Below are 48,131 nucleotides of genomic sequence, written 5' to 3'. Positions count from 1 at the left end.
GGATCGCCTGGAAAAGAGGGGGTAACCCTCTGTTTTTTTGTGTGCCAAACAGCTTTAGGTAAAGAAAGAGAAACCCACATCTCAAAAAGATGGGGTTTCTCGACAATCTGACAGTTCCTTTTCAGGAACTGTCTTTTTTATTGCTTAGATAAATTTAGCTGCCGTCAGGAAACGCTTCAACATCGTTGCGCTTTGTGCGCGTGTAGCCTGTTGAAGAGGCTCGATCGTAGTCGAAGTCATGCCGTCGATGATACCGAGGCTCAGTGCCGCAGCCATTTCATCTTTAGCCCAGACAATCTTATGGGAATCATTGAACTTAGTAAGCATGGCTTGTCCCTTAGTGATTTCCGTGCTGGTGTTTACCCCAGCGTAGCTAAGAGCGCGAACGACCATGGCCGAAAGCTCTTCACGAGTAATCTGGTTGTTCGGACGGAACGTACCGTCTTCATAGCCGTCTACCAGTTTCAGCTTGGCTGCCGTAGCAACTACATCGGCATACCACTGGTTGGAAGCTACGTCCTTAAACGTGGAGGTCCCACCGGTGTTTTGAATGCCCAGAGAACGGACGAGCATAGCTGCGAATTCAGCACGGGTTACACTGCGGTCCGGCTGGAAGGTTGTGTTAGTTACGCCGTCGACCACGAGCTTGTTGGCGAGCATCGTAATGTTGGACTCCGCCCAGTGTCCCTTGATGTCCGAGAAGGTTTTGTTAAGCTCGAGTACACCGTAAATGCTGTTGCCTTGACGCTTCACCATTACGTCTGTTTTACCGTCGCTAAACGTGTAGAAAGCTGGAACGAACGTCATGGTTTTAGTCGTTTCGTTATATAGGAAAGCAGTTGTTTTTGCTTGGTTAAGCACGGTATCGAAGTTCAGGCTGCGAGGCACGTATACATTGCCGGTGTTGATCATGCTTGTTTTACCGGCGGTAGTAGCTGCCTCCAGATTGAAATCAGCCGGAGTACCGATGATTTTACCGCCCATTGCAGCCGCTTCCGTCTGCATCGTGCTGCGCATGCTCTCGGATACGAACTTCACGGTAACACGGATGTAAAGGTCACTTGCTCCAACGCTTAGAGAGGAGGCAAGGGAGTCATAGTTAATCGTCGCAAGCGGTACATAGTAAACGGCGCTGCCGTTTCTGACCGTAATTTGCTTATTGTCGCCACTGTCTTTCAGTACCCATGCCGGGATATTTACCATATCCCCGTTTAATACAATCTCCAGCGTGTCGCCTTTGGCAAGAGCCTCTTTCAACGCCTGCGCATCTAGAGAGCCGTCAGCGCCTGCTTTAATGGAGTTCACGGCTGTGCTTCCGTCACCGGGAGTGGTCACGCCTCCACCATTGCCGCTACCGCCGCCTGTGCTTCCGCCCGGAGTAGTAGAACCGTTATCGGAATCATTGTCGTTCCCATTGTTATAAGCTGCATTGTTAACGGTTTCGTACACGGAGTCCACTACCGAGTATAATTTAACATAACGGTAAGCGGAGTCGACAACCGTTTGGAAATCGTATTTATACTGCTGCTTGGCTTCATCGAAATAATTTGCATAAGTAGCTTTGACTACTCCCACATATTGACCGCTCGGGCCGTAGAGGAGCAATTCTGTTTCATCGCTGTTTTTGTGGTCTAAGTATACAGAACCTTTCACCGTTCCGTTGTTGAAGGAGATACCGGAATAACTTGTTTGTGCAGAAGCAAGAATCGGCATTAGAGCTGAAAGCATCAGCGTCAAGCACAGCATTTGAGCTGTTTTGGTAAACCATTGATTCATCGGGGCAACGCTCCATTCTCTCTTTTGTTTTCTGTCTGTAATCTTGATCTTAAGTTTCATCTTTTGTCGATTCACCTCCCTCACGATGATATTTCATACATGTAAGCATTTAACAAGAATAATTATCCGAACATTGGAAAAATGAAACAAAAAATTGTGCTAAAAGAACCAGAATACTATTCATAAGCTGGGACTCTTTGTAACATGTGGTGGAAAATAAGGACAATTTGATTCTAAAACTGCCCAAACGGCCTGATTGATTTTAAAATAAAAAGCCTGTCCTCCACGTTAAAGGGAGAACAGGCTTTTATCTTTCATTTTTTTATAGCGGAGGTGTGTTTGCGATAATCTGATCAATCTCTTGCTCGACAGTCGGAGTTAACGCTTTTACTTTGTCCAGAGCCGGCTGATCGGTTTTATTTTGCTTCTTCAGAGCTGCCAGATAATAACGGATACCGGTTTGGCCGTTTCCGTCTTTAAGTTCACCGGCAGTGAAAGGTTTCAATAAGGCCTCCGCATCGGCGTACTTGCCTTGAGCAAAGTACATTTGACCCAGATACAGTCTAATGGGTTCCGTTACATCAAATTCACGGCCTTGCAGCTGCCCTTCGGGAAGTTTGGCCAGTTCCTTCATGCGATCGAGAACTTGCTGGTAAACTTGGAGAGCCTGATTCCACTCCTTATCTGCCGCAGCCTTATCCTTGGCTGCATATCCTTCAAAACCGGCAGTAACATGGGTTTGAATACTTCTTTCATAGAAGCTAATGTCCCATGGGTAGTAGTTAAGACCCTTTTGAATAAGCTTCTCAACTTGCTCCTGCTGTCCCTTGATTTGAAGGGTGTTTAGTTCACGATCCAGAAGAGATTTATTGTAGGGTTCTTTATCACGTGCGGTGTTGATTAATGCTATCTCTTCGTTTAAATATTTTTCGTCTTGAGTTTGTTTATAAATTTGTGCCAAAAGGTCCACTTTTAATAAGACATATTCAGGATGATTGCCGCGTAAACTCAGCGCATTATTTAACGGCGTTACAATTTCCGTATAGTTTTGCGAAGTTTTCGCCACTTCCAGCGCTTTATTATAAGAACTATTTGCACTCAGATAGCGTGCCGAAACAAAGAGGGTAACGATTGAAAGAACAAGTATAACCGAAGGATACACGTATCTTAACGATGCGGCTTGTTTGGCAAATTCTTTTGTTTTGACGTCTGCGATCATGGCCCCCAGGCAAAGGAACACAAGCGCTCCAATGTACACATAGCTCATATCAAAGTCGAGCACGCTATGCCCCAGGATAGCAATGACAAAGATGAAATAAACAAAATGTTTATCGCGTTCCTGTTCCGTGCTGCGGATATAATTACGAATGTACATCGCAAAAATGGCAATCAGCAGTACGGCCAGGATCAAGATGCCGACAGCCCCGACTTCGACCAGATACTGCATAAAATAGTTATGCGCTTGGCGGCTTGTGTAAGGGTTGTTCTGGTATTGTTCGTACAAGCTAGACCAAGCGCCGCCGCCTGCACCGAACAGCGGGTAATCCGCAAAAAGCTTGGAAGCGTCTTTGTAAAAAGTGATTCTCTCAAGTACACTGTGCTGGGTGAAGTTGATCGTCTCCAACCGGATCCGCACATTTTCGGGAAGCAGATTTTTAAGCGGAGTGGCCATGACAACCAAGACACCCACAATGCCCAGTACAATGGAACCAATTGGAATAGCGAAAGGGGCCCACTTCCTGGCCGAGAAGTTCTCCAGCTTGCTTATCAACAATGGAGCAACAAAACGTTGAACCAATAAGGCAAGGATTCCGTAAATCACACTGGCGCCGATGAGCAGCATCCAGCCTTTTCCCGAGAGAGAGGCCGAAAACTCCTTATTCACATCAATACCGATCGCTGTAATCTTGTTTAAAACGGCGAAGGAAGCCAGAGTCGACAATACCGCATGAATAAGCAGGAGGATTTGCCTAGATGGCTTCTGAAAGATTAGAATAAGAAAGAAAATAATGGGCAGAAAGATAATCGCGCCGCGTGACAGGGTGAGCATAAAGGACACTAGGATCGGTATGAGGAACAGTGCGTGTACCAGAACTTTGGACCAGCTGCGGTTCTTCGATACTAGGAACAATCCTGCACCCCATAGAGCGATCAAGAAGCCAGCGTAGGTATTGGCGTACTGGAAAACGGACGTCAAACGCAAACCGTTGGAATCCGTCATGATGGCGTCTTTGTAAATACCGGTAGCATCGATTGAGGAAAACCAACCTACGATTGCGCCCGCCAGCTTGCCGTTTCCAAGCCAGTTCATGACGCCGAAGATTACAATGACATAACCGCTGGTCAGGAGCCCAGTATGGATAATCTTATTCCCTAATGCCGATTTGGTCAGATAGGCTCCGATCAGGAACAGCGTTACGAGCACGATCTGAATAAGCAGGAGGTTTACCGCCGAATATTTGGAAGCGGCCGGCAGCAAGGAAATCAGGTAACTGAGCGGAATTAAGAAGATAAACAAACTCAGAAGATCTTTGCGTTCCCGAAGCTTCCAGAAGTAGAAGAAGTAGATTCCCGTCAGGAACAGAAAAATGGAGGCCCATATAACGGCGGAATAAATGGGTCTTTCAAAGTTCAGCGAATTTCCGTTAAACAAGGCCTTCTGAAACGGGGCCCAGAACAAAAACAGGGTTACGAACCCGATCAGCAGCCAAAAGATGATAGAACTCTTTTCAGCCTGTTCTCTTTCGTCTAGCTTTGGCTTTTTATACGCGTACATCACAGTCTCCCTCTCCGATAAATCTCGACAATATTTTATCATAGCGGAGAAAATATTCCAATTTATGATTGGATGGGGTACAGTTAGAATAGTATACTGATCAGTGGAACCAGATCGGTTAAGGGTTGTATAGTAGCAAGGAGTTGTAAAATGAAGGGACGCAGCTTTATAACGAAGTCAGCCCGGCTGGTGTATTCTTTGGCTTTGAAATTCAAACCTATGCTAATCCGTATTATTCCGGGCAAGCTCAAAACAAGGTTAAGGACCAGGGTGTTGAATGCAGCGTATCCTCAAAGTAAAGCTGTATTTGCAAATGCCAATGAATCTATTAGTGATTTTGACAGGGGAATAAATTTAGTGGGATACAACCGAGCCGAAATGGGCATCGGGGAGTCCTGTAGAATAGCTGCCCGTTCTATGGATGCGGTGGATGTTCCTTTCGGGGTTATAAACTTCGAAGTTAACAATCTATCGAGAATGGGAGATTTATCATGGGTACACAAAGAAATCGAGTCTCCTATTTATAATATCAATATTTTTCATATAAATGCGGACCAGATGATTTTCGTTAACGCTCACTTGGGGGATAAAATATTTCAGGGGCGATACAATATTGGATATTGGCATTGGGAGCTTCCTGACTTTCCGGAAGAATGGAAAAATAGTTTCAACCTGGTTAATGAAATTTGGGTACCCTCACGGTTTGTTGCAGAATCCATCGCAATTAAATCACCTGTGCCAGTTGTACGAATTCCTCACAGTATTCAAGTTCACGTTAATAAGGACATGAACAGAGAGCACTTCAATCTTCCTGAGAAAAGCTTTTTATTTTTGGGAATGTATGATGTTCACAGCTACCAAGAGCGAAAGAATCCGAAGGCTGTTATTGAAGCCTTTAAAAAAGCTTTTTCAGCTGATAATCAGGAAGTTGGACTTGTTATTAAAGTTAATAATATAGATAACAGTTCGCAAGAAATGGAGATTCTAAAAGCCGAAATTGGATCTTATAACAATATTTATCTGATTAAAGGAACATTAACTCGTGAAGAGGTTAATAGTCTTATAAACAATGTGGATGTATTCGTTTCTTTGCATCGATCTGAGGGTTTTGGTCTGGGACTTGCAGAAGCCATGTACTTGGGCAAAGCCGTTATAGGCACTAATTGGTCTGCAAACACCGACTTCATGAATATTAAAAATTCATGTCCCGTCGATTATAAACTTATTGAAATCGGTCAGGACTATGGCCCGTACAAGGAAGGTCAGTATTGGGCAGAACCGGATATTGAGAATGCTTCTAACTATATGAAGCGGTTGTTTTTAGATCAGGAGTTTTATAGCGAAATAGCCAAGGAAGGACAGAAAACTATTCGTAATGACTATTCACCCGAGAGAGTTGGGGGACTTATTAAAGAAAGGCTTAGGCACTTAAGTTTATTAAGCTAGTTATCAAAATGGAGGCTTTATAAAATGGTTGCTACAGCAGTGATAATGGCAGGCGGTAAGGGAGAAAGATTTTGGCCTAAAAGCCGAATCAATCTCCCTAAACAATTTTTGAATATTTCCGGAAACAAGTCTATGATTCAACAATGTATTACCAGGCTTGAAAAGATGATTCCAGCCAATCAAATTTTTATTGTAACGAATGAGTTATATGCGGAATTAATTCAAGCACAAATTCCCCATCTTCCATCCGATAACATCATTATCGAGCCGGTTGGACGAAATACAGCACCTTGTATAGGGCTAGCTTCTATCATCATAGAGGAGAAGTTTCCTAATAGCTCTATGGTAGTGATTCCATCGGATCATATCATACACAATGAAGAGGAATTTTTGAGTATCATTCAGACAGGTATTCAGGTTAGTGAGAAAAATGGTGTGGTAACCTTGGGAATATCCCCAAATTATCCGGAGACCGGTTATGGGTATATTGAAACCGTTGGAGATCCGCATAGATTGAATAATTTCGAAATCCATAGAGTTAACCAATTTGTGGAGAAGCCTGATCTTGAGAAGGCTATCCAGTATATAGAACAAGGAAACTACTACTGGAATAGTGGAATTTTTATCTGGAAAATAGAAGTTATCAGAGAATACATAAAGCAGCATATGTTAGATATGCATGAGATACTAGAAGTCATGAAAGGAAGCTTTCTTTCGGAAGAGAGAAATGAGGTAATTCGCAGAGAATTCCCCAAAATGCCTGATCAATCCATCGATTATGGAATCATGGAAAAGATTAATGACATCTATATGATTCCTTGTGTTTTCGGATGGGATGATGTAGGGAGTTGGACAGCTTTAGAAAGAATTGATGAGTTAGATGAGAATGGCAATGTTATTCGGGGCAATATTCTAAGTTTGGACACGAAGAAATGTATTATTGAAAGTAATGGAAAGCTGATCGCAACACTTGGTGTAGAAGACTTAATTATAGTGGATACAGAGGATGTAACCCTGATTTGCCGGAAAGATAAGGCTCAAGAGATCAAAACCATTATTAAAGAGTTGAAGATTCAAAAATTAGAAAAATATCTTTAATTATATTAAATTACCTCATTTAAGGAGAAAAGAAAAATGACAAAACGTGCACTGATTACAGGGATTACAGGACAAGACGGTTCTTACTTAGCGGAGTTATTATTGAGTAAAGGTTACAAAGTATATGGATTAAAGAGAAGAACCAGCGTGCCTATCATGGAAAATATCCAACATATCAAAAATGAAATTGAATTTATTGACGGGGATCTTCAAGACCTCAGTTCTTTAATCAGAGCCGTTCAGATCGCAGCCCCGGATGAAGTCTACAATCTTGCGGCTCAATCGTTCGTGGCCACTTCATGGGAACAGCCTGTGTTAACGGCCCAAGCAACTGCTATTGGCGTTACGAATATGCTGGAAGCCGTTCGCATTGTAAAACCGGAAGCAAGATTTTATCAAGCATCCAGCAGTGAGATGTTTGGTAAAGTAGTGGAAACCCCTCAAAAAGAGACGACACCTTTTTATCCGCGCAGTCCATATGGAGTAGCAAAAGTATACGGGCACTGGATTACAATCAATTATCGAGAAAGCTTCGACATGTTTGCTTGCTCAGGAATTCTCTTTAATCATGAATCGCCTCGTCGTGGGGTTGAGTTTGTGACCCGCAAAGTAACGGATGCAGTTGCGAGAATCAAGCTCGGCCTGCAAAATGAGCTTCGTATGGGAAATCTCGATGCTAAAAGGGATTGGGGCTTTGCTGGTGACTACGTTAAGGCTATGTGGTTGATGCTTCAACAGGATACACCTGATGATTATGTGATTTCCACGGGAGAGACTCATACGGTTGAGGAATTAGTTGATATTGCGTTTAGTCATGTGGGTCTGAATTGGAGAGATTATGTGGTCATCGACCCCAAATTTGTGCGTCCTGCAGAAGTGGACCTCTTGTTAGGGGATTGTACTAAAGCTAAAGAGCAGCTTGGTTGGGAGCTTGAAGTAGGATTTGAACAGCTTGTTAAAATGATGGTGGATAGTGATATGGAAAGATTGAAAAAGTAATTAAAGGCGGTATGAAGATGAAAAAGGCTTTAATTACAGGAGCGGAAGGATTTGTTGGACATTATTTGGCAACTAATCTGCTAACTAATGGTTATGAAGTTTGGGGAGGAACTCGTAAAAAAACGGTTTCTTCCCAAGTAACTAAGATACCTATGCTATCTCTTGACTGGGCAGATCCCGGTAATTTACGTGATGTACTGGAGTACGTGAAACCAAATGCAATATTTCATTTATCCGGTCAAAGTTCAGTGAAACGTTCATGGAATCACATAGATGAAACGTTTGAATCTAATGTTATGCACTCCATATCTTTGTTCGAAGCAATCAAGGACTCGGCTATAAAAAACGATGTTAAAATTGTATCGATAGGATCCTCGGAAGAATACGGACTTCAAGCTGTTTCCCCTATTGGGGAAGACAGTCTGGCCATTCCCAGTAATCCTTACGGCCTTTCGAAATATACCATTGGCAAAATAGCGCTCATGTATAATAAGATTCACGGTATTCAAGTTATACACGCGAGACCTTTTAACCATATAGGCCCGGGACAGAAGTTAGGATTCGTAACCAGTGATTTTGCTAAACAAATTGCGGATATAGACCGGGGTATCAGTGACCCGGTATTATACGTAGGGGATTTAAGCAGCAAACGAGATTTCACGGATGTCAGAGACATTGTCGAATCATACAGATTGCTATATCAGCAAGGTAAAGCAGGGGAAATCTACAACATTTGTTCTGGTTCTTGCGTATCCATTCGGAAAATTTTGGATATCTTTCTTTCGTTCACGGACAAGAAAATAAAGGTAGTCATGGATCCGGAAAAAATGAGGCCCAATGATATACCCGAATACTATGGTTCAAATATAAAAATCAAAAATGAAACTCCGTGGGAGCAAAAAATTTCCTTGGAGAGATCTTTACATGAAATTTACTTGTATTGGAGACATAATGAGAATTGACCTTCTTTTGTCTGTCGTAACTCCTTTATAAAAAAATAGGTGGATCATACATGACTAATATTTTTAGAGAAATAGTAGATTATAGGCAAATGCTTGTGAGTGTTGTTCGAAAAGATTTGCGTTCTAGATATAAAGGATCTTTTCTCGGTTTTTTATGGACATTTGTTAATCCGCTGCTTCAGTTGGCAATCTATTCTGTGGTTTTTCCATTCTTATTAAAAAATAGTCAGGCCGATTATCCTATGTTCCTTTTTGTCGCCCTGCTTCCATGGATTTTTTTCACCTCCTCTATACAAGGCGCTACCACATGTATTGTAGCTGGAGCAAATCTAGTGAAGAAAATTTATTTTCCGAGAATGATATTACCACTTTCTGTAGTATGCACAAATTTAATGAATTATATCTTTAGTTTAATTATCGTATTTCCTGCTCTTTTAATTTCTGGGATTCCTATTCGGCTTACAGTATTTTGGCTACCGGTTATCTTGCTAGTTGAATTTATTTTCGCTTTAGGGCTGGCTCTTATTTTCTCTTCGTTGTATGTAAAATTTAGGGATTTGGAGCATATTATAGGAATACTAACAATGATCTGGTTTTACTTGACTCCTATAGTCTTTGCAATTGATATTTTTCCAAAGTCGGTTGCTGATGTAATTGCATATAATCCAATGGTACCCATTATAACTGCTTTTCGGAATATACTATTGTATGGGACTCAACCGGAATGGGGCTCTATAATGTATGCCTTCCTCGTTGGAGGGAGTCTTTTAATTATTGGGGTTATCTTATTTCAGAAGAGTGAAAAGACCTTCGCGGAGGAACTTTAATAATGAATGATTTAGCGGCAATTTCTATTAACTCAGTCAGCAAAGCGTTTAAAATTTACCACGACAAACCACTTACATTAAAAGAAAAGCTATTACGACTGAGAAGCAATGATTATAGCGATTTTCTTGCCGTAAATAAGGTGAGTTTAGATATAAAAAAGGGAGAAACAGTTGGATTAATTGGCCATAATGGGTGCGGAAAAAGTACGCTATTAAAACTAATAACAAAAATTTTATACCCGGATAGTGGAACAATAGAAGTTAACGGAAGACTATCAAGTCTTATTGAACTGGGTGCCGGATTTCATCCTGATTTTACTGGACGGGAAAATATATATACAAATGCTTCGATTTTTGGATTGTCGAGAAGAGAGATCAATGCAAAAATCAAAGATATCATTCAGTTTTCGGAGCTAGGGGACTTTATTGAAAATCCTGTCAGGACATATTCCTCTGGAATGTATATGAGACTTGCGTTTTCGGTTGCTATCAATGTAGATCCAGAAATCTTGCTTATTGATGAGATCTTATCCGTTGGAGACGCTAACTTCCAAAAGAAATGTTACGACAAAATCGAAGGATTTAAAAATAATGGGGCAACGATATTGATCGTCGCACATGATTTGGGCACAATTGAAAAAATATGTGACCGGGTCGTTTGGATGAATAAAGGAGAGATAGTGGAAGAAGGCGAGCCTGATCGTGTGGTTAATTTATACACACAGTATATGAATCAGTCCTATATTGAGCATAGGCAGGCTGAATTTGAGGAAGAACAAAAAGTTGCTAGTGAAGAAAAACTAACTATCCTCGAAGATGATAATACCGTTTCTAAAGAAAGCCCTTCTTTAAATTTTTCCGATGATAACCGCTGGGGGACTAAAGAAGTTGAAATAACAGCTGCAAGAATAATTAACGGGCATCATGAAAGCACCAATGTTATTTCCGCAAATGAACCGATAACTATTGAAATGGATTATAGAGTCAATAAAGAACAAAAAGAATATATTTTTGGGGTGGGAATTTATACCGCAGACAAGACGTTGGTTTACGGAAACAACACGGAGATCGGGAAGATTAAAATCCGTGAACTCCAAACCACGGGTAGCATAAGATTTAAGATTGATAAATGTGACTTACTCACTGGTAATTATAAACTGAATGTTGCGGTTGTTGACGGCAACCATAGAGCCTTGGATTTTATAAAATATTATATGGATTTTTCCGTTGTTTCAAATGATAAAGCAGTAGGTCTCATATCCTTTAACCATCAATGGGAAATAACTTGAGATTGGTATAAGATCTAGCATAAGGAGAGAATATCTCATGAATATAAAGTTCAAAAGTGTTGAACATGAAGTTATATTTAATAAACTTTTTGAAGGGGTAAATGTAAAAACTGAGCCGGTGAGCTTAGAACAAAAAGAAATCATAAAAAAAGATGACTATTTCAATGAATTAGATAAATATATAAAAGAAATGGAGGGGAATAGGGAAAATTATGCTTATCGACATATATTTTCCTGTAGAAAATGGTTAGGGCCATTTATTTTGTTCGGAAAGAAAGTCGTCAGAAAATTGTTGAAATGGTATATAGAGCCTATTACATTTCAACAAACTAATTTCAATAATGCAGTTACTCCAGCTATTGGCAGGTTAACCGAACTCACTGGGAAATTAACGAGTAGATTAGAAGAGCTGGAAAAAGAGTATAATCAGCGATTAGAACAGAATGACGTTTTGCTGACTCATAATAAAAAATTAATAGTAGACTTAACTCAACAAGTAGCAGACTTAACTCAACAAGTTAATGATTATAATAATTTTAAAAATGAAATGACAGAAAAACAAGCACATACAGAATATTTAAATCAAAAGCTCATGGCAGATATCGAAGATATAAAAAGCCAAAATGAGATATATGTAACTAAAATAAGCCGAGCTGAAGCAACATTAGAACAGCTTAACGAAATTGATTTATTTAAGTCAAAACCATTTTCTATCTTTAACAAGCACACCTTTTCCCAATCCGGTGAAGATAGTATTTTAGCTTATATTATTCATGTTTTAGGAATTCCGTTTGAAGAGGTTGATTATGTAGACTTAGGGGCTAACCATGCTAAAGAATTAAGTAATACATATTACTTTTATAGTATGGGAGCAAAAGGCGTACTAGTGGAAGCTAATTCTGCACTTATCCCGGAACTAAAATTTTACCGGCATAGAGATCTGATATTAAATTATGCTGTGGATGTCGAATCAGGCAAGGATATAGAGTTCTATGTGTTAAATGGAGATGGCTTAAGCACGCCTGATTTAGGTGCGGCTCAGGAATTTTGTAAAACAAATCCTGCACTCGAAATAATAGAAACCAATTCCGTTAAAACAATAACTTATCAAAAAATCGTTGAAGATTATCTAGGCAAAGCTCCTACTATCTTATCGATTGATATCGAAGGCAAAGATATGGAAATATTACAATCCGTTGACTATGGGAAATACAGACCTGCTATCATTGTTATTGAGATGGTTGGTTACGAAACTACTCTTAGCCATAAGACGAAAAACAAGGAAATTGTAAAGTTTTTAGAAGACAAAGAATATGATGAATATGCTTTTACGGGAATTAATTCTATTTTTATAGACCGGAAGTTTTTGAAGGAAAGGGAAGAATGCAGAGATGAATATAGCCATTGACGTTTTGGCCGTACTAGGTCCTGATTCTAAGAATAGAGGCATCGGAAATTATACGACTAGTCAACTGAAAACTTTATTTGAGATAGATAAGGTAAATAAATATTTTCTCATTAATTTTTATGAAGATATCGACTTGAAAGAAGTTCTCCAGTACTCGGACAATGTGAGTCAATACTATTATTACCTGGGTCAAGATAATTTTATAGCTAAAGAAAAAAGTTGCCAACCATTATTAGGAGATTTAATAAAAAAATTTATACGATTACATAACATTGATGTCTTCTACATGACGTCTCCTTTTGATAGGAATATTTCTTATGATATGGAATGGTTTGGTGACGTTAAAACAGTAGGGACTGTTTACGATATCATACCGTTTATTTTCAAACAAAGATACCTAAGTAATAAAGATATGCACGAGAAGTATATGGGATGGGTTAATAATATCAAAAAAATGGACAAATTGTTAGCCATATCTCAAAGTGCGAAAGATGACACTGCACAGCATTTTAAAATAGGTCCTGACAATATAGACGTTATATACGCCGGTACAGATAGTTGTTATGAAAGAATCGATATATCGCCTGAAGACGCTGCAAAGTTTAAGGAAATTTACAACATAAGAGATTCATTCATTATGTGCACGGGCGGCGATGATGAACGAAAAAATATCGCTGAACTTATAATAGCGTATTCCAAGATGCCGAATGATCTAATTGAACAATACCAACTGGTTATTTGTTGTAAATTAAGTCAGTCATCGGAATCACGTTACTATGAAATTGCAGCCAAATACAATGTAAGAGAACGTGTTATACTCACTAATTTTGTTCCTCTTGACCATCTAATAAAATTATATAATCTGGCGCATGTGGTAGCTTTTCCATCTCAATACGAAGGATTTGGCTTGCCAGTTATAGAAGCTATGGCCTGCGGAACTCCAGTCTTAACTTCAAATAATTCGAGCTTAGGTGAGATTGCAGATGGAGCTGCTGTCCTCGTAGATCCATTCGATGTTAATGATATTTCTAGAGGCTTGATTGAAATATTAAGAGATCGTAATTTGAATGAACTAGTTCAAAAAGGGTATGAACGTATTAAGCTTTTTACGTGGGATGAGGTTGCAAAAAGAACATTAGCTGCTTTAACTTCATTGAACAAAGAGGAAGTAAAGGAAGAAAAAAGGGGAAATAAAATTGCCTTTTTTACACCACTGCCTCCAATTCAATCCGGTATTTCTGATTATAGTGTAAGTATTTTAAACGGACTTGCTGCATACTTTGATATTGATGTTTTTATCGATAAAAATTATGCACCCGATTGTAATTTAGCTGAAAACATTAAGGTCTATGAATACACAGATTTTGACCCGAAAAGTGGAAACTATATGGATATTATATATCAAATGGGTAACAGCGAGTATCACGCCTATATGATTGATTATATTAGGAGATATCCGGGAACCTTAATGCTACATGATTATAATTTGCATGGTTTAATACATTACTTGGCTTCTAAACAAAATGAAAATAAAGTGTATAAGGAATTTCTATATGAAGATTATGATAAGGCAGTTGTGGATACTTATGTAGATGATTATAAATCCGGGAAGATTTCTATAAAAATTTTTGAGATGCCTTCCAATGGCTTTGTCGTTAATCATTCAAAAAAAATCATTGTTCACAGTGACTTTGCAAAGAAAAAATTGCTGAGTAAAGATATTAAAAGAAGAGTGAAAAAGATTTTGAGTTTTGCAGAAATTAATCCTATTGAAGATAAGAGGGACACAAGAGCCAGATTAAACATAAATGAGAATGAGATTGTATTATCAGCATTTGGACATATTCATGAAACCAAAAGAATTATTCCTTTATTAAAAGCTTTTAAATCTCTAAGTACTCAGTACGATAAGGTTATCCTGTATTTAGTAGGCAAGCCTTCTGTGAGTATTAAGAGTGAGATGGAAAGTTTTATAGTGAAGAATCATCTAGGAAATAAAATAAAAATCACAGGATATACTGAACTGGATGAGTTTGAAGATTATATTACCGCTACCGATATCTGTATCAATCTAAGATATCCATATAATGGAGAAACCTCAGGGAGCCTTATGAGGATCTTGGCAAAGGGAAAATGCTGCTTGATTAATGATCTGGGAAGTTTTTCTGAAATTCCGGATAACTGTTCTATAAAACTAAAATCACCTGAGTTTATGACTGAATCTGAAGAAGTGGAAAGCATTTATAGAAATCTAGAGGATTTATTAGACCATCCCCAAAAAATAAATGATATAGGTAGTAATGCAAGAAACTACGCTATACAAGAGTTGGATATTAATAAAATAGTTAAACATTATGCTGCCTATATTTCTCAGGAAACAACGTCACATTTAAACGAAACTGTATTAGCAAGTCTTATAGCCAAATTAAAAGAAAATAGGGCCAGTTTAGAAGAATTAAATAAACTTTCCCTAACGTTAGCCTATCCAAAAATTTTGTGAGGATTATAATAAAGGGCAAGTACGATAGCTACACTGACATATGAACTCAAGCATGATTAGTTTCGGGGCTTATCCTTACTAGATTATTAAGGGTTCGAGAGTTCACTGATGAGTAAATCCTATTTGGAGGTCTTTTTATGAAAGGAATTATTCTTGCAGGTGGCACAGGTTCTCGTCTCTTTCCACTTACCAAAGTTACGAATAAGCACCTCTTACCCGTCGGTAAATATCCGATGCTGTATCACTCCCTTATTAAATTGAAACAAGCAGGTATCCAAGATATCTTGATCGTAACCGGCAAAGAACATATGGGGGACGTCGTTAATTTGCTTGGGAGCGGACGAGATTTTTCCATGACATTTACCTATAAAGTTCAGGACGAGGCTGGTGGAATTGCTCAGGCGCTAGGTATGGCGGAACATTTCGTTGGCGGCGAACAAATGGTGGTTATTCTTGGAGATAATGTATTTGAAGAAGACATCTCTGCATATGTGGACAAGTTTCGTAAGCAATCAACAGGGGCCAAGATTCTAATTCAGGAAGTCCCTGATCCTCAACGATACGGCGTTCCGGAACTCCAAGGCGATAAAATAATTTCTATTGAAGAAAAACCTGCACACCCTCGCAGCAATTATGCTGTGACGGGTATCTATATGTATGACAGCCAGGTGTTTAAAATAATCAAGACACTGAAGCCTTCAGCTCGTGGAGAGCTTGAGATAACGGATGTCAATAACGCATATATTGAACAAGGAAAGCTGACTTTTGATATTCTTCAAGGTTGGTGGACGGATGCAGGAACCCATTCATCTCTGGGTCGTGCCAATGAGCTTGCTAAAGAAATTGCATACGATGATGATTTCGGCAAACTAAAGCCTTAAATGGAAGGGGACTTAATATGAAAACAGTTCCTACAAATTTTCCTCAGGCGCTAATTATCGAACCTGCAGTCCATGGCGATAGCCGTGGGTTTTTCATGGAAAGCTATAACCAAAAAAGATTTGAAGAGCTGGGAATCACCCATAACTTTATTCAAGATAACCACTCGCTGTCTTCCGAAACCGGTGTTCTTCGGGGTCTGCACTATCAGCTCAATCCCAAAGCGCAGACCAAGCTAATCCGTGTCCTTGCCGGCGCCATTTACGACGTTATCGTGGACATACGCAAAAAATCGCCGACGTACGGCCAGTGGCAGGGATTTATCCTCAGTTCGGAAAATAAGCGCCAGCTTCTGGTGCCGAGAGGTTTCGCTCACGGTTTTTGCACGCTGGTGCCCAACACGGAAGTATTGTATAAGGTAGACGAGTACTACTCCCCGGAAAACGATAGAGGAATCAGGTGGAATGATCCTCAGCTAGCTATCGACTGGCCGACATCCAGCCCTATTCTTTCCGCAAAAGATGAAAAACACCCGAGCTTGGCGGATGCGGATAACAACTTTGAAGAGGAGGTTCAATCATGAAACTTCTCGTAACAGGCGGAGCGGGTTTTATCGGAAGCAACTTCGTTCTTTATATGCTTAAGAAATACCCGGATTACCAAATCATCAATTTGGATGCTTTAACCTACGCCGGAAATCTGGAAAATTTAAAATCGGTAGAGAACCATCCCAACTACCGGTTCTTAAAAGGGGATATTTCCGACCGGAAGGCGGTTCAACAGGCTTTCGACTTTGGCGTTGACGTGGTCGTAAACTTTGCGGCCGAGTCTCATGTGGATCGCAGTATTCTGGACCCGGGCATTTTTGTTCAAGCCAATGTTATGGGGACTCAAGTGCTGCTTGATGCCGCAAAAGCCCACGGGATTACTAAATTTGTACAGGTTTCTACAGATGAAGTGTACGGCTCTCTTGGCGAGACGGGACTATTTTCAGAAACAACGCCTCTGGCTCCTAACAGCCCTTATTCGGCTAGTAAAGCCGGCGGCGACATGCTGGTTCGCGCTTATCACGAAACATTCGGGCTGCCGGTTAATATTACACGCTGCTCCAACAATTATGGGCCGTATCAGTTTCCGGAGAAGCTTATTCCGCTTATGATTGCCAATGCCCTGGATGGGAAATCTCTTCCCGTTTATGGAGACGGCCTCAACGTACGGGACTGGCTTTACGTGGAAGATCATTGTTCGGCGATCGATCTGGTTCTGCACAGCGGGCGGGATGGGGAAGTGTACAATATCGGAGGGAACAATGAGCGCACCAATCTGGTCATCATCCAAACGATCTTGGCGGCACTCGGCAAATCCGAACAATTAATTACGTTTATTCAAGATCGTCCCGGACATGACCGCAGATATGGAATCGATGCAAGCAAAATAACGGCGAAGCTGGGCTGGCAGCCCAAGCATAACTTCGAGTCCGGTATCCAGGAGACCATACAATGGTATCTGGACAATAAAGAATGGTGGGAACGCATACGTTCAGGAGCTTACCAATCCTATTATGAACAGCAGTATGGTTCTTAAGAAACGCGGAGGTTCCTATGAAAATCTTAGTTACCGGAGCAAAAGGACAGCTTGGAAGCGAAGTTTGCAGGCTGTTTGAAGCAGAGGGGCATGAAGTTTACGGATACGGGCGTGAAAAGCTGGACTTTACGGATCAGACGGCGTGCGGGCGGATCATTCAGGAAATCAGGCCGGACGTTCTGATACATTGCGGCGCCTATACGGCCGTAGACAAAGCGGAAAGCGAACCCGACGAGGCATACCGCGTCAATGCAAGCGGAACGCGTAACCTGGCTGTGGAAGCGGAAAAACATAACGTGAAGTTTTGTTATGTCAGCACGGATTACGTATTCGACGGCAGAGGGAGTACACCTTACAACGAATATGACAATACCAATCCGCAAAGTGTGTACGGAAAGTCCAAAAGGGCCGGAGAAATCTTGACTCAGACAGTAAGCAGCCGGTATTTTATCGTGCGCACATCGTGGGTCTACGGCCGGGTCGGGCACAATTTCGTAAAGACCATGCTCAAGTTGGGCGGAGAGAAAACTTCATTAAATGTAGTCCATGACCAAACGGGCTCCCCGACTTATGCGGCTGATTTGGCTTCCTTTCTTCTGGAACTTGTACAAACGGAGAAATACGGAATTTACCATGCTTCCAACAGCGGGACGTGTACATGGTATGAGTTTGCGAAGGCGATATTCGAGGAGTCGGATATGAAAGTGGCCATGAATCCCTGCACGACGGATGAATTTCCGCGTCCCGCGGAGCGGCCGCCATTTTCCGTTATGGACCACATGGGCATTCGCTCCAATGGCTTTCAGGATTTAAGAGGCTGGAAGGAAGGGCTGAGGGACTTTCTTAAGGAGTACCGAAATGGGGAATGACTCGGTCGTTGTGCTCTTATCTACTTATAACGGGGCTAACTATCTCGAAAGCCAGCTGAATTCGATAGTAGCCCAATCTCATTCAAATACGAGCATCTTGGTGAGAGATGACGGATCTAGCGATACGACTTTGCTTATTTTGAAGCAGTACGAAATGAAATACGATTGTGTCCGCTTGATGCCGCAAGAAGATAACCAAGGGCCGAAATTAAGCTTTGGCCGGCTGCTTCAGGAAGGCCTATCAGGGTCAAAGGCGAATTATTTTATGTTCGCGGACCAAGACGATGTCTGGCTTCCGGATAAAATCGAAAAGACTTTGGCTAAAATGAAGCAGCTGGAAAAGTCTTGCGGGCAGCGGCCGCTTTTGATTCACACGGATTTAAAAGTGGTCAACGAGCAGCAGCGGGAGCTTAACCCGTCTTTCTGGAACTATCAAAAGCTGGATCCCGCTAAGGATTCGTTTCCGCGCCTGCTCATGCAGAATGTCATTACGGGCTGCACGGTGATGGTAAACCGCCGGTTGGCCGAGATCAGTCTTCCCGTACATACGGACGCGATTATGCATGATTGGTGGATCGGTTTGGTTGCCAGTGCGTTCGGCAGGATCGGCTATGTGACGGAGCCGACGATCTTGTATCGGCAGCATGGTGAAAACAGCGTGGGTGCTAAGCGGTTCGGTATGTCTTACATCAAAAATAAGCTGTTAGAACCGGTGTATCTGGACAAGAATATACGACAGGCAAAGGCTTTTGAGGTACAGTTTTCCGAGAGGCTTCCTGAAGAAAGCCGCACGCTCCTAGAGAAGTTTATTGAGCTGGAAAATAGTTCTTTCGCAAGAGGCCGAATTTCACTTCTTAAGAACGGGTTTTATAAAATAGGAGTTGCGCGAAATTTGGGACTATTTCTCAACTGGAAATCTTAAAGACCTTAGCCTTAATGGAGGTCTTTTTATTTTGGGCTAGATTTAGCCTATTCACAATCTTGCATGGTATACTAGGAATATCTAGTAAATTCGGATGGAGATACAGATGGACTTAAGCATTATCATCGTTAATTATAATACCCGCCGACTGACGCTTGATTGTCTGCATTCGGTATATGCTTCCGTAACGGGATATACATACGAAGTACTTTTGATCGACAACAACTCCTCGGATGATTCCGTTTCTTTCATTGGAAACGAGTTTCCGCAGGTAGATTTGATCGCGAACCAGGAAAACGTCGGTTTTTCCCGGGCGAACAATCAGGGCATAAGAATAGCGCAGGGCCAATATATTTTATTGTTGAACTCGGACACGATTGTAGAGCCGGATACGTTCCAAATTATGCTGGATTATATGAACGGACATCCGGAAGTCGGCGCAGCGGGCTGCAAAGTGGTGCTGCCTGACGGTTCTCTCGATAAAGCGTGCAAACGCGGTTTTCCGACGCCGTCGGCGTCTTTTTATTATGCGTTCGGGTTCTCGAAGTTGTTCCCGGATCGTCCCCGGTTCAATCAATACCAGCTGGGGTATTTGAACCCCGACGAGGAATACGAAGTCGATTGTTTGGTCGGAGCTTTTATGATGGTCCGTCGGAAAACGATCGAGGAAGTCGGATTGCTCGACGAAGAGTTTTTCATGTATGGGGAAGACGTGGATTGGTGCTACCGGATCAAGGAAGCGGGCTGGCAAATTTATTATTACCCGCGCACGCAAATTGTTCATTACAAGGGCGCCAGCAGCAGGCGCAAACCGTATAAAATCATCTATGAATTTCACAGGGCCATGATTTTGTTTCACCGTAAACATTACAAGCGTAATTACTCGTTCGTGACGAATGCCGCCGTTTATATGGGGGTGGCGGTCAAGTTCGGACTTGCGCTGCTGAAAAATAAGGCGCTGCCAGTTAATAAATCAAGCTAAGCCGTATAAGCCCATGCACCAAGGAGGTTTACAACGTTTGAAAATTAAAAAAGCTATCATACCCGCAGCCGGACTAGGGACCCGATTTCTACCTGCAACGAAAGCAATGCCTAAGGAAATGCTTCCTATTGTTGATAAACCGACGATTCAATATATCGTGGAAGAAGCCATTGAATCCGGTATTGAAGATATTATTATTGTAACCGGCAAAGGCAAACGTGCTATCGAAGATCATTTTGATAATTCATTCGAACTTGAGCGGAATTTGTTGGAGAAAGGAAAGCTTTCCCTCCTGGATGAAGTGCTTAAGAGCGCGAAAGTCGAAATTCATTATATCCGTCAAAAAGAACCTAAGGGCTTAGGTCATGCCGTATGGTGTGCGCGCAAATTTATCGGAAATGAACCCTTTGCTGTTTTGCTCGGCGACGATATTGTAGACTCTGAAAATAACCCTTGCCTAAAACAAATGATAGACGTATACGAAAAGAGACAGAGCTCTGTAATCGGAATACAACGGGTTTCAACGGAAGAAGTGTCGAGATACGGAATAGTGAATCCGATCCAGTTAAATTCGCGTATTTATGAAGTGAATAGCCTAATAGAAAAACCTAAACCTCAGTTGGCTCCTTCCAATCTCGCTATAATGGGACGTTATATTTTGACTCCCGCCATTTTTGATTTGCTGCAACAGCAGCATGTGGGGGCCGGCGGTGAGATTCAACTAACCGATGCTATCAATGCCCTATGTAAATTTGAGAAAGTCTACGCATACGATTTTGAAGGAATACGTTACGATGTCGGAGAGAAATTTGGTTTTATTCAAACGAATATCGAATATGCTTTAAAAAATGAAGAACTGCGTACTCAGCTAGTGGACTATATGAAAAATAAAGTGGATGAAATTTTGTCCAGACAGACCGTTTAGAATCTCCAACGATTTTTGAGGTGAATTTTCTATGCTTCGCAGAAATCAACAATTTCTAACCCAGGTCTATGCGATTTTTGATTTCGCCGTGATTCAGACCGCCTTCCTGATCGCCTGGTGGGTTAAATTCGAGAGCGGTTGGCTGGATGCCAATCAGCCGATCCCCATCTCCGTTTATGCCGCTTGGAGCGCGGTCTACGGGGCTGTGGCCGTAGCGGTCGGCTTTTTCATCGGGCTGTACGGACCGAACCGCAAGAAACGGTTTGCCGATGCGCTGATCAAAATCGTACAGACGCATCTGATCAGCTTGTTCATCCAGCTCAGCTTGCTCTTCTTCTTCAAAGAAGTGCATATTTCGCGTGAGTTTCTCGCCATCTATATTGTGCTGGATATTGTGCTCATCACCGTTTACCGCTACGTTTTGAAAGAAAGCCTCAAGCGCCTTCGCGAGAAAGGGTACAACAAGCAGTTTGTGCTCATTCTGGGAGCGGGTACGCTGGGACGGCGCTTTCACGATAATCTGCTGCAGCATCCGGAGCTCGGCTATGAAATTATCGGGTTTCTCGATGATCACGGAGAGCATTCGGAGCACAAGGTGCTACCCGCCGCTCCTTACAAGCCGGTTATAGGCAGGCTGGATGAGCTGGAAGAAATCTTGCAGGACAAATTGATCGATGAAGTCATTATCGCGCTGCCGCTGGACGTTCATCACAAATTCCCGCGTATCATTGCGGCATGTGAAAAGGCGGGCGTGCGGACACTGATTATTCCCGACTTCTTCGATTATTTGCCTGCGCGGCCGTTTTTCGATAACTTTGCGGGAATGCCGCTGATCAATGTGCGCGATATTCCGCTCGATATGATCAGCAACCGGATGATCAAACGGACTTTTGATCTCGCGTTTTCGCTTACGGCCATTCTGCTCACCCTTCCGGTGATGATCGTGATTGCCGGGGCAATCAAACTGACGTCGCCCGGCCCGGTGATTTTCAAGCAGGAGCGAGTAGGGTTGAACCGGCGGAAATTTTACATGTACAAATTCCGCTCAATGCGTCAGGATACGGCGAACACGTCCGATACGGGCTGGACGACGGCCGACGACCCGCGCAAAACGAGGCTGGGCGCCTTTCTCCGCAAAACGAGTCTCGACGAGCTGCCGCAGTTTTTCAATGTGCTTTTCGGGCATATGAGTGTGGTCGGACCGCGGCCTGAACGGCCGTTTTTCGTGGAACAGTTTAAAGAAGAGATTCCGAAATATATGGTGAAGCATCATATTCGTCCGGGTATTACAGGCTGGGCGCAGAGCAACGGTCTCCGTGGGGATACCTCGATTTCGGACCGGATTCAGCACGATATTTTCTATATCGAAAATTGGTCGTTCCTCTTCGACATCAAGATTATCTGGAAAACGATCGTAAACGGCTTTACGAACAAAAATGCCTATTAATATTGATTTGGCGTATAGTTAAGCAGAGGACTAAAACATACCGTTAAACAGAATTAAACACCCCCAAGTTTGCAACTCTATCGTGTTGCAAACTTGGGGGTGTTTTTGAGTCGTCATCTAAAGCCGGCTAGTCCAGCGGAAGGCATGCTGTAGGTTGTTCAGATGGTTGGCTGTTATGCCATATCCACTTTGAGCTATTTCTACCTGATATTTTTTAAATTAATTTGCTCCCCATGATTAGGAAAATCTAGCTCTCCATTCTTATTTTTGGTTAGGGTGTATAAGGAAATATTGATTAAATCGATATTTTTAATATTGGTTTGGATATCATTAAACAAATAAATTTGATTATTTATAATTACGATGAAATCCCTCGAATATCCCAATTAAGGAAATTATCATACCATTGCGGGTGGCTATGGAATTTCAAGTTGTATTTTTTATTTCCTCTATTTTTGTGTCCTTGCCGAAGTTATAGATGATCTTGTAGCTATTTTTATCTGTTTTATGATAATAAAGCTTTTCTAACATTATGCCTGGATACAATTCTATTGGTTTATCAATTATAGTCTTCACATTGGTGCTTTTTAATGAGTGAATGATGTTCAGGTGCTCATTTTTGCTCTATGGGATCGCTTAAATATTGATTCAAATCTCAGGAAGATATTTCTAAATCTTTGTAGAGCTTTGCCGCTAAAAGGAGGCTCTGAGACAAAGGAGCCTTCTCAGATGAAGGATAAGAATATAATTTCTGACCTTTCATCATTTCAATGTGTTGGGTATCTTTAATCAGTTGCTGCGCAGGATCTTGGTTTAGGTGTGGCAATGGTTTTTAAAATATCCGTTTCATACTTCCAAAATACACCGATAAATAGGACGAAAGTTAGGATACTTAAAGCAGTTTTTTTATAACTAAATATTTTGGCGATAACAGCTCCAATTAGTGTGGCTAAAGGGATATAAATGGGAAGGATATACCACTCAAGTTTTGTTTTGGCTACACTAAATAATGCAAGGGGTATGAACATCCACAAGATCAATCCGATAATACAATTTTCCTTTAGGATGGCTCGCATTTTTTCCCTGCTTAGATAAGCAAATAGTACAAGAATTAAAAGAAACAACCAGCCTATGTAATAAATTTTGATGATTTGAAGATAAAAATATTTAGACCCATGATGTCCTTCAAGAGGAGTGGGTGTTTAGAATAACAGGTCATAAGTGATCATGCTTTTAAAGAACTACATTCCATCATAGGGATACCTTAACATTAGCCAAATGGCGATAGAGAAACATTAAAAGCAAAATAGGTGACCCAGTTTTTGAATTTTATATGGAATAGCTTTTTAGTGAAGATGAGATACAAGACCTCTATAATCAGAATACTGCCAGCATGCCAGCTTTTTGTCAGAAAAGACAAAGAAAACTTAAGTCCTGATAAGTAAAGCCATTTAATATTGTGTTCAATAAGGAGAATGAAGATAATAGACAGAGTAAATAGGAGAAGGAATAACGAATCCGCATCCCCTGTTCTAGCTCCATGCAATAAAATGTACTGATAACTTGTTGCTGCGATTAAAGCAGAAAAGATAGACGCGATTTGCCGTATTTGTATTTAGAGAATAGGGCTATGCAAATAATCGTTAAAAGAGCTAGGATAGCTGATATCAGTCTGAGGCCCAGGGTATTGTATCCTGCCAGTTTAAAACCCAAAACTATCGTCCAAAAACTCAAAGGGGTTTTAGATTCCAATAGTCATATGTACCGTTGTAAGTATTGATTATAAAATTTTTATCCTTGAGCATTTCATAGGCACCCCGTGCCTGGCTTCATCCCAGTCGGCTATCGCGCTGCTGCCCAAATTATAGAACAAATTTAGGCTTGTTATTGAAATAACAAGCAAGAGTATAAAATAGTAAAGACGGTTTCGATAGGCAGGATTTTTAAAGCCCTTATCTATAGGTAGCTTCATTATTAAATTTAAGTTCCTTTCTAAACAAACTAGTAGTTTATGAATGACTAAACATTGCTTCCTGATGAACGGAATCTTTTAGAATGGGTTGTGTAGCAGACAGTTCCTTTTCAATAATAAATTTAGGTCTGTTTTTAACCTCTTTATATATTTTTCCTACATACTCACCTATCAAACCTAAACAAATTAACTGTATTCCCCCAATGAACCATATAGATACCATTAATGAAGACCATCCAGTAACGGTTTGTCCAAATAATTTACTAATGATAGCATAGGCCCCCATGAGGAGACTTAAAATAAATAATAGAAACCCTAAAAAGGAAATAGTTCGTATCGGCGTGACGCTAAAAGAAGTAATGCCGTCAAACGCAAAAGATAGCATTTTCTTGAGTGGGTATTTTGATTCTCCGGCAAAACGCTCTTCTCTATTGTAATAAACATTCGTAGACTTAAATCCAATCAGCGGAACAAGGCCTCTTAGGAAGAGATTAGTTTCTTTAAAGTTTTCCAGTTCTAGCAGTGCTCTTTTGCTCATTAATCTATAGTCTGCGTGGTTGTAAACTACATTTACCCCCATTATCTTCATGAGTTTATAGAAGCTTTGTGCGGTATACTTTTTGAATACGGTATCTTTATTTCTGCTTTCCCGTACACCGTAAACGATATCATAACCTTCTGTAAATTTTTCAATAAATTGCGGGATTACGTTTAAATCGTCTTGAAGATCAGCGTCAACCGATATCACGCAATCCGAGTCGTTTTTTGCATGATGCAAGCCTGCAAGTAAAGCATTCTGATGGCCGGCATTTTTAGCCAGCTTGAGCCCGTTTACATAGCTGTTTATTTTGTTAGCATTCTCAATTAAGGCCCAAGTCTTATCTTTACTGCCATCATCGACGAATAATAGCTTGCTAGATCGGGAAATCCGATTATGATTGATTAGATCTTCCAATAATTCGGTCAATCTTTTTAAAGTTTCAGGAAATACTTCCTCTTCATTATAACAAGGTACGGCAATAGTAAGGCATGGACAATATCCGGATGACTGCAAGCTTTATACAACTCCTTAATAAATAACGTAATAATTATAGTCTTGATAATTATGTTCCATTCTAACATTGAAAGGATTTTAAAAGAATACTTTAAACAGAAATGACTGGATTGGTCGATTTATGATTATTTAAAGAGGAATTTATTTACAAAGAGAGAATAACTACTTGCTTATAATGATAATAAACTTTATTTTCAACATGGGGGTAACTATGAAAAGAAACTGGCAATTATGTTTGGTTATTTTACTGTTCGTTGCACTCTTCCCTAATTATAGTCGTGCAAAAACGGATGCAACATCCTTGCCAAGCAGCGGCACAGGTGGAAGTGTTACGGAGTCCGTGTATGATTTTTATGTAACCTTGGGTACCCTGCCGACACTTTATGCGGGGCTGAATGCATACTCCAGCAATAATGAAAGTTATATGTGGTATCTCCGTAAAGGAACGTTCGATCCGCAGAAAATCTCTAACACGGTAAATCTGATTGCTCCTGATAAAACCTACAGTAAAGAAGTTATGGATGAGCTTGTGGGCAAAGTGGAGGAATTGTACCACGGAAATCCAAACGCAAAATTCAATTTATTTATCGACGATCTCCGTGTTCAGTTTATCTTACAAATGTTTTTAGCTAATAAAGTTCCTGATTCGAACTTGAAAGTATATTTGCTATCGGATGGTACAGGCTCATATACCACTTTTAGAGATTATTTTAATGAAATTGACGCATATATGTGGTGGAATAGATTTGCAGATGATTATGAGACAAGAAGTACGCGTATTCAAGCGGGTGAAATCGATGTTATCAATATAAATGACAATATGGAACTGTATAGAAGCATGTATCACGTTTCTCAAAAGGATAACGTTGAGTACTGGATGCAATTCCCGGAATTGCTACAGACTAATGATGTTAAGGTTACAGAAGAATTAGCAAAAATGAACTTAGTAAAGAAATTACCGCACTATATGTACGAGGTCTTGCCACAAGCGAAAAAAGTCGAATTTATTGAAGCGGTTGGGATTGATAGGTCAAAATTCGACTACTTATTTTATTCCTCAAGCAAACCTAACCTGATTATTTCAGGAACAAGTTTTGCTGGTGAACAAGGCACTTTTGAAGACGTCGTTAAGCAAATCGTAGCAGATTATGGTACGAATTATAAGCTGTTTTTTAAGCCTCACCCATCTTGGGATCCTCTAACAAACGGACAACTAATAAAACTAAAGCGTAAAGAGTTTTTGGACAGTCAGAATATTACTTTGCTGCCGGCTCAATTGCCGATGGAAGCATTAATGTGGACATACCCGGATGTAAAGATCGGAGGGTATTCCAGCACTTTGTATATGTCAACGGCAAAAAAACAAAGCATATTTTTTATTGCGGACAGTGTAGATAGTCTCACAGCACCGCTGCCAAGTTTATACCAGTTGGGCCACTTTGGCGATGCTAAATTATATAAGATCACTCAACCGCCCGTCACGAACACAACAATTTCAGATCTTCAAGTAACATCGAACGGAACACCATTGCAGATGAACGTGACAGGTTCCGTATATAAAGTTAAGGCTGCCAACAATGTCCCAGAGGTAAAAGTATCAGTTAAACCGACCTCGGACAAAGCAGGTGTAACCGTAAAAAAAGAGGGGCAAATTATCCCGGTTTCTAATCTGAACGGCTTCTATGAGACTGGAACTATTCCAGTTGCTGCAGGCGACAATCTTTTGGAAGTAACGGTGACAGCACCAAGTGGAGACATGAGTACCTACAATGTAATCGTAACAAGAGAAGCTAGTGAAAGCAGCGGTTCGGGGAATACAGGAGGTACAGGTGGCTGGGGCGGAGGAGGCGGTTCTGCTTGGATTGAAGCTCCATCTAATAACGTAAGTGTAACGATTAAAGCGAACTCATCAGGAACAATCCTTTTCGGGGAAGAAGTCAACATGAGCGTACCTGCAGGATCCTTGGAGCAGGAAAGCACCATAAAAGTTGAACGGCTTTCCGAGAACAATTCTTGGGTTAGCAACACTGACTTTTTAGCCAGTTCAATTTATGAAGTGACTAAAAGTACATCCGAGGATTTTAAACGGCCTGTCAGTTTGACTATCCAATTTGATACTAAAAAGATCGGGAAAGATCAGATTCCGGTAATCTGCTACTATGACACAGAAAAGAAAATATGGGTAAAAGTAGAAGGGAAAGTAACAGACACTAAGGTTACAGCCGAAGTCAGCAAACTTGGAAAATTTGCAATACTTGCATTCGATAAGGATTTGAAGACTGAAAGCAACGGCGGTCAAACAGGTACTTTGTTTACGGATGTAATGTCGCATTGGGCTAAAGAAATGATCCAATTGGGATTGTCTAAAAATATTATCAATGGCTACCCGGATCATACTTTTAGGCCGAACCAAACTGTAAGCAGAGCGGAGTTTACAGTTATGCTGGTTAATGGCCTCCATGTTGGTGGAGAAGGGGCAAAGCTTGAATTTACGGACCATTCAATAATAGCTGACTGGTCGAGCCGTGCGATCTCCCTAGCCTCAGAGATGGGAATTGTGAGCGGATATGAAGATGGCAGCTTTAGACCAGATGCGCAGATTACACGTGCAGAGATGGTCAGTATGATTATGCGCGCGCTGAAAATATCCGTCCCGGTGGATAATAATACATTGTTTGCGGATGATAACGAAATTCCTGCCTGGGCTAAAGGAAATGTTCTGGAGGCATTCAAGCGCGGAATTGTCAATGGTAGGGAAAATAATCAATTCGCTCCGGGGGAAAGCGCCACAAGAGCAGAGTCGGTTGTCATGATACTGCGGGTAATTGAGGTGGTACAATCGAAGTAAAGCTCTAGAAGTTATTTTAAAAAGTATATTCCGCCCGAATCTTCCCGATACTAGGATCATATCTTGGTAACGGGGAGGTTTTTTTATGATCGATCATGAAGATGCTTACCGGGACGATCAAATGCCAATGGGGCGCGGGTTGATCATCGGAGTGCTGGTGGGAGCCGTCATGTGGGCGGTTATTATCGGCGGGTTTCTTTACCTGGTGAACTTATGAGGGGACATATACAAGAAAGCCGCCGAGCGGGTATTCCCGGTTTCGGCGGCTTTCAATTTGGGCGGTTTACCGGATGGTCATCTGATAAACCTTCTTATCTCGCCGTCCAACCGCCGTCAATGATCAGCTCCGTGCCGGTCACGAACGAGGACTCGTCCGAAGTGAGATAGAAGGACTCCGTATGCGATGTCTTCCGGCTTGCCTAGGCGGGGCAGAGGAGTACCCGCTTCGAACATGTGTCCCGCGCCCTGGTCGAGGGCTTCCTGAATCATCGGCGTCACGATGATGCCCGGGTGAATGGAGTTCACGCGGATTTTGTCCGGGGCCAGCTCGACAGCGGATGCTTTCGATAAAGAGCGGAGGGCTCCTTTTGCCGCGGTATAACAAACCGTTGGTGAAGTTGAGGGCGACAATCCCGGCGATAGAGGAAATATTGACGATGGAGCCTCCGCCGGCTTTCCGCATTTCGGGAACGACGTATTTCATTCCGATGACGCAGCCCGTCAAGTTAATCGACATGACTTTATCCCAGCTTCGATGGTGAAGGTATCAAGCGTGCTGTCCGTACTAGTGCCCGCATTACTGACGAGAACATCGACCTTGCCGAACTGCTCCACTGCTTTCCCCACAACCCGCTTCCAGTCGTCTTCCGATGCCACGTTGTGCTTAAGGCCGATGGCCTGGCCGCCCGCACGCCGGATTTCATCCACAACCCGGTTCAGCTGCTCTTCTTGCAGGTCGGTTGCGACGACTTTCGCACCTTCCGCCGCGAACAGCTGGCTTCGGTTTCCCCTTGGCCCATAGCGGCTCCCGTTATAATGACGACTTTATCCTGTAAGCGTCCCATTTTGCAAAACTATCCTTCAGGCTAAAATTGGAAGCGCGTTCAATGTGATAAGCTTCCGTGCCCGCAAATTTTATCGACAAGATGATGTTTAATCGACATCCCGTTAATTATAATACCGAGCTTGCAAGGATAGCTCAACCAACAGCTTTTGCGGATTTGTCGCTTAATGGACAATACCCGGCGCTATGTTGCAAAAAGCTAAGATCTTATACAAAGAGAGCGGTTATGTCGATTAAAAATAACTTGGACCCGCGAGTAATCAGGAACCGCCTGATGCTGCGGGATGCGCTGATTGCTTTGATCGGGGAACAAGGGTACGAGAAAATTACGGTCAGGGACATCGCTGGCCTCGCCTCGCTGAACCGGTCGACCTTTTACCTTCATTTCCGGGACAAACAGGATCTCATGGAACAAAGCATGGATGATACATTAAAGGAGCTGGTGGACGGACTCCAGCCTCTATTCGAAGATGCATCGGAGTTTCGTTTTGATGGCGGGAAGCCGCATCCTACATTTGTCTGGCTGTTCGAGGAGATTGCCAGGCATGCGCAGTTTTATCAAGTGGTTCTGGGGGAACAGCGGATGCCTTATTTTACCCGCGGATTGACGGACGTGATTACCGGGTTTGTGACCAAAGGGCTCGGAACGGTAGCTCCCGAAGAGCGGCAGCTTGCGGTGCCCAGAGAGATGCTCGTGAGCTGCGTAGTCTCGGCTTTCCTTGGCGTGATCCTGTGGTGGCTGTAAAGCGGCATGCCGTATACGGCTCCCTATATGGCGGAGAAGTTAATGCGCCTGGCGACCCGCGGTCCTTACGTGGACGAGCCTTTTACCGGGGCAAAAGAATAAGCCGGTTTCCCGGCACGGGCCAATAAAACCTTGTGAGGCCGATTCAATCCACAGTGCCCAGGACGTCAAGGAGATCCTTCAACGCCCCATTAAACCGCACAAGCTGTTCAGGGCTGAAAGAGTCCGCTTTAGCACGCAGCAGGTTTCCGATCTCCGTCCATAACTCCTTCCATCCTGTCCGGTGAGCTTCACAAGCTTGCCGCCCGGGGGCCGGAGGTTCCTGTTAGTCGGATTAGAATATGCTCTGCCTGACACACATGGCGGGTGCAGCCGGGCAACAAAAAGGAGGCTTTCTTAATAGAAGGCCTTCTTTTCGCATGCAGCTTTCGGCCGTTTGGCACGAACACTGTTCGGTTCCCCGGGCAGAACATAACGGACGACGGACAGGATCACGGCTTGTCAAACTAGTCCGCATAATCGGCCAAGTCCCTTCATAGACATGTATCAGTACATTTTACTTAAGGATGAGGGGATGATGACATGCGTCGGGTCACATGGATACTCGCCATCGTGATGAGTGCAGCATTGCTTCTGGCCGGTTGTGGAAAAAAGGATGCAGGATCGGTAGTAAAAGATTTGGATCATGTGATCGGCAAGCTCGAAAGTTATCAGGGCACGGGACGCATGGTTCTTCAAACCGGGCAGGAGCCGCAGGAATACCAGGTGGAGGTGTGGTACCAGCAGCCGCATTACTACCGCATTTCTTTGACCAATGAGAAAAAAGACATCACGCAGGTTGTGCTGCGAAACGACGACGGGGTGTTTGTTTTGACGCCGCATCTGCATAAAAGCTTCCGGTTCCAGAGCGACTGGCCGGAGAATCAGGGTCAGGTGTATCTGTTCCAGTCTCTGGCTCAGAGTATCCTGCTGGACACGGAGCGCCAGTTTACGAAAGACGGCAACTCGTTCGTCTTCGACGTGGCGGCGAATTATGCCAACAGCGGACAGATGGCGAGACAGAAAATATGGCTGGATCAAAAAAGCCTCGCGCCGCAGAAGGTCGAGGTTTCCGACAGCAGCTCGAACGTACTCGTCAAGCTTGACTTCACACAGTTCGAGTTTGGTAAAAAGCTGGAAAAAGACAGCTTCGACATGCAGCGCAATATGACCAGCTGGGATCTCAAATCGTTGGATAAGGATGCGCCCGTCTCCGGCGCGGTAAAAGAACCGGCCGCGGGCGCAGCGTCTCCGGACGGGAAAGCCGCTGGCGGCAAGGATGCTCCGGCATCCGCCCAGGCAGGCGCCGCCGGCAAGGACGCGGCTGCCGGCACCTCCGCGGACGGCGCGAGCGCCGGAGCGGCCGCCGACGGCGGCAAAGCCCCGGCTGCGTCGCCCGGCGAAGACGCAGCTGCTGCGGGCAAAGCCGCGGACGGCTCCGCCAAGGCCCCGGCCGCGGCAGCGGGCTCGGGCAGCGCGGCGGCTGACGCCGGCAAGACGCCCGCTGCGCCAGGCGTCCCTGCGGGCGGCGGCACGGCCTCCGCTGGCGGCACCGGCGCCAAGCAGCCGGCTCCCGCTGGCGGCACAGCCGCGACCGGCGCGGCTGACGCGGACAAAAAAGCCGCAGCCAACAGCAGCGCGGGCTTCGGCCTCATCGAGCCGTCTTACATGCCCAAGGGTGTCGCGCAGCAGGACATCCGGGATGTGAAGCTCGGCGAGAACACGGGCATCATGGTCCGCTACCAGGGGACCTACAACTACACGCTGCTCGAGTTAGCACCGCAGACGCAGACCGTATCCATCCTGCCCGGTGATATCGTCGACCTGGGCTACACGCTCGGCGTGGTCACCGGCGACGAGAAGAAGACGCTGACGTGGACATACGACGGCATCGAATTCCGGCTGGCGACCGCCGACCTGCCGCACGACGAGCTTGTCAAAATCGCCCAATCCGTTGCCGGAGAAGCGGGTAAATAACCCGCAAAGCCCCATGGATTGGGGAATTTTGCCCGGAACAATTCATTGACTTCATCCAGCGGAGCCTTTAACATGGGTGTATCGGAGGACGGCGGAAGTGCCGGCCAATTAGGGAAGGGAGACCCTGTTTATTCGGGGATCTCCCTTGTCCCGTGTACAGTTTCGAAGAAGGTGAACATTGACGTGGATGCTTTTTACCGTCCGACTTACGTGGAAATTTCATTGGATGCGCTCCGCAGCAACCTGGAGACTTTCAGGCGCGCGCTGCCCGGTAGCGTACATATGATGGCGGTTCTGAAAGCCGATGCCTACGGCCATGGCGCCGTAGAGGTTTCGAAAGTGGCAATGGAATGCGGCGCAACCTATCTGGCCGTAGCTTTTCTCGACGAAGCGATGGAGCTGAGGAACGCCGGCATCACGGCGCCTATCCTGGTTCTGGGCTACACGCCGCCGGAAGGGATCGGACTTGCGCTTGAACATGATATTACGCTGACCGTCTATACGGAGGAGCTGCTTGAAGCGGCTGCGGGTTATGCGCAGCGTGACGCCGCAGCGGGCGGGAACAAACCGCCGTTAAACATTCATATCAAAATCGACAGCGGCATGGGCCGGATCGGCCTGCACGACGAGGATGAAGCGGTCGCGTTTATCGCGAAAGCGCTGCAGACGCCGGGAATCCGGGTCGAGGGGCTTTTTACCCATTATGCCAATGCGGATGAAACCGACAAAACGTATACGTACGAACAGCACGCAAAATTCGCCGGAATCGTCCGGAAGGCCGGTGAGCTGCCGGGGGCCCGTTTTCCTTTTGTTCACGCCGGCAACAGTGCGACTGCCATTGATCTGCCCGAACTTACTTACAACATGGTACGTCTGGGCATTGCGATGTACGGCCTGTATCCGTCGGAAGAGGTAAACAAAGAGCAGATCAGGCTCAAACCCGTACTGAGCCTCAAAACGGGGATTGTCTATCTGAAAACTCTTCCGTCCGGATCGGGTGTCAGCTACGGCACCATTTACCACACGCAAGGCGATGAACGGATCGCCACACTGCCGATCGGCTATGCCGACGGCTTCTCGCGTCTGCTGACGGGGAAAGCGGAAGGACTGGTTCGCGGCAAAAGAGCTCCGGTCGTCGGCCGGATTTGCATGGATCAATGTATGCTGAGTACGAGCGCTATTCCGGAGGCGGCATTCGGAGACGAGGTTGTCCTGCTCGGCGAGCAGGGCGAAGAGCGAATAACCGCGGAGGAAATCGCCGCTAAGCTGGGCACGATTAATTATGAAGTAACCTGCATGATCTCTCACCGGGTTCCCCGCGTTTACGTAAGCGGCGGCCGCAGAGTGAAGGCGGTCAACTCCCTGTTCAGACATCTTTTTTAACGAATCGACAGGACTTAATCAAAATTCCACAATTTTTCCCGATGGAAAAACAGGATTTCAGGGTATGCCCTCGAATAGATTACAAGGGAGCTTGACGATGCGTATGGCATAAATGATATACCACACGCATATATACTGGAGTAGTATAAATTTACTACTGCATCGACATAATGGTAGTAAAGTGTTTTCGGATGTTTCTTGGGGGTGCGAAATCGGTGAATAATGCTCATAACACGAAGAGGATCATGATCAGTTTGCCAGACAACCTATTACAGGAGGTCGACGGCATTGTGGAGAAGGAGAACTCCAACCGAAGCGAGTTTATTCGCCAGGCCATGAAGCTGTATTTGCTTGAACGCAAAAAACGCAGCCTTCGCGAATCCATGCAGAAAGGCTACATGGAGATGGCTAAAATTAACCTAACGATAGCGGACGAAGCTTTTCAAGCGGAGGAAGAGGCGGACAATACGCTGGTACGCTTAGTAAGCGGGGTGTAATAATTTGATTGTAAAACGTGGCGATGTGTACTTCGCAGATCTTTCACCGGTTGTCGGTTCCGAACAGGGCGGCGTCCGTCCGGTGCTGATTATCCAGAACGACATCGGCAATCGCTTCAGCCCGACGGTCATCGTCGCCGCAATTACGGCGCAGATTCAGAAAGCGAAGCTACCGACGCACGTGGAAATCGATGCGGAAACGCACGGTTTTGACCGGGACTCCGTCATTTTGCTGGAACAGATCCGTACGATCGACAAACAGCGGCTGACCGACAAAATTACGCATCTGGATGAAGAATCAATGCGCAAGGTGGACGAAGCGCTGCAGGTCAGCGTGGGACTGATTGATTTCTAGCGATGAAATGAGGAGCGAGGGGCCCTAACAGCCCTCGTTTTTTCGTTTCTTTAACAAAGGCCGGCACGGAAACGGGTCCAGGCACGCGGATGCGGCGGGGATCAAGATGTTTTCGGGGGAAGGATCGGGCCAAGTACCACTCTGCCCGGAAGAAAGCTACAAAACGCATGGGGGAATAACGATGGCAAACACGGATGTCCAGCACGCAGACAAGCAGCAAGCAACTAAGAGCTATGAACGGACCGAGGAAAAAACGGCGGCTACGGCTGCCCGGATCGTCAAACAAATCGCCGGCGAGCTTCAGCTCAAGGCTTCGCAGGTTCAAACGACCGTAAATCTGCTGGATGAAGGCAACACCATCCCGTTTATCGCACGGTACCGGAAAGAAATGACGGGAGAACTCGACGAGAATTTCCTGCGGGATATCGAGGAGCGGCTGAATTATCTCCGCAACCTGGAAGACCGCAAGCTGGAAGTGCTGCGTCTTATCGACGAGCAGGACAAGCTCACCGGCGAGCTCCAGGCTTCCATTGAAAAAGCGGTAAAGCTCCAAGAGCTGGAGGATTTATACCGTCCCTACCGCCAGAAGCGCAAAACACGCGCGAGCGTCGCGAAGGAAAAAGGACTGGAGCCGCTGGCGAAATTTATACTGAAACAGCCTCAGAAAGGCTCTCTTCAGGAAGAAGCCGGGAAGTATGTTCGCGAAGACAAAGGCGTTTCCACCATTGAAGAAGCTCTTCAAGGCGCGCAGGATATCGTAGCCGAGCAGCTCGCGGACGATGCGAAAATCCGGGCTTGGGTGCGTAAATTTACGCACGACAACGGGATTCTGCGTACGGAAGCGAAGAAGCGGGAAGAAGAGTCCGTTTACGAGATGTATTACAGCTATCAGGAACCGCTGAAAAAAATGCCGCCGCACCGCACGCTGGCGATTAACCGCGGAGAGCGCGAGGACGTGCTGAAGACGGCGCTCGACGTTCCCGTGGAGCGGATCCACGAATTCATCGGCCGTCAGGTCATCCAGGGGCCGTCCGTGACACGCGACGCGCTGCAATCGGCTGTCGAAGACGCCTACAAGCGTCTGATCGCGCCATCCATCGAGCGGGAAGTCCGCGGAGAGCTGACGGAACGGGCGGAGACGCATGCGATCCAGATTTTCGCCGGCAATCTGCGGAATCTGCTTCTCCAGGCGCCCGTTAAGGGCCAAACCGTGCTCGGCGTCGACCCGGCTTACCGGACCGGCTGCAAGCTGGCCGTCGTGGATGAGACGGGCAAGTTGCTGGAGGTTACGGTGACGTATCCGACGCCGCCGAACAACAAAGTCGCGGAGGCGAAGGCCGCTTTCAAGCGCCTGATCGACACGTACGATGTCGGCCTCATCGTCATCGGCAACGGTACCGCTTCGCGCGAAACCGAGCAGTTCGTGGCGGATCTGATCGCCGAGCTCAAATCGCGCAAGCTCCAGTACCTCATCGTGAACGAGGCCGGCGCAAGCGTGTACTCCGCATCGAAGCTTGCCCAGACGGAGTTCCCGGACCTCGACGTCGCGGAGCGCAGCGCCATCTCGATTGCGCGCCGCCTGCAGGACCCGCTCGCGGAGCTTGTCAAAATCGAGCCGAAAGCAATCGGCGTCGGCCAATACCAGCACGACGTCTCGCAGAAGCATCTCGACGAGAGCCTCAAAGCGGTTGTCGAATCCGCCGTTAACCATGTCGGTGTCGACGTGAACACGGCATCGCCGTCGCTGCTCTCCTACGTCTCCGGAATCAACAGCACGATTGCGAAGAATATCGTGAAGTTCCGCGAGGAGAACGGGAAATTCGGCAGCCGTAAGGAGCTGCAGAAGGTTCCCCGCCTTGGCGCGAAAACGTTCGAGCAGTGCATCGGCTTCCTCCGGGTACCCGGAAGCGGCAACCCGCTCGACAACACGCCGATCCACCCCGAGACTTACGGGGTGGTGGACAAGCTGCTGGCCGAGCTGAGAGTCGAGCTTGCCGGGATCGGCTCCCAGCAGCTCAAGGAACTGCTTCAGCGCCAGGAGCCCGATGAGCTTGCGCCTAAGCTCGGCATCGGTGTACCCACGCTGCGCGACATCCTGGACAGCCTGCAGCGTCCGGGCCGCGATCCCCGCGAAGAGCTCGGGACGCCGATCTTCCGGACCGACGTCCTTCAGATCGAGGATCTGAAGCCGGGCATGGAGCTTCAGGGTACCGTGCGCAACGTGATCGATTTCGGCGCTTTTGTCGATATCGGCATCAAAAGCGACGGTCTCGTCCATATTTCCCAGCTCAGCGACAAGTTCGTGAAGCATCCGATGGATGTGGTATCCGTCGGTGACAACGTAACGGTCTGGGTATTGAATGTCGACGTCAAGAAGGGCCGTGTCGGCCTGACGATGAAACAGCCGCAATAAACGGAACCAGCCATAAAGAACCTCAAGATCCCAAAGAGCTTGAGGTTTTCTTTTTTACTTCTGAATCATGCACCTCGGTAACGTCTTCACATCTCGATAAGGCAGGGCAGGAATAACTCTTACCCGAATGGGCAAAAACAGAAAAGATAGCTGCCGCTGGAATCCGGCAGACGATCAGAGCGGAGGGAAGGTCCATGCTTCACACATGGTTACGCAAGGGATTAACGTTGGTGCTTGTCGTTCTGCTGTTCATTTCGGCTGGCTGCAGCACAGCCGGACCGCAGGCGGGTTCGGACAAAAACCAGAGCGGCGGCAAGGAGACTCAGCCGAGTCCGACACCCACGGTCGATGATCCGCTGAAGGATCAGATCGCGAGGATGACGCTGGATCAGAAGATCGGGCAGATGGTCATCAGCGGAGTCGACGGATTGGAGATGGATGAGCATGCGCGGCAGTTGATAGATACGTATAAAGTCGGAGGCTTTATTTTATTTAAACCGAACGTAAAAAGTACGGGCCAGGCGGTAACCCTTCTGAATGCGCTCAAAGAAGAGAATGCCCGTACAGGCAGCAAAATACCGCTTATGCTGAGCGTGGACGAGGAAGGCGGACGCGTCAGCCGCATGCCGGACGAATACACAAACGTACCCGCGGGCCGGGTAATCGGTACTACGAAGAACCTCCGCTTTGCCGCGGAGATCGGGGACATTCTGGCACGGGAAGTGGCTTCCCTCGGGTTTAACACGGATTTCGCTCCGGTGCTCGATATCAACAGCAACCCGAAAAATCCGGTGATCGGCGACCGTTCTTTCGGGTCGACGCCCGAGCTTGTCGGCAATCTCGGTGTCGAGATGATGAAAGCCATCGCCGCTCAGAAAGTGATTCCCGTCGTGAAACATTTCCCGGGACATGGCGATACCGCTGTCGATTCGCATATCGGGCTGCCTGTCGTGGAGCATGATGCGAGCCGTCTGCGTTCTTTTGAGCTTATCCCTTTCGTCAAGGCTTTCCAAAGTGGGGCGGATGCGGTCATGGTTGCGCACATCCTGCTTCCGAAGCTGGATTCCACCTATCCGGCTTCCTTATCCCCGGCGGTCATTACCGATTTGCTGCGCAAAGAGCTCAATTTCGGAGGTGTCGTGTTCACGGACGATCTGACAATGGGCGCCATCGTCAAAAGCTACGGAATCGGCGAGGCGGCCGTTCAAGCGGTGAAAGCAGGCACCGACGTAGCCCTCGTCTGTCATGAATTCGACAACACGGTCCGTGTCGTAAAAGCGCTGAAGCAGGCCGCCGAAACCGGCGTTCTCTCGGAGCGCAGAATCGACGAGAGCGTTTACCGGATTCTGAAGCTTAAATATAAGTACACGTTAGCCGATCAAGCGGCTCCGCAGCCGGACGTCGGCAAAATCAACGAGCAGATCGGCCGCGTTCTGGACGCCCGTCTGCCTTAGCGGCCCGGAGCCGTCACAAAAAAAGCAGGTAATTCCGCCAATGCGGAGCTACCTGCTTTTTTCAAAGGATCCCGACAGCTCGTCGGGCGATCTCCGTGTCCGGTAAAAAAACCAACTGTCGTTAAGTAAACGAATCTGCCGAGGGTTTTTGTTCTGAAACGCTCGCATCAGCTGGTTGCAGAGCCATTGCGGCATAACGCCATCCCCTTCCTGACTGACTACTTACAGCATATGGGGAAGAGGCGCCGGGCGTGCAGGTCCTGCAACTTTTTTATCGGAAAAGCGGAGATTTACTGCTGATCTTCCTCGTATTCCTCGTACCATTGCTCCAGTTGGGCCTGCAGCGCCCGGATTTCGGTGAGGAGCGATACGAGCGGGTATGCGGATTCTTGAATAGAGGCAAAGGAAGCTTCCAGCTTATTGATATAGTCGAGACCTCCGGTTACCGGATAAGCGGTACCCACCGGCTCCAGGTTGTCGCATTCGGCGATGACGACCGGTAGTTCAGGCACATTGTGTGCGGTCAGCTTCTCGATTTCTTTGTGCAGCCGGCCGTTCAGGGCTGTAAGCTGGTACATGTGCGTAGCGGGCATTTCGACAAATTCAAGCTGGTCTTTCAGTTTCAATACGGCATATTTCATAACGCTGGTCGGCATAGCGGCGGTGCTCCTCTCATGCATCACGTTCTCGTTTTCTACTTGACAGTATAGCCCTTCATTAGGTACAAATTCAAGAGAGACTTATCCGCGGGTGATACGGGAAATCCCGTGCCGGAGCGGGGAAAGGAGTCGCTTGATATGGAAGATGCGCAGCTTCAAGAATGGGTGGAGCAGATTTCTCTGGAGGCGTTCGGATGGCCGTTTCGTCATCGTGCGCGGTTTAACCGCAGGCTTCGTGCCACGGGCGGGCGTTATTTTACGAAGTCCCACGATATCGAGATCAGCTGGCACCAGTGGGAGACTTACGGCAGGGACGATGTCGAAAAAATTATTAAGCACGAGCTGTGCCACTATCATCTTCATTTGCAGAGAAGAGGCTATCAGCACCGGGATGCCGACTTTAAACTTCTGCTCAAACAAGTGGGCGGGACGCGGTTTTGCCGGGCTTTACCCCAGCGCAAGGAACCGACTCCTTATAAGTACAAGCTCCAGTGCGTGGCCTGCGGCACCGAATACTACCGGAAAAGAAAGATGGATGTGCGAAAATACTCGTGCGGAAAATGCCGGGGAAAGCTGAAACTTTACACGCTTGACTTTCCCAAACGTTCATGATAAATTAATTATTGTCTTTCCCTGATAGCTCAGTTGGTAGAGCACTCGACTGTTAATCGAGTTGTCACAGGTTCGAGTCCTGTTCGGGGAGCCATATCTGGAGAGATACCCAAGTGGCTCAAGGGGACCCTCTGCTAAGGGGTTAGACTGCGTAAGTGGTGCGAGGGTTCGAATCCCTCTCTCTCCGCCATAAGTATTATGAAGAAAGTCGCTTAGATACAGCGGCTTTTTTGCTTTTTAGGGGTCTTTTTCGCAAGCGCAACGGGTGCTGCCCGAACCGATTTTGTTCCAGAAAATTCATTCCAAATTGGGCTTGTCATTTTGAGATGGTTAAGTTATAATACTATTTGTCGTCAAAAACGACATCATGTACTAAAAGTTGACAAGGCCCGTTGGTCAAGGGGTTAAGACACCTCCCTTTCACGGAGGTAACAGGGGTTCGAATCCCCTACGGGTCACCATGAGAGCCATTAGCTCAGTTGGTAGAGCACCTGACTTTTAATCAGGGTGTCGAAGGTTCGAGTCCTTCATGGCTCACATTCTTTACCTCGCATGCGGTCGTGGTGGAACGGCAGACACGCTATCTTGAGGGGGTAGTGCCCAATGGGCGTGAGGGTTCAAATCCCTCCGACCGCATACCTCATTAAATAAGAGACCTTGCTGAATACAGCGGGTCTTTTATTTTTTTAGAAATATTTCCCGAGAAATATCGAACCGTGAGACGGGTGTCTATTTGTGCCGGATGATTCATCGACAAACGACCCCGTGCATAAGATGGATGTCGAAAAGCCGGAAGCTTCGGAAATAAAGACAGTAATACCGCCAACCGGACGCGATTAGGGGAGTCGATGTCGATGTCGATGGATAATCCCCTTCTAAACACGAGATGATACCTGAAAACGGAGAATGCGCTGGTGGACGGTCGAATAGGTGAACAGAATCTCTGTAGTCCGGAAATAGGTCTGGGCTTTTTTATTTTCTTAAAATTAACATCCAGCTGATGCTTAATTGTAATTTCTTCCATATAATGGTGGAGTGAGCTATTATCCATTCAGAGGAGGGAATTAAATGATTCAAAAAGTTCGTGCCCGTATGATCCCCTTATTAGGTCTGTCCGCCGTTCTTGCATGTTCGTCGGTGGTCCAAGCCGCTTCGCCGGCGGCTCCGGCTCTGCATGACGAGAATCCGTCCGGCAATTTCGGGGACTGGTACACGGGAGCGGTGCCTCCGCAGGCTTCGAAAGATAAGCCCGTGATTCTTTTCGTTCAGGGGCTTCACTCGAACTATAACACTTGGCTCAAAACGGACGGGTACTACGAGGCGGCTTATAAGGCCGGGTACCGCACGGCTTTTGTACAGCTGAAAGATGCGGACGGTACGGGCGGGGACATGTGGACCAACGGTCCGAAGCTGGCCGAGGTCATCAAGAAGGTCGCCCAATATTATGGTGTCTCTCAAATCAACATCATCGCCCACTCCAAGGGCGGAATCGACACGCAGACCGCACTCCTGCATTACGGTGCCGCGCCGTACGTGAACGTCGTTCACCAGCTTTCTACGCCGAATAGGGGCTCTGAGCTGGCTGACATGGCTTACAGCGACTGGACAAGCTGGCTGGCCGACATTCTTGGGAAGAAGGACGATGCAGTCTATTCCCTTCAAACCTCCTACATGGCAAATTTCCGTACGCAGACAGACGGCAAGCCGGGAGTTTCCGCGACCAAGACTTACATGTCCGGCGGCGAAGGTGATGACGGCTGGTTCACTGCCTATTGGTTCGCTCATGCCGTCCTTCCGGGTGAGGATGACGGTGCGGTCAGCGTAGCTTCCGCGCTTGGACTGCCCTATGGCATTAAAAGCTTTACAAAGAACATTTCCCACAGCGCAATGACAACGGCTTCCCAGACCTGGAGCCTGGTGCAGCCCAAACTGGCACTCGGCAAAACGGCAGCCGCAGCGGCGCCGCTTCAAGCTGAGAACCTCATCGCCGCTCAAGCAGCCCCTGCAGTTTCCGAGAACACTTCTTTCATCATGAAAGGGGGCAGTCTCGCCAAAGGAGCCGCAAAAGAGGTGTTCCCTCTGGAAAGCGGTATCGGCTCGATCTCACTGGATGTGCTAACGGCCAAAGAAACGACGCAAGTCACATTGACAAGCCCGTCCGGCAAAAAGATCCCGCTGAATCCGGCCAAAAGTGCGGAGAAAGACGAAGCCGTTCTGTTCTCCGATGCCGTTCATCATACGCTGACGCTCGAGAGCCCGGAGAAAGGAAACTGGACTCTGGAGCTCTCGGGAGAAGGGGATGCCTACTTTATGCTGGCCCGTCCGGAAGGCCGTGTAAAAGGACAAATCAAGAACGCCCGCAAACAATTCAAACAAGGCGAGAATGCGCAAATTGCCGTTTCGTTCGACGGAGCGGGCAAGCTGGAAGACACTCAAACGAAGAAGGCGAAGCTGACCCGCTCCGGAGGCAAAGGAAAGCTGAAGAGCCTCCAGCAAGCGGGAGAAGTTAATCTGCAAACCGCGAAGAACGAAGTTCTCTTAAACTTCAAAGCGCCGACTGAGCCCGGGGTTTATAATATTTCATTCGACATCAATGGAGTGAACGAGCGGCAGGAACCTTTTACACGTTCCGTGAACTACAATTTCGCTGTGACCGATGAGGCGGGAAAAGTCGAATAGGACCGCTTCGGCAAAGCGGCTCTCCATGTCGTTTGGGGCACACTCTTTTCGGGTAATCTAAACAGAGAAACGTGTTTACTCGAAAGGAGCTGGAGAGAGCATGTCGAATCCGTCTTTGGAACAGCAAATCGTAAGCATTTTGGATAAAAACGAGATCTGCTCGTTCGGAACGGTCGAGAATGGGAAGCCCCGTGTGCGCTACATGGCTTTATTTCACGATGAACTGACCATTTATTTGGCGACCAACCGCAAAACCGATAAAGTGGAAGAGCTGCAGGACAATCACCATGTACATATTCTTGTGGGTTTTGACGGCAAACCTTCTTCCGATATCCTTCAAATCGAAGCGACAGGCAGCGTAAGTACCGATGAAAGCTTGCGTGAAAAAGTATGGCGCGACGACTTCAAGGAATGGTTTGACGGTCCGCACGATCCGGAATATGTTATTCTGAAGATTGTGCCCAGCCGTATCGAGTACTACAGCGGTAAATCCGAGCGGCAGGTATGGCAGGAAAAATAACGCTGCGGATTAAAGCGCGAAGCCGAAAGGGGCCTAATCAGGTCCCTTTCGGCTTTTTGTTCAGGACGGAGAATCTGGTTCATTCCTGGAATCCCTAGCCCAAGCGGCTAAAAAAGCGGGAACGCGTCGTCAGGATGACGGCCGGTTTAACGTCCTGATATCGCCATGTTCGGCGTATCCGATTCATAGGGCGGGGCAGCACCCGCCACAAAATCAAAAGAACGCGGAAGCTGCGCAGGCAGTCTTCCGCGTTCTTTTGATATAAACTACCGGCTGATGTGCATTCTCTTCTGCACCTGACCGAGGACAAAATCGGTCAGCAGCGCGAGAAGCGCCGCCGGTATAGCTCCCGCATACAAGCGGGCGGAATTGTCCATGTTGATGCCGGCATAAATTTCCCGGCCCAGACCTCCGCCCCCGATCAGCGGAGCGATGGTAGCCACGCCGATGGCGATGACCGCAGCCACCCGGACGCCTGTCGCGATAAAAGGCAGCGACAGCGGAAGCTGCACCTTCCACATAAGCTGAAGCTGGCTCATGCCGACTCCCCGTCCGGCTTCGGTAATCGCCGGATTTACCTGGGTGAGCCCGACAAACGTGTTGCGGATGACCGGCATCAGGGAGTAAAGGAAGAGGCCGATGACAACAGTCTTGAAGCCGAGCCCGAATACGATCATCAACAGCACAAGCAGCGCCAGACTCGGAAACACCTGAATGATGTTCGCGGCCGTAAGAATAACGGAACCGAGACGGCGGTAACGCGCGGCCAGAATGCCCAGCGGCACCCCGACGATAAGCGCCATGAGAATGGCGAGGAGAACCATTACGATATGATCGTAAGTCAGTCCCAGCAAATCCAGCCAGTTTTCACTAACATATTGAAAGAAAAGCTCCATATTCATGTCCCCTTAGAAGGCCTGCAGGACCTTTATTTCAGCAGTCCGATTTGTTTTAAATAGTCTTCCGCAACTTTTTTCTCATTGCGTTTTTTCACATCAACTTCATAGTTCAAATCAATCATAGTTTTGGCATCGATTTTCCCGATAAGCAGGTCGATAATGTCGTTCAGCTCGGGATGGGCAGCCAACAGTTCTTTTTTCACAACCGGTGAGGCGTCGTAAGGAGGGAAGAACTGTTTGTCGTCCTCCAGTGTCACCAGGTTGTATTCTTTTAACCGGGCGTCCGTTGAGTAAGCCAATACGATATCCACTTTTTTGCTGGCTACGGCGCTGTAAACGAGTGCCACTTCCATGGGAAGCGTGTTCCCGAATTGAAGCCCGTAATGTTTGGCGAATGCCTTGTATCCGTCGCTCTCTCTTTCCAGCCAGGTCGTATCCACGCCAAGCTTGATAGAGCCGGCATCCGGGATAATGTCGGAGATTTTCTTCCAGCCCTTCTCGTCGGCCAATTCTTCGCGCACCGTAAAGGCATACGTATTTTCAAATCCGTAAGGATTAAACCATTTAAAGTTAAAATGTTTATCGAAACCGGCTTGCGCTTCCGCAAGCACTTCTTCCCGGTTTCTTTTCTTGTCCTCGATCGGGAAATACTTGTTAAGCAGTTCGCCGGAATAAAGGGTGGACATCTGGATGTCGCCCTTCTTCATGGCATCGATGATCACTCCGCTTGACGCAAGGTCTGGGAGCACATCCACCTTCAGGTCGGTGCGGTCTTCGATCAGCAGCTTGTACATTTGGGCCAAAATTTTCGGCTCCGAATAAGTCTGCGTACCGATCAGAATGGTATCTCCTCGTCCGCAGCCGCTTGCTGACACAACAACCGCAGCGAGAAGGCTTGCCGCCAGTAAGCGTCTTCTCACACGTTTCATTCGAAATCCCCTTTAGACGACCTTCACAGCACGGCCGTTTTTTATAGTGATAAGCTTTTATGTAGCTCGTTAACGGTTTCCCTCAAAAAGGTTAAGCTGCCTTAGCGCTCGATGTTTTGGTACGGGAGGTCAACCATTTCTCCAGAGCCCCCAGCACGAAATCGGCGATCAGGGCTAAGATGACGGCCAGAATGGCACCGGTGAAAATAAGCTCTTTCTTGTTCACGCCCATCCCGGCTACAATCAGTTGGCCAAGGCCGCCGGCTCCGATAAGTGTCGCCAGTGTAGCCCAACTGATAATATAGACCGTGGTCACGCGGACGCCGGACATGATGTAGGGAAGAGCCAGCGGAAGCTGAATGCGCACCAACCGCTGGATCGAGCTGTAGCCCATGCCTCTTGCGGCCTCGATCAGATGCGGATTGACAGCCTGGAAACCCGTGAACGTATTCCGCATGATAGGCATCAGAGAATACAGGAACAGGGCGATGATCGCCGGCTTCATACCGACCCCGATCAGCGGGATCAGAATAGCGAGCAGGGCTAGGCTGGGAATGGTCTGGAGCAGATTCGATAAAGCAAAGACGAGCGAATTGATCCATTTAATCCGGTTTCCGGCCAAATAAACGCCAATAGGAATGGCGACGAGACAGCCGAAAGCGATGGACAGGAATGAAATGATAAGATGCTCCCGGAAAGCGACCAGGATATCCGGCATCCGGTCGCTGAGAAATTGACCGTAGCTGTTCAGAAAGTCCATTTAAGCACCTCCGCTGCCGCTGACCGGTACTTCTGCCTCGTCTTCCGCGGAAGCTTGGAGCGCGGCTTCGGCCGTTTCGGCAGATTCGTCTGAATCGGCCGGCGTATACACATCCGCGATATGACGGACTACACTCCCTTTGGTAACGAGCCCGGCGAACGTGTTGTTCTCCCGGACAACCGGAATATAAGGAAGGTTGTGCTCGTTCATAAGCTGGATTGCCACGGATAAGGAAGTGCCTGTTTCAACCGTATGATGAAAAGGCTTGGCAATGTCGGCGAGTGTGATATTTTCCTGCTTATACTTGTCGAGCACCTGGAAGATGGACGTCGTACCGATCAAACGGTTCTGCCTGTCCACGATCAAGAGGGAATCGACCCGGTTTTTCTCCATAATTTTAATGGCTTCGGCTAGACCTCTTGTAGGATAGGCAGTGATCGGATGTTCGGCCATAACCTCATCGACGGTAGGGATTTCCTCAAATCCGGTATCCGCCTGCAGCCTCTTTTTACCGACGAAAGACTTTACAAACTCATTGGCCGGATAACGGAGGATATGCTCCGGATTGCCGTGCTGAACGATCTCGCCGTCCTTCATAAGCACGATGTTGTCCGCGATTTTCACGGCTTCGTCCATATCATGGGTAACGAAAATAATCGTCTTCTTCAGATCCTGTTGAAGCCGTATCAGCTCATCCTGCAGCTGTTCCCGGGAAATGGGGTCGAGCGCGCTGAAAGGCTCGTCCATCAAAATGATATCGGGTTCCGCGGCCAGAGCGCGAATAACGCCGATACGCTGCTGCTGTCCTCCGCTTAGTTCGGAGGGATATCGGTTGCGGAACGTGTCGGGGTCAAGGGAAACCAGGCGGAGCAGTTCATCGACTCGTGTATCTATGCGCTGTTGATCCCATTTCAGAAGCTTGGGCACAACGGCTACATTTTTAGCGATTGTCATATGAGGGAACAAGCCGATATTTTGTATCACATAGCCGATGTTGCGTCTCAGCTCGACCGGATCCATCTGGGAAATGTCCTTTCCTTTGATGGTAACCCTCCCTTCGGAGGGATTGATCAAGCGGTTGATCAGTTTCATCGTGGTGGATTTACCACATCCGCTTGGTCCGATGAGGACATGGAGCTGGCCTTCGGCAAACTCTAAATTAAGATCTTTCAATGCGACGAATCCATCGTCGTATCTTTTGATAACACCTTCCAGTCGAATCATTCTATGCAGCACCCCTTTTTCTCTAAGTAACAAATATGAAGTTTACTTGTGTAACCTTTTATATAAACAGAAGCAAGCGAATTGAATCACCAACGGTTAAGGATTTAGTCTCCTCGTCCAGAAACCGCCGCGGAAAAAACGCGGTTCATAAGAGATTACAAAAGCTTTCGGAGCGAGTTCATGAAGAGTGCTCAGAAGCTTTTTTTCCAGAGAACGTTTAGCGAGCACCTGCATGACCAGACGGGGACCGTCGCGTCCTTCCGCCACCCAGTGGGTGACACCGTAGCCTTTGTTCCGCAGGGTATCCGGCAGAGTCGTTTCCGTATAATCGACGACAATCTGCAGAGTGGTGTATCCGAGCGCAAGCCAGCCTTCAATGCGGATCCCGAGCCAGACGCCTGCCCCCCAACCTACGCAGTAAGCAATAATATTGACGGGGTCGTCGATGTTCTTGAGCACAATATTAAGGCCCATTAAATAAATGAAGATCTCCACCGTACTTATACTTGCGGCGAGCAGTCTTCTTGCCTTCATCACCAAAATCATGCGGATCGTGGAGAGAGAGACATAAGCGATATTGATGACGATAATGGTAAGAATGGTTTGGGCGCTTATCATACTGATGCTCCTTTCGATGTGAGTTTTGCGCTTTCAACTTATGGAAAGGTATTACCCACAATCGCCTCGGCCGAACAGGTACAGGAGAGAGCAGGGAGAATGAGTGCCTGCAAGCCGTTAGCTATAAGCCCGGTATTCATTAACTCGGAAGCGGGCTGAAGGTGTTTTAATCTTAGCCTTGCTTTACGTTTAAGGTTGCTGAATTAGGACTAAACTATACAGGGTTGTATATAGAGGAAGTTAATTGTTCGTTTATGTAAAAATATACCTGTTGAATCTTTCTTTGCAGGCGTGGTATATTGTTCTTCCGGCCGCTGAGAGGCAGTCGGAAATGGATGAAAAAAAGATGTTGCAAGCTAACAGTTAATGTGATATATTATAACTCGGCCGCAAGAAACGCGGTTGAATGTGAGAGTCATGTTAGAAAACTTGCGACAGAGTGTTAAAAATAACACTTGCATCGCTAAGGTGAATGTGTTAGAATGAAATTCCGGTCGCGAGAACGACTGGTACAAACAAGTAACATACACAAGATTGTCCTTTGAAAACTGAACAACGAGTGATTGAAGCGTCTCGAGAAATCGAGACATTAATGAGAAGAAATTCTCGTCAGCAACGAATTTTTGAGCTTATCAGCTTGAGATAAACCGCTGGCCTAACGGCTAGCACAACTTTATCGGAGAGTTTGATCCTGGCTCAGGACGAACGCTGGCGGCGTGCCTAATACATGCAAGTCGAGCGG

The 48,131-nt window shown here is 46.1% G+C and carries 39 protein-coding genes, 5 tRNA genes, 1 rRNA gene and 2 pseudogenes; 34 read left to right on the top strand and 13 right to left on the bottom strand.

The genetic code is table 11. The features are described 5' to 3' along the window. Positions 1–144: 144 nt before the first annotated feature. Together AC58P5_RS27875 and AC58P5_RS27870 are read right to left on the bottom strand one after the other, a co-directional pair. Positions 145–1,776, bottom strand: coding sequence for an S-layer homology domain-containing protein (locus tag AC58P5_RS27875; RefSeq protein ID WP_497392319.1), 1,632 nt, complete (start codon positions 1,774–1,776; stop codon positions 145–147). Positions 1,777–2,098: 322 nt separating this feature from the next. Then, entirely contained in the window at positions 2,099–4,552 is a 2,454-nt protein-coding gene (locus tag AC58P5_RS27870) for an O-antigen ligase family protein (RefSeq protein ID WP_497392317.1), read from the bottom strand. A 150-nt stretch (positions 4,553–4,702) separates the two neighbouring features. Between AC58P5_RS27870 and AC58P5_RS27865 the strand changes: the two genes are divergently transcribed. The 16 genes from AC58P5_RS27865 (at position 4,703) to AC58P5_RS27790 (ending at position 22,689) form a co-directional block, all read left to right on the top strand. After that, complete coding sequence (locus tag AC58P5_RS27865; protein WP_497392315.1) at positions 4,703–5,998, top strand: glycosyltransferase; 1,296 nt, start codon at positions 4,703–4,705, stop codon at positions 5,996–5,998. Positions 5,999–6,022: 24 nt separating this feature from the next. Then, positions 6,023–7,096, top strand: coding sequence for a mannose-1-phosphate guanylyltransferase (locus tag AC58P5_RS27860; protein ID WP_497392313.1), 1,074 nt, complete (start codon positions 6,023–6,025; stop codon positions 7,094–7,096). A 36-nt stretch (positions 7,097–7,132) separates the two neighbouring features. Then, on the top strand, positions 7,133–8,095 hold the full coding sequence (gene gmd / locus AC58P5_RS27855; protein ID WP_497392311.1) for a GDP-mannose 4,6-dehydratase: 963 nt from the start codon (positions 7,133–7,135) through the stop codon (positions 8,093–8,095). 17 nt (positions 8,096–8,112) lie between these two features. Then, positions 8,113–9,057: a GDP-mannose 4,6-dehydratase gene (locus AC58P5_RS27850; RefSeq protein WP_497392309.1), complete on the top strand. Its 945-nt coding sequence runs from the start codon at positions 8,113–8,115 to the stop codon at positions 9,055–9,057. Between the two features lie 50 nt (positions 9,058–9,107). Next, positions 9,108–9,884, top strand: a complete 777-nt coding sequence (locus AC58P5_RS27845) for an ABC transporter permease (RefSeq protein WP_497392307.1) — start codon at positions 9,108–9,110, stop codon at positions 9,882–9,884. A gap of 2 nt (positions 9,885–9,886) precedes the next feature. Then, positions 9,887–11,173 (top strand): ABC transporter ATP-binding protein, encoded by a 1,287-nt coding sequence (locus AC58P5_RS27840; RefSeq protein WP_497392305.1) that lies wholly within the window; start codon positions 9,887–9,889, stop codon positions 11,171–11,173. 37 nt (positions 11,174–11,210) lie between these two features. Beyond that, positions 11,211–12,581 carry an FkbM family methyltransferase gene (locus tag AC58P5_RS27835; protein WP_497392303.1) on the top strand — a complete coding sequence of 457 codons (1,371 nt, stop codon included), beginning with the start codon at positions 11,211–11,213 and terminating at the stop codon, positions 12,579–12,581. After that, on the top strand, positions 12,565–15,081 hold the full coding sequence (locus tag AC58P5_RS27830) for a glycosyltransferase (protein WP_497392301.1): 2,517 nt from the start codon (positions 12,565–12,567) through the stop codon (positions 15,079–15,081). The genes AC58P5_RS27835 and AC58P5_RS27830 overlap by 17 nt, the downstream gene beginning before the upstream one ends. Positions 15,082–15,218: 137 nt before the next feature. Further along, complete coding sequence (locus AC58P5_RS27825; RefSeq protein WP_497392299.1) at positions 15,219–15,962, top strand: sugar phosphate nucleotidyltransferase; 744 nt, start codon at positions 15,219–15,221, stop codon at positions 15,960–15,962. 17 nt (positions 15,963–15,979) lie between these two features. After that, positions 15,980–16,543 carry a dTDP-4-dehydrorhamnose 3,5-epimerase gene (gene rfbC, locus AC58P5_RS27820; RefSeq protein WP_497392297.1) on the top strand — a complete coding sequence of 188 codons (564 nt, stop codon included), beginning with the start codon at positions 15,980–15,982 and terminating at the stop codon, positions 16,541–16,543. Then, entirely contained in the window at positions 16,540–17,544 is a 1,005-nt protein-coding gene (rfbB, locus tag AC58P5_RS27815) for a dTDP-glucose 4,6-dehydratase (protein ID WP_497392295.1), read from the top strand. Before rfbC ends, rfbB begins: the two co-directional genes overlap by 4 nt. A 17-nt stretch (positions 17,545–17,561) precedes the next feature. Then, entirely contained in the window at positions 17,562–18,413 is an 852-nt protein-coding gene (rfbD, locus tag AC58P5_RS27810; protein ID WP_497392293.1) for a dTDP-4-dehydrorhamnose reductase, read from the top strand. Then, the gene (locus AC58P5_RS27805) at positions 18,403–19,335 is read left to right on the top strand and encodes a glycosyltransferase family 2 protein (RefSeq protein WP_497392291.1); all 933 of its coding nucleotides are present in this window, start codon (positions 18,403–18,405) and stop codon (positions 19,333–19,335) included. The genes rfbD and AC58P5_RS27805 overlap by 11 nt, the downstream gene beginning before the upstream one ends. A 106-nt stretch (positions 19,336–19,441) precedes the next feature. Then, positions 19,442–20,317, top strand: a complete 876-nt coding sequence (locus tag AC58P5_RS27800; RefSeq protein WP_497392289.1) for a glycosyltransferase family 2 protein — start codon at positions 19,442–19,444, stop codon at positions 20,315–20,317. Positions 20,318–20,330: 13 nt separating this feature from the next. Then, positions 20,331–21,242: a UTP--glucose-1-phosphate uridylyltransferase GalU gene (gene galU, locus AC58P5_RS27795; RefSeq protein WP_497392287.1), complete on the top strand. Its 912-nt coding sequence runs from the start codon at positions 20,331–20,333 to the stop codon at positions 21,240–21,242. Between the two features lie 31 nt (positions 21,243–21,273). Continuing rightward, a complete protein-coding gene (locus tag AC58P5_RS27790; protein WP_497392285.1) occupies positions 21,274–22,689 on the top strand; it encodes an undecaprenyl-phosphate glucose phosphotransferase in 1,416 nt (471 codons plus the stop codon). 785 nt (positions 22,690–23,474) lie between these two features. Here the strand turns inward: AC58P5_RS27790 and AC58P5_RS27785 are convergent. From AC58P5_RS27785 to AC58P5_RS27775, 3 genes and pseudogenes are all read right to left on the bottom strand, one after another. Next, entirely contained in the window at positions 23,475–23,765 is a 291-nt protein-coding gene (locus AC58P5_RS27785; protein WP_497392283.1) for a hypothetical protein, read from the bottom strand. A 194-nt stretch (positions 23,766–23,959) separates the two neighbouring features. Next, positions 23,960–24,423, bottom strand: a pseudogene (locus tag AC58P5_RS27780) (glycosyltransferase family 39 protein). Between the two features lie 275 nt (positions 24,424–24,698). After that, on the bottom strand, positions 24,699–25,715 hold the full coding sequence (locus AC58P5_RS27775; protein WP_497392281.1) for a glycosyltransferase family 2 protein: 1,017 nt from the start codon (positions 25,713–25,715) through the stop codon (positions 24,699–24,701). Positions 25,716–25,926: 211 nt separating this feature from the next. Between AC58P5_RS27775 and AC58P5_RS27770 the strand changes: the two genes are divergently transcribed. Continuing rightward, positions 25,927–28,563 (top strand): S-layer homology domain-containing protein, encoded by a 2,637-nt coding sequence (locus AC58P5_RS27770; RefSeq protein WP_497392279.1) that lies wholly within the window; start codon positions 25,927–25,929, stop codon positions 28,561–28,563. A gap of 85 nt (positions 28,564–28,648) precedes the next feature. Continuing rightward, complete coding sequence (locus AC58P5_RS27765) at positions 28,649–28,780, top strand: hypothetical protein (RefSeq protein WP_497392277.1); 132 nt, start codon at positions 28,649–28,651, stop codon at positions 28,778–28,780. A 94-nt stretch (positions 28,781–28,874) separates the two neighbouring features. On the opposite strand, the pseudogene AC58P5_RS27760 reads toward AC58P5_RS27765, so the two are convergent. After that, positions 28,875–29,627: pseudogene (locus AC58P5_RS27760) on the bottom strand (glucose 1-dehydrogenase). A gap of 225 nt (positions 29,628–29,852) precedes the next feature. Between AC58P5_RS27760 and AC58P5_RS27755 the strand changes: the two are divergent. From AC58P5_RS27755 to nagZ, 7 genes are all read left to right on the top strand, one after another. After that, positions 29,853–30,371: a TetR/AcrR family transcriptional regulator gene (locus AC58P5_RS27755; protein WP_497392275.1), complete on the top strand. Its 519-nt coding sequence runs from the start codon at positions 29,853–29,855 to the stop codon at positions 30,369–30,371. A gap of 582 nt (positions 30,372–30,953) precedes the next feature. Next, positions 30,954–32,387, top strand: coding sequence for a DUF4367 domain-containing protein (locus AC58P5_RS27750; RefSeq protein WP_497392273.1), 1,434 nt, complete (start codon positions 30,954–30,956; stop codon positions 32,385–32,387). 183 nt (positions 32,388–32,570) lie between these two features. Next, on the top strand, positions 32,571–33,770 hold the full coding sequence (alr, locus tag AC58P5_RS27745) for an alanine racemase (RefSeq protein ID WP_497392321.1): 1,200 nt from the start codon (positions 32,571–32,573) through the stop codon (positions 33,768–33,770). A 215-nt stretch (positions 33,771–33,985) separates the two neighbouring features. Next, the gene (locus AC58P5_RS27740; RefSeq protein WP_036740450.1) at positions 33,986–34,267 is read left to right on the top strand and encodes a CopG family ribbon-helix-helix protein; all 282 of its coding nucleotides are present in this window, start codon (positions 33,986–33,988) and stop codon (positions 34,265–34,267) included. 4 nt (positions 34,268–34,271) lie between these two features. After that, positions 34,272–34,622, top strand: coding sequence for a type II toxin-antitoxin system PemK/MazF family toxin (locus AC58P5_RS27735; RefSeq protein WP_009675190.1), 351 nt, complete (start codon positions 34,272–34,274; stop codon positions 34,620–34,622). 181 nt (positions 34,623–34,803) lie between these two features. Next, positions 34,804–37,035, top strand: coding sequence for a Tex family protein (locus tag AC58P5_RS27730; RefSeq protein ID WP_497392270.1), 2,232 nt, complete (start codon positions 34,804–34,806; stop codon positions 37,033–37,035). A 194-nt stretch (positions 37,036–37,229) separates the two neighbouring features. Continuing rightward, on the top strand, positions 37,230–38,489 hold the full coding sequence (gene nagZ / locus AC58P5_RS27725) for a beta-N-acetylhexosaminidase (RefSeq protein WP_497392268.1): 1,260 nt from the start codon (positions 37,230–37,232) through the stop codon (positions 38,487–38,489). Positions 38,490–38,537: 48 nt separating this feature from the next. Here the strand turns inward: nagZ and cmpA are convergent, their stop codons facing one another. Both cmpA and AC58P5_RS27715 read right to left on the bottom strand, forming a co-directional pair. After that, on the bottom strand, positions 38,538–38,684 hold the full coding sequence (gene cmpA, locus AC58P5_RS27720) for a cortex morphogenetic protein CmpA (RefSeq protein ID WP_085981306.1): 147 nt from the start codon (positions 38,682–38,684) through the stop codon (positions 38,538–38,540). Positions 38,685–38,779: 95 nt separating this feature from the next. Next, the gene (locus AC58P5_RS27715) at positions 38,780–39,145 is read right to left on the bottom strand and encodes a hydrolase/acyltransferase (RefSeq protein WP_405080451.1); all 366 of its coding nucleotides are present in this window, start codon (positions 39,143–39,145) and stop codon (positions 38,780–38,782) included. 141 nt (positions 39,146–39,286) lie between these two features. Here AC58P5_RS27715 and AC58P5_RS27710 point away from each other — a divergent pair, with 141 nt between their 5' ends. The 8 genes from AC58P5_RS27710 (at position 39,287) to AC58P5_RS27675 (ending at position 42,959) form a co-directional block, all read left to right on the top strand. Continuing rightward, entirely contained in the window at positions 39,287–39,760 is a 474-nt protein-coding gene (locus tag AC58P5_RS27710; RefSeq protein ID WP_497392265.1) for a SprT family protein, read from the top strand. Between the two features lie 18 nt (positions 39,761–39,778). Further along, positions 39,779–39,854, top strand: a tRNA-Asn gene (locus AC58P5_RS27705). Positions 39,855–39,859: 5 nt separating this feature from the next. Beyond that, a tRNA-Ser gene (locus tag AC58P5_RS27700) sits at positions 39,860–39,950 on the top strand. Positions 39,951–40,146: 196 nt separating this feature from the next. Next, positions 40,147–40,221 (top strand) — tRNA-Glu (locus AC58P5_RS27695). A 3-nt stretch (positions 40,222–40,224) separates the two neighbouring features. After that, positions 40,225–40,297, top strand: a tRNA-Lys gene (locus AC58P5_RS27690). Positions 40,298–40,314: 17 nt separating this feature from the next. Further along, positions 40,315–40,396: transfer RNA gene (locus tag AC58P5_RS27685), tRNA-Leu, on the top strand. Positions 40,397–40,828: 432 nt separating this feature from the next. Further along, positions 40,829–42,439, top strand: a complete 1,611-nt coding sequence (locus AC58P5_RS27680; RefSeq protein WP_497392263.1) for an alpha/beta hydrolase — start codon at positions 40,829–40,831, stop codon at positions 42,437–42,439. A 100-nt stretch (positions 42,440–42,539) separates the two neighbouring features. Beyond that, entirely contained in the window at positions 42,540–42,959 is a 420-nt protein-coding gene (locus AC58P5_RS27675; protein ID WP_497392261.1) for a pyridoxamine 5'-phosphate oxidase family protein, read from the top strand. Positions 42,960–43,225: 266 nt separating this feature from the next. Here AC58P5_RS27675 and AC58P5_RS27670 read toward each other — a convergent pair whose 3' ends face one another. The 5 genes from AC58P5_RS27670 to AC58P5_RS27650 all read right to left on the bottom strand — a co-directional run bounded on the left by AC58P5_RS27670 (position 43,226) and on the right by AC58P5_RS27650 (position 47,389). Beyond that, positions 43,226–43,855 (bottom strand): ABC transporter permease, encoded by a 630-nt coding sequence (locus tag AC58P5_RS27670; protein WP_497392259.1) that lies wholly within the window; start codon positions 43,853–43,855, stop codon positions 43,226–43,228. A 32-nt stretch (positions 43,856–43,887) separates the two neighbouring features. Continuing rightward, on the bottom strand, positions 43,888–44,787 hold the full coding sequence (locus tag AC58P5_RS27665; RefSeq protein WP_497392257.1) for a glycine betaine ABC transporter substrate-binding protein: 900 nt from the start codon (positions 44,785–44,787) through the stop codon (positions 43,888–43,890). A 91-nt stretch (positions 44,788–44,878) separates the two neighbouring features. Then, positions 44,879–45,547: an ABC transporter permease gene (locus AC58P5_RS27660; RefSeq protein ID WP_497392255.1), complete on the bottom strand. Its 669-nt coding sequence runs from the start codon at positions 45,545–45,547 to the stop codon at positions 44,879–44,881. Continuing rightward, entirely contained in the window at positions 45,548–46,771 is a 1,224-nt protein-coding gene (locus AC58P5_RS27655) for an ABC transporter ATP-binding protein (RefSeq protein ID WP_497392253.1), read from the bottom strand. A gap of 96 nt (positions 46,772–46,867) precedes the next feature. Next, the gene (locus tag AC58P5_RS27650) at positions 46,868–47,389 is read right to left on the bottom strand and encodes a DUF2179 domain-containing protein (protein WP_009675179.1); all 522 of its coding nucleotides are present in this window, start codon (positions 47,387–47,389) and stop codon (positions 46,868–46,870) included. A 673-nt stretch (positions 47,390–48,062) separates the two neighbouring features. On the opposite strand from AC58P5_RS27650, the gene AC58P5_RS27645 reads away from it, so the two are divergent. Further along, positions 48,063–48,131: ribosomal RNA gene (locus AC58P5_RS27645) — 16S ribosomal RNA — on the top strand; the annotation flags it as partial.

The organism is Paenibacillus sp. JT31N7, assembly GCF_059692095.1.
This window is presented reverse-complemented; position numbering and strand designations above follow the sequence as displayed.

Bases quoted from the DNA above. Each gene is read 5' to 3' on its own strand.
- AC58P5_RS27680 (WP_497392263.1), top strand. From the start codon at position 40,829: ATGATTCAAAAAGTTCGTGCCCGTATGATCCCCTTATTAGGTCTGTCC.
- AC58P5_RS27750 (WP_497392273.1), top strand. From the start codon at position 30,954: ATGCGTCGGGTCACATGGATACTCGCCATCGTGATGAGTGCAGCATTG.
- AC58P5_RS27840 (WP_497392305.1), top strand. From the start codon at position 9,887: ATGAATGATTTAGCGGCAATTTCTATTAACTCAGTCAGCAAAGCGTTT.
- AC58P5_RS27865 (WP_497392315.1), top strand. From the start codon at position 4,703: ATGAAGGGACGCAGCTTTATAACGAAGTCAGCCCGGCTGGTGTATTCT.
- AC58P5_RS27845 (WP_497392307.1), top strand. From the start codon at position 9,108: ATGACTAATATTTTTAGAGAAATAGTAGATTATAGGCAAATGCTTGTG.
- AC58P5_RS27675 (WP_497392261.1), top strand. From the start codon at position 42,540: ATGTCGAATCCGTCTTTGGAACAGCAAATCGTAAGCATTTTGGATAAA.
- rfbB (WP_497392295.1), top strand. From the start codon at position 16,540: ATGAAACTTCTCGTAACAGGCGGAGCGGGTTTTATCGGAAGCAACTTC.
- AC58P5_RS27665 (WP_497392257.1), bottom strand. From the start codon at position 44,787: ATGAAACGTGTGAGAAGACGCTTACTGGCGGCAAGCCTTCTCGCTGCG.
- AC58P5_RS27835 (WP_497392303.1), top strand. From the start codon at position 11,211: ATGAATATAAAGTTCAAAAGTGTTGAACATGAAGTTATATTTAATAAA.
- AC58P5_RS27850 (WP_497392309.1), top strand. From the start codon at position 8,113: ATGAAAAAGGCTTTAATTACAGGAGCGGAAGGATTTGTTGGACATTAT.
- galU (WP_497392287.1), top strand. From the start codon at position 20,331: ATGCACCAAGGAGGTTTACAACGTTTGAAAATTAAAAAAGCTATCATA.
- AC58P5_RS27765 (WP_497392277.1), top strand. From the start codon at position 28,649: ATGATCGATCATGAAGATGCTTACCGGGACGATCAAATGCCAATGGGG.
- AC58P5_RS27860 (WP_497392313.1), top strand. From the start codon at position 6,023: ATGGTTGCTACAGCAGTGATAATGGCAGGCGGTAAGGGAGAAAGATTT.
- AC58P5_RS27755 (WP_497392275.1), top strand. From the start codon at position 29,853: ATGTCGATTAAAAATAACTTGGACCCGCGAGTAATCAGGAACCGCCTG.
- AC58P5_RS27660 (WP_497392255.1), bottom strand. From the start codon at position 45,547: ATGGACTTTCTGAACAGCTACGGTCAATTTCTCAGCGACCGGATGCCG.
- AC58P5_RS27870 (WP_497392317.1), bottom strand. From the start codon at position 4,552: ATGTACGCGTATAAAAAGCCAAAGCTAGACGAAAGAGAACAGGCTGAA.
- AC58P5_RS27770 (WP_497392279.1), top strand. From the start codon at position 25,927: ATGAAAAGAAACTGGCAATTATGTTTGGTTATTTTACTGTTCGTTGCA.
- rfbD (WP_497392293.1), top strand. From the start codon at position 17,562: ATGAAAATCTTAGTTACCGGAGCAAAAGGACAGCTTGGAAGCGAAGTT.
- AC58P5_RS27830 (WP_497392301.1), top strand. From the start codon at position 12,565: ATGAATATAGCCATTGACGTTTTGGCCGTACTAGGTCCTGATTCTAAG.
- AC58P5_RS27715 (WP_405080451.1), bottom strand. From the start codon at position 39,145: ATGCCGACCAGCGTTATGAAATATGCCGTATTGAAACTGAAAGACCAG.
- AC58P5_RS27785 (WP_497392283.1), bottom strand. From the start codon at position 23,765: ATGCGAGCCATCCTAAAGGAAAATTGTATTATCGGATTGATCTTGTGG.
- AC58P5_RS27655 (WP_497392253.1), bottom strand. From the start codon at position 46,771: ATGATTCGACTGGAAGGTGTTATCAAAAGATACGACGATGGATTCGTC.
- cmpA (WP_085981306.1), bottom strand. From the start codon at position 38,684: ATGCCGCAATGGCTCTGCAACCAGCTGATGCGAGCGTTTCAGAACAAA.
- AC58P5_RS27710 (WP_497392265.1), top strand. From the start codon at position 39,287: ATGGAAGATGCGCAGCTTCAAGAATGGGTGGAGCAGATTTCTCTGGAG.
- nagZ (WP_497392268.1), top strand. From the start codon at position 37,230: ATGCTTCACACATGGTTACGCAAGGGATTAACGTTGGTGCTTGTCGTT.
- AC58P5_RS27805 (WP_497392291.1), top strand. From the start codon at position 18,403: ATGGGGAATGACTCGGTCGTTGTGCTCTTATCTACTTATAACGGGGCT.
- AC58P5_RS27730 (WP_497392270.1), top strand. From the start codon at position 34,804: ATGGCAAACACGGATGTCCAGCACGCAGACAAGCAGCAAGCAACTAAG.
- AC58P5_RS27800 (WP_497392289.1), top strand. From the start codon at position 19,442: ATGGACTTAAGCATTATCATCGTTAATTATAATACCCGCCGACTGACG.
- AC58P5_RS27825 (WP_497392299.1), top strand. From the start codon at position 15,219: ATGAAAGGAATTATTCTTGCAGGTGGCACAGGTTCTCGTCTCTTTCCA.
- gmd (WP_497392311.1), top strand. From the start codon at position 7,133: ATGACAAAACGTGCACTGATTACAGGGATTACAGGACAAGACGGTTCT.
- AC58P5_RS27875 (WP_497392319.1), bottom strand. From the start codon at position 1,776: ATGAATCAATGGTTTACCAAAACAGCTCAAATGCTGTGCTTGACGCTG.
- AC58P5_RS27790 (WP_497392285.1), top strand. From the start codon at position 21,274: ATGCTTCGCAGAAATCAACAATTTCTAACCCAGGTCTATGCGATTTTT.
- AC58P5_RS27670 (WP_497392259.1), bottom strand. From the start codon at position 43,855: ATGGAGCTTTTCTTTCAATATGTTAGTGAAAACTGGCTGGATTTGCTG.
- AC58P5_RS27650 (WP_009675179.1), bottom strand. From the start codon at position 47,389: ATGATAAGCGCCCAAACCATTCTTACCATTATCGTCATCAATATCGCT.
- rfbC (WP_497392297.1), top strand. From the start codon at position 15,980: ATGAAAACAGTTCCTACAAATTTTCCTCAGGCGCTAATTATCGAACCT.